This window comes from Ketobacter sp. GenoA1 (assembly GCF_003671475.1).
Taxonomy (GTDB): Bacteria; Pseudomonadota; Gammaproteobacteria; order Pseudomonadales; family Ketobacteraceae; genus Ketobacter.
This window is the reverse complement of the sequence record NZ_RCHM01000009.1, coordinates 230,521-288,191: the sequence shown is the minus strand read 5'-3', so window position 1 is coordinate 288,191 and position 57,671 is coordinate 230,521. Positions and strand designations below refer to the sequence as shown.

The 57,671-nt window shown below is 49.5% G+C and carries 45 protein-coding genes, 1 tRNA gene and 1 pseudogene (2 of these 47 only partly in view); 18 read left to right on the top strand and 29 right to left on the bottom strand.

Going from position 1 to position 57,671, the window contains the following annotated elements:
* The 3 genes from rpoD to D9N13_RS24290 all read left to right on the top strand — a co-directional run.
* Window positions 1-1,307: the 3' portion of an RNA polymerase sigma factor RpoD gene (gene rpoD, locus D9N13_RS02660; protein WP_290585504.1), read on the top strand. The gene continues 583 nt to the left of window position 1, outside the view; 1,307 of the gene's 1,890 nt are visible here — the last part of the coding sequence; the start codon falls outside the window, past its left edge; its stop codon occupies window positions 1,305-1,307.
* A gap of 51 nt (window positions 1,308-1,358) precedes the next feature.
* Window positions 1,359-1,435 (top strand) — tRNA-Ile (locus tag D9N13_RS02655).
* Between the two features lie 349 nt (window positions 1,436-1,784).
* Complete coding sequence (locus tag D9N13_RS24290) at window positions 1,785-2,222, top strand: very short patch repair endonuclease (protein WP_290585502.1); 438 nt, start codon at window positions 1,785-1,787, stop codon at window positions 2,220-2,222.
* Here the strand turns inward: D9N13_RS24290 and D9N13_RS02645 are convergent.
* The 8 genes and pseudogenes from D9N13_RS02645 to D9N13_RS02610 form a co-directional block, all read right to left on the bottom strand.
* Entirely contained in the window at window positions 2,193-3,344 is a 1,152-nt protein-coding gene (locus D9N13_RS02645) for a restriction endonuclease (protein WP_290585499.1), read from the bottom strand. The two genes, D9N13_RS24290 and D9N13_RS02645, sit on opposite strands and share 30 nt — an antisense overlap.
* Window positions 3,345-4,328 (bottom strand): DNA cytosine methyltransferase, encoded by a 984-nt coding sequence (locus tag D9N13_RS02640; RefSeq protein ID WP_290585497.1) that lies wholly within the window; start codon window positions 4,326-4,328, stop codon window positions 3,345-3,347.
* A gap of 26 nt (window positions 4,329-4,354) precedes the next feature.
* Complete coding sequence (gene drmB / locus D9N13_RS02635; protein ID WP_290585495.1) at window positions 4,355-6,292, bottom strand: DUF1998 domain-containing protein; 1,938 nt, start codon at window positions 6,290-6,292, stop codon at window positions 4,355-4,357.
* Window positions 6,293-6,295: 3 nt separating this feature from the next.
* A complete protein-coding gene (locus D9N13_RS02630; protein ID WP_290585492.1) occupies window positions 6,296-9,664 on the bottom strand; it encodes a helicase-related protein in 3,369 nt (1,122 codons plus the stop codon).
* Window positions 9,665-9,666: 2 nt separating this feature from the next.
* Entirely contained in the window at window positions 9,667-11,385 is a 1,719-nt protein-coding gene (locus D9N13_RS02625; RefSeq protein WP_290585490.1) for a nuclease-related domain-containing DEAD/DEAH box helicase, read from the bottom strand.
* Window positions 11,382-14,720 carry a DrmE family protein gene (locus tag D9N13_RS02620; RefSeq protein WP_290585488.1) on the bottom strand — a complete coding sequence of 1,113 codons (3,339 nt, stop codon included), beginning with the start codon at window positions 14,718-14,720 and terminating at the stop codon, window positions 11,382-11,384. Before D9N13_RS02620 ends, D9N13_RS02625 begins: the two co-directional genes overlap by 4 nt.
* 20 nt (window positions 14,721-14,740) lie before the next feature.
* Window positions 14,741-14,952: pseudogene (locus D9N13_RS02615) on the bottom strand (helix-turn-helix domain-containing protein).
* A gap of 310 nt (window positions 14,953-15,262) precedes the next feature.
* Entirely contained in the window at window positions 15,263-16,048 is a 786-nt protein-coding gene (locus D9N13_RS02610) for a spirocyclase AveC family protein (RefSeq protein WP_290585486.1), read from the bottom strand.
* Between the two features lie 356 nt (window positions 16,049-16,404).
* On the opposite strand from D9N13_RS02610, the gene D9N13_RS02605 reads away from it, so the two are divergent.
* The 9 genes from D9N13_RS02605 to D9N13_RS02565 all read left to right on the top strand — a co-directional run bounded on the left by D9N13_RS02605 (window position 16,405) and on the right by D9N13_RS02565 (window position 24,782).
* Window positions 16,405-17,052: a TetR/AcrR family transcriptional regulator gene (locus D9N13_RS02605; protein WP_290585484.1), complete on the top strand. Its 648-nt coding sequence runs from the start codon at window positions 16,405-16,407 to the stop codon at window positions 17,050-17,052.
* A 354-nt stretch (window positions 17,053-17,406) separates the two neighbouring features.
* Window positions 17,407-17,541: a hypothetical protein gene (locus D9N13_RS02600; protein ID WP_290585481.1), complete on the top strand. Its 135-nt coding sequence runs from the start codon at window positions 17,407-17,409 to the stop codon at window positions 17,539-17,541.
* On the top strand, window positions 17,534-19,072 hold the full coding sequence (locus D9N13_RS02595) for a nitric oxide reductase activation protein NorD (RefSeq protein ID WP_290585479.1): 1,539 nt from the start codon (window positions 17,534-17,536) through the stop codon (window positions 19,070-19,072). The genes D9N13_RS02600 and D9N13_RS02595 overlap by 8 nt, the downstream gene beginning before the upstream one ends.
* Before the next feature lie 50 nt (window positions 19,073-19,122).
* Entirely contained in the window at window positions 19,123-19,908 is a 786-nt protein-coding gene (locus D9N13_RS02590; RefSeq protein WP_290585477.1) for a CbbQ/NirQ/NorQ/GpvN family protein, read from the top strand.
* Between the two features lie 233 nt (window positions 19,909-20,141).
* Window positions 20,142-20,741 (top strand): Hsp20/alpha crystallin family protein, encoded by a 600-nt coding sequence (locus D9N13_RS02585; protein WP_290585475.1) that lies wholly within the window; start codon window positions 20,142-20,144, stop codon window positions 20,739-20,741.
* A 165-nt stretch (window positions 20,742-20,906) separates the two neighbouring features.
* Window positions 20,907-22,202, top strand: coding sequence for a cation:proton antiporter (locus D9N13_RS02580; protein WP_290585472.1), 1,296 nt, complete (start codon window positions 20,907-20,909; stop codon window positions 22,200-22,202).
* A 63-nt stretch (window positions 22,203-22,265) separates the two neighbouring features.
* Window positions 22,266-23,519, top strand: coding sequence for an RNA polymerase sigma factor (locus D9N13_RS02575; protein WP_290585470.1), 1,254 nt, complete (start codon window positions 22,266-22,268; stop codon window positions 23,517-23,519).
* Window positions 23,520-23,711: 192 nt separating this feature from the next.
* Window positions 23,712-24,080 carry a YciI family protein gene (locus D9N13_RS02570; RefSeq protein WP_290585468.1) on the top strand — a complete coding sequence of 123 codons (369 nt, stop codon included), beginning with the start codon at window positions 23,712-23,714 and terminating at the stop codon, window positions 24,078-24,080.
* Between the two features lie 192 nt (window positions 24,081-24,272).
* Window positions 24,273-24,782 carry a pyridoxamine 5'-phosphate oxidase family protein gene (locus D9N13_RS02565; protein WP_290585466.1) on the top strand — a complete coding sequence of 170 codons (510 nt, stop codon included), beginning with the start codon at window positions 24,273-24,275 and terminating at the stop codon, window positions 24,780-24,782.
* Here D9N13_RS02565 and D9N13_RS02560 read toward each other — a convergent pair.
* The 4 genes from D9N13_RS02560 to xrtD form a co-directional block, all read right to left on the bottom strand.
* Entirely contained in the window at window positions 24,775-26,508 is a 1,734-nt protein-coding gene (locus D9N13_RS02560) for a hypothetical protein (protein ID WP_290585464.1), read from the bottom strand. The genes D9N13_RS02565 and D9N13_RS02560 overlap by 8 nt on opposite strands.
* Before the next feature lie 80 nt (window positions 26,509-26,588).
* Window positions 26,589-28,997, bottom strand: a complete 2,409-nt coding sequence (locus D9N13_RS02555; protein WP_290585461.1) for a tetratricopeptide repeat protein — start codon at window positions 28,995-28,997, stop codon at window positions 26,589-26,591.
* Window positions 28,998-29,074: 77 nt separating this feature from the next.
* Complete coding sequence (locus D9N13_RS02550) at window positions 29,075-30,619, bottom strand: MraY family glycosyltransferase (RefSeq protein ID WP_290585458.1); 1,545 nt, start codon at window positions 30,617-30,619, stop codon at window positions 29,075-29,077.
* Window positions 30,620-30,734: 115 nt separating this feature from the next.
* Window positions 30,735-32,321: a VPLPA-CTERM-specific exosortase XrtD gene (gene xrtD / locus D9N13_RS02545; RefSeq protein ID WP_290585455.1), complete on the bottom strand. Its 1,587-nt coding sequence runs from the start codon at window positions 32,319-32,321 to the stop codon at window positions 30,735-30,737.
* Between the two features lie 203 nt (window positions 32,322-32,524).
* Between xrtD and D9N13_RS02540 the strand changes: the two genes are divergently transcribed.
* The 5 genes from D9N13_RS02540 (at window position 32,525) to D9N13_RS02520 (ending at window position 38,136) form a co-directional block, all read left to right on the top strand.
* A complete protein-coding gene (locus tag D9N13_RS02540) occupies window positions 32,525-33,853 on the top strand; it encodes an ArnT family glycosyltransferase (RefSeq protein WP_290585453.1) in 1,329 nt (442 codons plus the stop codon).
* Between the two features lie 32 nt (window positions 33,854-33,885).
* The gene (locus D9N13_RS02535; RefSeq protein ID WP_290585451.1) at window positions 33,886-35,082 is read left to right on the top strand and encodes an oligosaccharide flippase family protein; all 1,197 of its coding nucleotides are present in this window, start codon (window positions 33,886-33,888) and stop codon (window positions 35,080-35,082) included.
* 95 nt (window positions 35,083-35,177) lie between these two features.
* Complete coding sequence (locus D9N13_RS02530) at window positions 35,178-36,332, top strand: glycosyltransferase (protein WP_317622445.1); 1,155 nt, start codon at window positions 35,178-35,180, stop codon at window positions 36,330-36,332.
* Window positions 36,333-36,343: 11 nt separating this feature from the next.
* Window positions 36,344-37,462, top strand: a complete 1,119-nt coding sequence (locus D9N13_RS02525) for a glycosyltransferase (protein ID WP_290585448.1) — start codon at window positions 36,344-36,346, stop codon at window positions 37,460-37,462.
* Entirely contained in the window at window positions 37,459-38,136 is a 678-nt protein-coding gene (locus D9N13_RS02520; RefSeq protein WP_290585446.1) for a sulfotransferase family 2 domain-containing protein, read from the top strand. Before D9N13_RS02525 ends, D9N13_RS02520 begins: the two co-directional genes overlap by 4 nt.
* Before the next feature lie 24 nt (window positions 38,137-38,160).
* On the opposite strand, the gene pelA is transcribed toward D9N13_RS02520, so the two are convergent.
* The 3 genes from pelA to D9N13_RS02505 are packed head-to-tail and all read right to left on the bottom strand — an operon-like array spanning window position 38,161 to window position 42,330.
* Window positions 38,161-39,444, bottom strand: coding sequence for a pectate lyase (gene pelA / locus D9N13_RS02515; RefSeq protein WP_290585443.1), 1,284 nt, complete (start codon window positions 39,442-39,444; stop codon window positions 38,161-38,163).
* Between the two features lie 55 nt (window positions 39,445-39,499).
* On the bottom strand, window positions 39,500-40,960 hold the full coding sequence (locus tag D9N13_RS02510; RefSeq protein ID WP_290585442.1) for a hypothetical protein: 1,461 nt from the start codon (window positions 40,958-40,960) through the stop codon (window positions 39,500-39,502).
* 56 nt (window positions 40,961-41,016) lie between these two features.
* Window positions 41,017-42,330 (bottom strand): hypothetical protein, encoded by a 1,314-nt coding sequence (locus D9N13_RS02505; protein ID WP_290585440.1) that lies wholly within the window; start codon window positions 42,328-42,330, stop codon window positions 41,017-41,019.
* 266 nt (window positions 42,331-42,596) lie between these two features.
* On the opposite strand from D9N13_RS02505, the gene D9N13_RS02500 reads away from it, so the two are divergent.
* Window positions 42,597-43,793 (top strand): glycosyltransferase family 4 protein, encoded by a 1,197-nt coding sequence (locus tag D9N13_RS02500; protein ID WP_290585436.1) that lies wholly within the window; start codon window positions 42,597-42,599, stop codon window positions 43,791-43,793.
* A gap of 19 nt (window positions 43,794-43,812) precedes the next feature.
* Here D9N13_RS02500 and D9N13_RS02495 read toward each other — a convergent pair whose 3' ends face one another.
* The 14 genes from D9N13_RS02495 to D9N13_RS02430 form a co-directional block, all read right to left on the bottom strand.
* A complete protein-coding gene (locus D9N13_RS02495) occupies window positions 43,813-44,844 on the bottom strand; it encodes a TIGR03790 family protein (RefSeq protein ID WP_290585434.1) in 1,032 nt (343 codons plus the stop codon).
* A gap of 3 nt (window positions 44,845-44,847) precedes the next feature.
* Window positions 44,848-45,600: a CpsD/CapB family tyrosine-protein kinase gene (locus D9N13_RS02490; protein ID WP_290585431.1), complete on the bottom strand. Its 753-nt coding sequence runs from the start codon at window positions 45,598-45,600 to the stop codon at window positions 44,848-44,850.
* A 16-nt stretch (window positions 45,601-45,616) separates the two neighbouring features.
* Window positions 45,617-47,362: a GNVR domain-containing protein gene (locus D9N13_RS02485; RefSeq protein WP_290585429.1), complete on the bottom strand. Its 1,746-nt coding sequence runs from the start codon at window positions 47,360-47,362 to the stop codon at window positions 45,617-45,619.
* A 44-nt stretch (window positions 47,363-47,406) separates the two neighbouring features.
* Complete coding sequence (locus D9N13_RS02480) at window positions 47,407-48,621, bottom strand: hypothetical protein (RefSeq protein WP_290585427.1); 1,215 nt, start codon at window positions 48,619-48,621, stop codon at window positions 47,407-47,409.
* The gene (locus D9N13_RS02475) at window positions 48,621-49,190 is read right to left on the bottom strand and encodes a polysaccharide biosynthesis/export family protein (protein ID WP_290585426.1); all 570 of its coding nucleotides are present in this window, start codon (window positions 49,188-49,190) and stop codon (window positions 48,621-48,623) included. Before D9N13_RS02475 ends, D9N13_RS02480 begins: the two co-directional genes overlap by 1 nt.
* Before the next feature lie 148 nt (window positions 49,191-49,338).
* A complete protein-coding gene (locus D9N13_RS02470; RefSeq protein ID WP_290585424.1) occupies window positions 49,339-49,950 on the bottom strand; it encodes a hypothetical protein in 612 nt (203 codons plus the stop codon).
* Window positions 49,937-50,476 carry a hypothetical protein gene (locus tag D9N13_RS02465; protein WP_290585422.1) on the bottom strand — a complete coding sequence of 180 codons (540 nt, stop codon included), beginning with the start codon at window positions 50,474-50,476 and terminating at the stop codon, window positions 49,937-49,939. The genes D9N13_RS02470 and D9N13_RS02465 overlap by 14 nt, the downstream gene beginning before the upstream one ends.
* A gap of 333 nt (window positions 50,477-50,809) precedes the next feature.
* Window positions 50,810-51,421 carry a hypothetical protein gene (locus D9N13_RS02460; protein ID WP_290585420.1) on the bottom strand — a complete coding sequence of 204 codons (612 nt, stop codon included), beginning with the start codon at window positions 51,419-51,421 and terminating at the stop codon, window positions 50,810-50,812.
* A gap of 85 nt (window positions 51,422-51,506) precedes the next feature.
* The gene (locus D9N13_RS02455; RefSeq protein WP_290585417.1) at window positions 51,507-52,112 is read right to left on the bottom strand and encodes a hypothetical protein; all 606 of its coding nucleotides are present in this window, start codon (window positions 52,110-52,112) and stop codon (window positions 51,507-51,509) included.
* 63 nt (window positions 52,113-52,175) lie between these two features.
* Complete coding sequence (locus tag D9N13_RS02450; RefSeq protein ID WP_290585416.1) at window positions 52,176-53,954, bottom strand: putative porin; 1,779 nt, start codon at window positions 53,952-53,954, stop codon at window positions 52,176-52,178.
* Between the two features lie 20 nt (window positions 53,955-53,974).
* Entirely contained in the window at window positions 53,975-54,613 is a 639-nt protein-coding gene (locus D9N13_RS02445; protein ID WP_290585413.1) for a hypothetical protein, read from the bottom strand.
* A 27-nt stretch (window positions 54,614-54,640) separates the two neighbouring features.
* Window positions 54,641-55,045 (bottom strand): ExbD/TolR family protein, encoded by a 405-nt coding sequence (locus tag D9N13_RS02440; RefSeq protein ID WP_290585411.1) that lies wholly within the window; start codon window positions 55,043-55,045, stop codon window positions 54,641-54,643.
* Window positions 55,046-55,049: 4 nt separating this feature from the next.
* A complete protein-coding gene (locus D9N13_RS02435; RefSeq protein WP_290585409.1) occupies window positions 55,050-56,906 on the bottom strand; it encodes a DUF2341 domain-containing protein in 1,857 nt (618 codons plus the stop codon).
* A 111-nt stretch (window positions 56,907-57,017) separates the two neighbouring features.
* Window positions 57,018-57,671, bottom strand: partial view of a filamentous haemagglutinin family protein gene (locus D9N13_RS02430; RefSeq protein WP_290585407.1) — the final stretch only. The gene runs 10,782 nt beyond the window's last position; the window shows 654 of its 11,436 coding nt (coding positions 10,783-11,436); its start codon lies off the right edge, out of view; it ends in the stop codon at window positions 57,018-57,020.

The following is a 57,671-nucleotide window of genomic DNA, read 5'->3' as shown; positions in this document are numbered from 1 at the left end:
CCCCCATCAATCAGCAACCGGAAGCCAATAAAAACGATTCCGACGATGATGATGACGATGACGACGATGACGACAACTCTGCTGACAACGACATCGATCCCGAGCTGGCGAAAGAAAACTTCGACGAGCTGGAATCCCTGTACAAAAAGTCAGAAGCCGCCATCGCCAAGCATGGCCGTGAATCCAAGCGCGCCGAAACCGCATTGGGCAAACTGGCAGACCACTTTGTTACCTTCAAACTGGTGCCCCGTTTATTCGAGCAGGTGGAAAGCGAAATCCGCGACACCCTCACCGCCATTCGCGCCTCGGAACGCACCATCATGAACAACTGCATCCGGCTGGCCAAAATGCCGCGGAAAGAGTTCATCAAAAGCTTCCCCGGCAACGAGGTGGATCTGGAGTGGATTGATCCCCACATCAAAGCCGGCAAGCCCTACTCTGAAGGCCTGGCCAACGTGCGCCCGGAAGTACTGCGCGCCCAGCGCCGCATGGTGCAACTGCAGGAACACATCGGCCTGACCATTCCTGAGATCAAGGAAGTCAACCGCCGCATGTCCATTGGTGAGGCCAAAGCCCGCCGTGCCAAGAAGGAAATGGTGGAAGCCAACCTGCGTTTGGTAATCTCCATTGCCAAAAAGTACACCAACCGTGGCCTGCAGTTTTTGGATCTGATCCAGGAAGGCAACATCGGCTTGATGAAAGCGGTGGACAAGTTCGAATATCGCCGTGGTTACAAATTCTCGACCTACGCCACCTGGTGGATTCGTCAGGCCATCACCCGCTCCATTGCGGACCAGGCCCGCACCATTCGTATTCCGGTGCACATGATCGAAACCATCAACAAGCTGAACCGGGTATCCCGCCAGATGCTGCAGGAAATGGGCCGCGAGCCCACCCCTGAAGAGCTGGGCGTGCGCCTGGAAATGCCGGAAGACAAGGTGCGTAAAGTTCTGAAGATTGCGAAAGAACCCATCTCCATGGAAACCCCCATCGGTGATGACGAAGATTCGCACTTGGGTGACTTTATCGAGGATGCCACCATCGATTCACCGGTGGATTCCGCCACCATCGAAGGCTTGATGGAAGCCACCCGCGACGTACTGGCCGGCCTCACCGCCCGTGAAGCCAAGGTACTGAGCATGCGCTTCGGGATCGACATGAACACCGACCACACCCTGGAAGAAGTGGGCAAACAGTTTGATGTTACCCGCGAGCGTATTCGTCAGATCGAAGCCAAAGCACTGCGCAAACTGCGGCACCCCAGCCGTTCCGAACACCTGCGCAGCTTCCTGGATAGCGAAAACTAAAAGCGTTTGGCGCCATTATCGAATCCTCGTATAATGGCGCCCTCTTCTTTGGGGCCCGTAGCTCAGTTGGTTAGAGCATCCGACTCATAATCGGCAGGTCGACAGTTCAAGTCTGTCCGGGCCCACCATCTTCATGCAACATCTAACTTATGTGTTGTTGAAACCATAAAGTGGCCGCATTGGCCAAACTTGGGTCGCAAAATGTCCGCCTTTTTGCGACCGAATTCAGCTAAGTAGTGGACATTAGCGAGCTCGCGGTTTCGGACCTAAGATTGCATTTTTACCACACTCATTATGCGTGATCTAAAAAAATCAGAGAGTTATGACTCTTCTTGCTTTCCGTCCCTGAGTCTGAGCTCATGATTACAAACGTCGACCCCCCTATACTAAGAGTAACTTTAGTTGATTTGATGCTGCCTCGACCGTAGAGCCAACTCATAATTGCCCTATCAAGGCTACCAATCGATATGTAAAGTAATGACAGACGTACTTACAAAAGAACAACGCTCGTATTGCATGTCCCAAATTCGGGCCAAGAACACAAAACCGGAGGTTATTCTACGCAAAGCTCTATGGCGTATGGGATGGCGCTACCGGATAAACAACAAGCTTCCGGGAAAACCGGACTTAATTTATCCATCTTTGAAAGTTGCGATTTTTATTGACGGCTGCTTCTGGCATAAATGCCCAAAACATTACCAAGCACCGAAGTCCCGAGCATCCTTTTGGGAAAAGAAGATTCAAGGAAATGTAACTCGGGACCAAAGGAACAATGAATTACTTCAATCTGATGGCTGGTTGGTAGTACGTGTTTGGGAGCACGAAATCAAAGAGTCGTTAACCGATACCGTAAAATACATTTCGGAAATATTGTCATCTTGCAGGTCAAATAGTTTCCAGCCAACGTCTAGTTGAATCCGCAGAGCCGAGTCGGCTTTTCAGTATATTCACGATATCGATAGCAGTTATAAGAACCACTGGATGACCATCTTCTTTCAATTCGGAATAGGCTTGGGCACTTAGATACGACGTAGTGACAAGAATGCCGAATTGTCGGTGACGCAAGCGGGATAATAATCTGGAAAGTTCTTTTACCCCGACACCTGAATCAGGCTTGTAACACTTTGCCTCCAGGGCAAACTCAACATCAATTGAGCCTGGACCAATACCAATGCGATAACGCCCAATAGCGTCTCTGCCTCCATCCCGCCAGGGTCTGGTTATCTCACAGTCACCGATATCCGGCATCGAAAGACGTGCTATTTCAACGGCACAAGTCTCAAAGTCTACAGGGCTATCTTTGTACTTTTCGTACACCAGCGACAATAGTTTCAAGCCGTCTTTATCTCGGGGTAATTGCTGCTCCTTGCTTCTTATTTCAATAGTATGAGGGGAATATAACGGTGTAAATTTCCGATTTTTCACCCAGTCTAACCAAACTCCAGGAGCATGCCTGGAAGTAGACGTATCCCCTTTCTGTATATCATCAATCCATTCCCGCTTTACTACCGGCACATCCAACACCGTGAAAGTTGCACGGTAATTTTGAAATCGAAGATTTTCCGTTCCCGTGGACCTCCAGATTGCAACCAAGTCATCATCCGGCCCCAGGTTTTGAGCACCCGGTACAGCCAAGCCCAGGAATCTAACATCCCGATATTCTCCTGTTCCACCAAACAGCAATATCGGCGGGAAATGACCAAAACAATCGGTTCTATGTCGAGCATCAAACAAGTTGCGTAATATTAGATTACCTTGCCTTGGGGTATCGTGAATTTCCCGAACTGACTTATTGTCGCCATAATAAATAAACAACCCTGTTTCAGTATTTAAATGATCCGGCCAATCAGGATCATTAAGGTTCGTCTTTAAAACCAGAAGTTTCAACGTTTCGATACCAGGCCGCTTTCCCAAATGCCGAAAGCCTGCTCCATTGTCTACACCCAGAAGACTGGGCAAAGGATCATCAGATGCATTGCCATTTCTGGAGCCACTGTAAACACGATCAACCACCAAGTCTTCACGAGACAAGTCCATTTATGAAGCCAACTCCACTTCACTCAATTGAGTTTGGTAAATTTTCTTAAAAATTATTTCCATAACTGGCGAGCAAACACCATTACCGCAAAGCTTGACTTTGTCCCGCCTGTTTCCATGAGGAAGTAGATGCTTGGAGCCAACCCCCATTGCCTTCATTAACTCCGGCGGTTGAAGCATTCTCAAAAACGGAGTACTTCCCTGCCAGGTTACAAGTCCAAACCTGTCCAACGTAGTAATTGTGCGTAGCGGTGCATCCAACGACTGCCAACCTCCCGCATAATCGGAACCGTAATACACGATAATAAAATCCTTTTTCCGTCCAAGTTCCTTCATGGCCCGCTCAGCCCTTTCAATAGTCGCCTTAGCTCTGCCAGTTTTGTACAGCGGAGTGCTTTTGTAGTTTCCAGACCAGTCAATGATTGATCTGGCGGTCTTTTCACTCCGCTGATGCAGCCTATACAGGTCATCCGCCGTTATTACCGAGCCCCCCCTGTCACAAACCAAAAACATTCTCTTTCTTGACTGGGGTGTGCCAAAGTTAGCTGCATTTAGCAGTAGATCATTAACCTGATAGTCATATGATTTAATTGTTGAAATCAACTCGTTGTGGCGCTCCCATTGTTTCATCCGGTTTACGTTTTCAACAATTAACCAGCGTGGATTCATGGCTTCAATCCAGGGAATGATTCCAATCGCTGTTTCCCGACTCCTCTCACACTTTGGTTTGGCACCACGAGCAATCGAATGTGACGTACATTCCGGCGAAGTTAACAACACATCGGGAGAATGGCGCCTTGCCAGGACTTTTGGCTTTAACTTTTCGATAGGAGAACAAATAACTTCCGCATCCGGGAAATTACTCTTATATGTATCCGCCGCCAAACCCCAGGCATCAACCGCAAGGAGTGGTCTAGCACCTGCCGTCACAGCCCCTCTGGCACCAAATCCGCCTCCGCAGAACAAATCAACAAATGTCAGCATATGTTTTAATTCCACCATATATATCTTTATGCATGAATAAGATCCGAAAAATAACCACCTTGTGGATTAGCTTCAGATCCTACAATCAAAGCCCGATCCAATACTCTGTTTCCAAGCTCGCATGCTGTTTCCGGCAAAAGTGTGCAAGCATGACAGGCTGCGAGATTTAATCCGTAATACCCCTGCCCCTCACTTTCAAGGCATAGAGGGTCGGAAGCACAAAACTCTGCATTTTTAACCGCAGCAAGAATTGTTGCCTCCAGGTTCCCGCTCTCCCCTTGCCTGACCAGCCCACCAAGACTACCTTCAGAATCTCCGCCAGCCGTATATATAAGAATTCCACACATATTCCGGTCCACGTCATTTGATACGTAAAGCCTTTCTTTAAGTGTTGAACTGTCATAACCACAGTCAAAGCTTAGTTGCCGGATAACCAGATGTGAAAGGGTATGGGCCAGGAGCAATCTGGAACTATAAGGCCTGAACTCAGTCCCTCTTTCGGAACATACCCTGGCCCATTTATCATTAATCAGGTCAATTCTTTCTGCGATGTCAGAATGAGTTCGCTCCCAGATACTTAGTTTATTTTCGCTCAACTCCAAATAAATCCCCTCGCCATTAGAGGACACGGCAGGCAACCAGGAAAGTTCTTTTTTGGAAAGCGCAGCCAACCGGCTTAGATCGCCATCATATGGGGTAACCCTTGAGAACCCTACTAAAGCCCGTGTTTCTCGAAGCCTGGGGATCAGCACCACCTCGCTGAAGTAGTCTCGAACTACATATGAATAGTCCGAAATTTTAGTCTTTTTGATATCAAACTCGTCGCGCTCGGTTGGCGCAGGGCGAGGACCAAGGAAAGCCTGGCGTTCGGTATACCGATAGGCCGACTCAGTTTGCTCCGCTGTTCCAGACCACACTTCAGGGTGAAGATATTTTTCTGTTATCGCTGCTGCAAAAACTTCAGCCTCGATACCATACTTTTTTGCCTTGGAAGAAAACATGTTTGCTGAGATCACAGGCTCCCCGTTAACCCGGATATTATCGAGAACATCACAAATTTCATTCCATATACTCTGGTTATCCAGAATTCTGTGCAATGTTTCAGAATATGGGGGAATTAATATTGAACTAACCACGTAAGGGAAATAGACGTTTGATGCCCCCCGTTGTACAACCTGAACCGACTCCTGACAGTTCGGATCCTGAGCCTGCGGGCCCAACCAAGGCCGCTCACCGCTACACGACAGGCCCGTTGCTTCCGAAAACGTGGAGGGATTAAAAGCTCCTTTCATCGTTCTGTATGATCCACATTTCGAGCATTCTACTTTTATACCTTCAAGCCCAGCTCCTCCGGTTGATACAAGGAAAAGCGTTCCAGGTTCATGTCCGCATTCTTTTTTGTCACCGTGGGCCCATTTGCTCCAGGGAAAATCGGAAATATGTCCATGAGCACATGCAACAATAAATCGCACAGGTACCAACCGGGGCCGACGGTTTAGTGGAAGCGCACTACAGGGTTGTGTATTTGACTTGGCCTGACGGCGAAATTTGGAGTTCTTACATCTCAAGTCTTCATTTTTCGCATTACTGGGACTGTTCCATGGGACATACTGCATTGACCTGCATCGGGGGCAAAAATGCCAATTTGGGAAACGCACAAATGGTGTATGTGCAGTTATAACCGGCCCGTTCAAACCGGAGAAGCCACGTTCGGAAAGCTCCGGGGCTTCCGGTGGCATATACAGTCCGCTTACATCTTTTCCCAGCTCGTGTGAGAGCCTGGCTTGAAGTCTTGGTTCCGATAAGCACGTTGCTTCCTTCAAATACGCAGCGGCTTCAGGCTGCATTTCAATTGTCCATGCATCAAGCCCGGCAGCCATCAACGATTCATCAGGAAAATCGATAATGGCACCGACACCAAACGGCACAACACCCTGACTCCTTCTGAACTCTGGTCTTGCCACAATTTATTCTCCTGAATCGGGATAAGTTTGAAGGACTTTGGCGGAACAGGTCGCATCGACACTGCGCATACTGGTAAGAACAGGAAATGCCTTCCCTTCAAAATCTTCGTTTACATTCCGGCCAAGTGGGTACATCAACGTTTGCGTGGTTGGAGTGCCTGCCATCTGACCAAACTCCTGTGGCAAATAGTCTCTCCAATCCTTAAATATTCCTGATAGCTCCCTTAGCGCATCTTCGTACTCATCCGTGTCAACCCGCTGAACTCTATCCAGAATGACTTTTACCAGCTCATCCTGCACATCCGGATATTTGGATATATCTCCAGGCACCCTCATTCCGGTTATAAGTCTTGCCAACGCGATCACCATTCCTGCAAACCCACGGGATCTGGCCGGAGCGGAAAATGGCGTAACGCTTGTTGGCTCCACATAACGATAAATTGCCTGATGATAGCCAACAAACTGTTCATAGTGAGATCGGTCCCTGCTGCGCGCAGGGTTATACACTGTGACCACCAATCCGGGAAACCCACGGCCAACCCGACTGGTCGCCTGAATATATTCAGCGGTTGACTTGGGCTGACCGGCAACCACCATCAATCCAAGTCGTGAAACATCAACGCCAACAGAAATCATATTTGTTGCTAGCAACATATCGACTGGCCATGGACTATTTTCAGTCTTGGGCCATTTTCGATTCAGGCAATCAAGTATTGAAGGAATCTCTTCAGCGGTTTTCCTGCTTGTTAATTCCTCCACATTGGGGAACCTTCGCCGATACTCTTTCTCAATATTCTTTCTGGAGCAAAGATTGAAATGATGTTCAGGTATGTCGCCTGTAGACATAGTGACTGCGTGTCCAAGCTCTCTCAGGCTATTAAAATACCAAAGCAGAGTTGCGTACTTGTCAGCGATCTCCGGCGGCTGAGTGTCGGGAGGTTCCGGCATCACCGCCTGGAGCAAGGGGGAAATAACGCGAACCTGCGCAGTGGCGTGGGATTTTACCGCGGTTCCGAACACTCCCACATAAAGCCTGCCGGCGGCTTCCTGGTCTTCATACGCAAAATAGGAGTCCCCAGCATCCAGACCTTGTGGCGGAAATTCAAAGCGTTCTTTGGCGTACAGGCCATTACATTGTTTTGCGGATTGCCGGATGGTTGCTGTTGAGGCAACAATCTTCGGTGTCTTTCCATTCCTGGAGCAAAGCCTGTCAATGACAGTTTCGTAGAGACCAACGATGGTACCTAATGGCCCTGATATCAGGTGTAGCTCATCCTGAATAATCAGACTGGGGGGGGCGCTAAAATCATCGGTTCCAAAAATACGCCCCGTTTCAGGAACCCAGGCTAACTGTGCAAACTTATCCACTGTACCAAGCAACAGTGTCGGAGGATTTTCATAGATATCATCGTCAATGACTACAACCGGTAGTCGGTTTGTACTGGAATGCCACCGACACCCCGGATTACCACATCGAAAAATAACCGTATCATCGCTATTCGCAGACAGTGGTTCTTTTCGATACCCAAGCCAACCTCTTTTATCAAGTGAGGATCGGCACCAGGGACACCTCAATAGCTGGAAGGGGTTTTGAGCCCCAGGTGTGGCCGTTAATTCATTAAGCCTCTTAACAGCATCTTTACGTCGGTTTGGTGACAGTCCCATACCAACCCATAAGCCAATTGTAATGGGCGCCTCGCCAAGATCAGCCCCAAGATATTTATCCAGTCGCAGTGATTCCAATGCCGTAATCAACGCAGCAGCCCGTTGAAACTGTTGAGCTGTCAGTAGTCGGAGGGTATAACGCATTAATACCGCGACACCCTTGTCCTCAGAATCAGCCAGCCTGCGCATGCAGATAACGAATGCCGCCAGACCAAGATATGCCTCCGTTTTACCTCCGCCAGTTGGAAACCATATTAAATCGACCAGTTCCCTGTCAGGATGATCACTTTCAGAACAGCAGGCTATGTTCATTAGCACAAATGCTAACTGGAATGGTCTCCATACAGGGTCGCTTTCACCCGATACGCGATAATCTTCCGGAAGATCCAAATAAGTGTTGTCAGGATCTAAATCCTTCTGGAATCTCGTTCTTGCCTGCTGAATTAACATTGCCCGATTGGCCAATCTAAATGCCAACATCGCATCGCTATTTGATGAGAGGTATTCAATACCTTCCTTGATTCGCTTTAAGCATTCCCTACACTTTTCCAAATTTCCTGTCGCTGGTATTTGATATTGATCCGATAGGCTATTCTCCTGTTGATCCTGCCTGGCAATAATCCAGCTTTCATAGTCTTTTGCCAGGAGGCCAAGATTCCCAATAATATCGCTATCAGACGAATCACCTTCTGAAAGGCTACGCATTGACAGATCAAACTGATTGGCAAAAAGTGCCTTCTCTCTAGGCTTTACCGGCTTAATATCGCACGAAGGAAGAAAATCAGACCAAACTTGTTTTGCGACAGTCTTGTCGTTGGGATCTGTTGTCCAACCTGTGCCGCATCCATGCCCCAACGCGAAGGAACGTTTATCCCGATAAAGCATGTCCAATATCGCAAGCTCTTCATCTTCTGAAATACCACCCGCACGATCTATAGGATGGAAAACCGAAGCACCATTAGCCTCAGTTACGGACAACTCAACCTGAAAGAAAGCTGCGTTAAATGGCGGGGGAGAGTCTGCTCCACCCTTGTGCTGATTAATCAACGCTAAAGAGATCGAAGCTTTATTCCCCTTCTCAGGTCTAATGCGGACATTAAGCTTCAACATGCCATCTGTGTTTTTTACATCATGATTGAATACTCGATTTTCCAAAGATCCGGCAAGATCAATTTCGACCGTGTCCTGAATCGGCACCCGCCTGTAATTTGCCTCTTCACGAGTATCCGGAAATAACGAGCCATCCGCCTTTTCCTGGCCAGCCTTTGGATGACGTTTTTCAATTTTCTCTGTCTTATATTTACCAGCACTGATATCAACCAGAATTTTGCATCCCAAAGAAGCCTTGACAGTAATGCCTGCTGCTGAAGGGCTGAATTCATTTGCCAGATTGAGGGGTTGCTCTTCCAGCGAAGTCGCATCCCTCGTTTGCTTGCCGCCCTGTTTTACTTCCACCAAAGGACTATCATCCAGAGATGAGTCAGCATTCGGCACGCTATCTTCATCTTCCGCAGCATCATCTTCCAACTGATTGATTACTGATTTTTGCGGGAATAGCACTCCTGTTGAATAAAGCTGTAACGGTGATACATCGAGTAATTCACATTGCCGAAGCTGATCATCCGTGGACTCAGGGCCGAACAATTCATCGGTCATGAACTTCAATAACTTATTGCGATAGTTTGAATATTCAAGATCGCTATTCATTTTTATCCCTCTACTAAGCTCAAACGACGATCCACATGTTCCTGTCTACAAATAACGTAAGCAGCCGTGCGGGCCCGGGTAAGAGCAACGTAAAAATTTGCAACCTGCCATTCATTCATTTCCCTTTCCGGCAGGTCACCAATAATCACTATTTCTGATTCAAGCCCTTTAAACGCAGGAATAGAAGCGGCGGGAATTGCTCCCATTGGAATATCATCGTTACCACCATCGAGCACATGAACCTTTTTTCCGATAGATGAGTAACCACCTGCATAGAATGCTTCTGATGGCGCAAAAAATGATAACAAAACAATATCACTGGGATCGGCCCCCTCTGATATTAATTGGGTTATTAATGACATCGAAACTTTGTGATCGGTTTTCGCCCCATGAATGGTTCTGTAGTCTACTGGCGCGATAAATTGGCGCCTGCACTTGGGGGGCGTGGTTCCTGTAACCATCGCTGCCTCTCTGGCAATTGTCACAGGATTTCTCATATTAATGCTTAGTTTCAGGTTCATCGCCCGGGATGACAGGTGAGAATACAAGCTATCTTCAAGCTTGTTATACACGCTGGCTTGCAAAGCGGTATCCAGAAACATCACCCATCTTCCCCCGAACATTCCCTCATTCAAAAACCAATCCAGCGCATTCATAACATCCGGTGCTAACACATCCTGAGCTTCATCGATCACCAAAACATCATAGGGATTCAGCTCGCCAGTCTCAGTGGCAGTTATGGCCGCCTCTTCTGCCATGGCCAGAACTGCTTTAAACTGCTTCCCCTCTGGAATTTGACCTGGAAACGCTTTACCCACTAACTGGTACAATATTCCCCAGATAGTGCGCAAAGTAATATTCTTGTGTTTTGCAAATTCCTGTTGTTGTAATTGCAAGGCCAGATTACGGTTGAAGCAGAGAAACAATACACGCAGTCCACTTTGAGCCAACCGTCTGGCAGCCTCTGCAGCAAGAACAGTTTTACCCGTACCTGCGGCCCCTTCACAAATTACCCTCGGATTACCCGGATGCAGGAGCGTTTCCAGGGATGAGTATTGCTCATCGGAGAGGGACAACAGTTCATTATGACTTTCTCTTATCAGGCTTGTAATTCCGGGCACCAAGTCAAAATCAGCACGAAAACTATGGACAATGGCTTCAATATCCCGCCGCGATAAAGGCGTTTGAAATTTTCTGCCTCTACTTGCTTCATGCGCCAGGGTATATTCCGCAAGCTTTATCAAATAGTCAGAAACCGGGAGCTCTTTGTCTCTCTCGTCAAAAATACACTCCTGGTCCCATTCGGGGTCCTGTTCAACAAACTGCACATCAGGAAACATAACCCCCCAACCAAACGGTACACGCCTGATTAAGTTCTTTCCAAGTCTGGCGCGAACCTCATGCAACAACGTGCCTCTTGCAGATTGAGCCTGCTTGAACGGCCCTTCCATTGATGTATAAGACTTACCGGGCCAGCCTATCGTCCACGCTCCATCCCGTCTGCTAACATGACCGCCCTTGACTTCTAGACAATACACCCCAAGCGGGCCAATTATCACAAAATCACATTCCGCATAGCTCTTTCTTTTATGGCGTGCCAAACCAAGCGAATGCAGTATCACATGCCCATCCAGAGCCGGGTCTTCCGCCAACTGGTTGAATACCCACTGCTCAGACTTTGTCGTATCAGAATGGGGCCGGAAGGGAAGCATTCGGCTCATGTTCCTGCCTCCAGAAATCCGTCATGAATGGAGCGAACCCCCAGCAAAGACGCATCAAACCTGGCGGGTTCATCAATGGCAGATATGGAAAGAACCCTGTAACGGATTTTCCTTCCATTAATTTCGATAAATGCACTATCACCCAGGCCACTTAGAGACGCAGTAGAAAGCTGAGCCACCAGGAAATGCCCGGCTTTTCTCCTGGCCCTATAGACTGTGTTTACGTGTTTAAGAATGTTATCTGCCAGCTCTTTGGAATTATCGATGTCTGCACATAACAGGATGCTGGGAATGGTTTGAGATGGATTTTGGGGAGCCACAGTTTTTGTAGTAAAAAGCCATGACACCAAAGTGACGCGAGCCCTGTCTATACCATGGCGAGACAATTCGTTTTGCATTTTGTCAAGGTCATAGTCATTTGCCTCATAGATCTTCTGTAGAGCATTACGCCAAAGGCTGGACTGTTTTCTAGTGGCTCCATCATCATCAAGAATAGCATCGGCCAACTCGTCAACTACATCCCCCAATGCAGGATCATCAGGGAACGCTAACACATCTCCTGGTTCCAGCAGTTTTGTACTCTTCCACAAGAGTTTCTCTGCGTCAGACTCACTGAGTTCGGCAGTATTTAGTGCTCCGCCCAATATTTCGTTCAAACATACAAGCTTTGCGTTATCAGCGAACAGGGCATAGTGTTGGCCATCATTAAAAAACATTAGACGCCCAAGAACCTGCGTTTGCCTGCCCTGACCAACGGTAGATGAACTCATGTGTTCACGTACAGCAGACTCCAGCCAATCATCACCTTCAGGGGGCTCATCCTCGTGTTCATCTACGTTCAAACTGGATTCGGGGACTTTAATATCCCTTGGCACTGAGGGAGGATTTCCTGCTTCCGGGTTTTTCCTGGAAAAAGACTTCCAGCTCTCCTGTGTTTTTTTATCAAGATAGATAAATGTTTTTTCCAGCTTTCTGGCTTGCTTTGACGAGCGTTGGCACTCAAATTCATATAGCATGTGTATTTGAACACCAGACCAACCACCAAGTCGCAGGTGGAGCATTTCTTTGCGCCCAAGCCATCCAGGCACCAAAAGCAATTCAACGTTTTCTAACGATTGCAAATCATGCACTGGAATCAACTTAATCTTGCTATGCGCCAGGTTTAACTCCCTATTTGAAAATGTCTCCGCAACGGAACGGGAAGCAACCGCGATATGGCATGTTTTATAGTCCTTTATAATTTCATACAGGGCTTGCGCTTTTGGGTTTTTCTCTTTGACAGCTTTGAGAAGCTTGTCACTGGCAGATTCCAGATTGTTGATATCCTGGTCATACATTCCCATTGCGGCTGCGTGTTGTGCCAGACTTCCAAGAACATGAACCAAATGCTTATCAGAAATATCATTTCCCATAGGAGGGTAAGTTGATATGTGCTTTAAGACTGTTTCCGCACTAATGGCAAAGGATAAAAGGGCCGAGTCCTCATCGAATGCGCGCAGCTTGATTTTCTGGGCAATTTGATAAAACTCGTCCAACTCCGCAAACTCAACAAAATGAGTTACTAACCTGACATCGGATGCCCTGTTTTGCCTTTTCACATACTTGGCAAGAGGCCCTCTGCCAATATCAGTGATAGAAATCGGGTTTGTCGCAGTCGAAATAGGGTCGACAGCTTCAGGCTGAATAAACCAAACAGATTCATCCTTACTTTCAGGGTAAGATCCTGCCCGCGTATCAACCCGGGAAATTACGATTACTTTCATATCAGGGTTGTATTGTCGGCACCTCTCTTTCAGCGCCTCCATCGCAACATGATCCACAGCCCGGTCTACAATCATGTACTGAGGTTTGGGAGAGCCCTCAACCCTGTCACGAAGTATACTTTCAGCCACATCCAGGCTACTACACACAATCATTGTCGGGTCTACAACCGACGTTTCCGATCCCAAAGCAGACCTGTTTACACGACTTCGGTATTCAATCGTTATGAGCTCATCGAGCCTGCGGCCGTAGGGGCAGATGGTCTCGAGATAAGCGAAAAAGTCTGATCGTGTCGTTACATAAAGAACGGATGTTTGCGTATCTGCAGCATGAAATTTATGAACTGCCGTTTGGCTGTCTTCTTCTACTGTCGATAGCCAGCGTTCTAACTGTTTTTTAGTCGCAAAGGTAACTTCTTTGCTATTTGCCGGTTCAAGCAACAAGGCTTTTTCAGATGGTATATGTACTTTTTTATTGTCATCACCCTTAAGCCTCACCATTGGCAACTCGGAACCATCCGGGGCCTTATAGGGATCAGCCATCATCACGTACCGAAGGGTGTGTCCATCTCTGAATGCAGCCAGCGTTCCTGGAGTTGGTATAGTGCTCTTTTTCTCAGAGCCCACTTCTTTCAGAACACAGGCAGCTGCTGACAAAAATCCGCATGGCCCGACATCCGGCAGTACTATATTACGTGTTTGATTTTGTTCTAATGAAGAGTCAAGGCAGCAGGAAACAACAGCTTTTAACAATAATGTAAGGTGATTTTTGGAGTCTTCGTCCTGCCAGTATACACGGGTTATAAAAGGCCATTTCTCGGCAGCATGATCTATTAACCGTTTCCATGGAAGCTCACCAAACACAAACCCATACATGTTTTCGATAACATGTATATCATCCAAAAAGCCAACGTATCCCTGGCTATCATTTATTACGTCGTCTTCAAGACACACGTATCGTAGAGCCGCTTTTGCCCAATATCCCGCTTCTGAGGATTCATGTGCTATCTGACACAATCCCAAAAGTTTGTTGGCAATTGAGGGAAAATACGCTGTGTGATGGATTTCAGAGAACTCTGTTGCAACTCCTTCCGCAAAGGCCTTTAACTGGTCCAGATCCTCGTTTTCAGCTTCTGCAAGCTCAATAATCAGATCATCCATTCGTTTCTGTTCTTCAGGTGATATAAATTTATTAATCGCCCTGGCACCCAGCATTCCAAGAAGAGTCTCCACAGTTCGATCTGTCAGCCAGCATATATCCATGAGCACATCCTGGTTTCCACTTTCCAACTGCTGAACCAAGGTTACAAACAAACTGATCGCAGACCAGGATGTCCGGGCAACCTCTTCATTAGACGGGTGTGCTATGCGAAATTGTGCATTTATCCAGACCCAGTCCCGAAGCAAATAAGGCTCTGAAACGGCATATTGAGTAAGTAGGCGTATGGCCCTGGAGATACGGTGATAAAATTCAGGAGTGTCACATTCCGGGCTCCAGGACGTATCCCACTGCTCAAGCGCACCATGAAGTTTTGTGGTGTTGATCCTGTAATCAGTCCTGGTCGCCGTCTTCATCCCAATTGCATCCCATCTTTTTATTGTTCTAAGCGATTACAAAACTCCAGAAGATCACCTACGTCGCACTGAAGCAGACAACAAAGCTTATCCAGGGCTTCCAGATCGATTTTTTGCGCCATTTCCTTGTACATTAGCGTCGCGGTATCCGGCTGAGGCCGGTTTCACGAAAAACGTCGAAGATCTTCATTTTTCGCTCCCCCATCAAGCGAGCGAGATGGCAACGTATCATGGCCGGGTCCCACTGCACATACAATTAGCTCAAATCATAGCCCAATTACCTGTATGAATTAAAGATTACATGAAATACTTTCTCTTTAACGAGAAAAGGAGTGCAGGTCACCGAAAGTTGGAGCTTCAAAGTAGATTCCTACTCCTCCAGGTAGGCGAGCCTCCGCAAACTAATTGTTAGTGATTTTTACGCACTACATCGATTCTTTCATATTACAGGATAATGGGATGCTTTTACTGATAGCACCCCCAAAGGAATAACGTTTACGCTGCAGCGGTAAATTGAAGTTGCTAGGCAACTTTGCCACAGACTAAAGCGGTTGGTTCGGCACACCTGGGAACAACTGCTCACTGGGGCCCACTGTTACCAACCCCATAAGTTTGGTGGCAAGATGTGGCGCAAACACGGAAAGATAAACAGCGTGGCCAATGGCAATGAACGCTGCAATAGAGAGCAAAGAGGCGCGCAGGCGGCTTTGTGTTTTCGAATCTGCCCATACTTCAACTATCGTGCGGCCCTGAAAATCGGTTCGCCCGAGAAGATAGGTGAACGCCATCACCTGCACCCCCATTGCAATGGAGTCATACCAGGGGTACTGATGCTTGGTGCCGGGCCAGAACGCCAGCCCTTCGATGACGTAGCCGTAGTAGAACACGCCAAGGCGGGCGCCAAAACCCGCGTTGAAGACAAAGGCCCACAGGGTGCCCAGAACGAAACCTACCAGAAGCAATGTGCCAGGTAACCGCCAACTAAGGCTCCCGCTGATCCGGTGCCCAAGATAAGCAGCGATCACGGTGGGTAAAATGAAATAAGCAATGTATCCAGGTGGAACAGCTGACGGGAGCCCGCCCCAGGTCATGTTCAAGGGCCACCAAGATGGCATGCGCGGCAGCTCGGGTGGGAATTGCGCGTATACGGCCCAATCATAAGGTGCCTCAATCCAACTGAAGGACAAAGCGGAGATACTCACCAGCAGGAGCGGATGGAGCCGGCCTCGCTGCCAGCTCAACCAGATTCCAATCGCAAAAAAGGCTATCCCGCCCAGATAGGCAAAGCCAACTCCGATTTTCAAAATCAGGGGTAATTCAGACATCATTGATCTCTCTTCCGCTCTGAGGAACCACGGGCCTGGGGATCAAATCGAAACACCAGCCCCACAATCAACGCTATTAACCCAAACAATGTGCCCAGCATTATCACAGCACCCAAGGCCTTACCCCCCCAGTGACAGATTATCTGTCTCAGACATCACTTTAATTTCAGTAACCGCTTTAACTAATGTGCAACGCGATTAGTTACATTTGACTGACGAGTAAATCATTATTTTACTTTACAGTCAAAAAATATTACCGGCCAGTTGAAAACTAATTTTGAAAGCTATGATATTCTTGCGCAGGATTTGGCAATGCCCTGATATCCAGATACCCGTTTTGTATTACAGCGAGAATCACATTGACAACCACTCCCTCAAAATCCCCCACCAAAGCTGAGCGGCGACGCCTTGCCATACTCGAAGCAGCGGAGCGCTTTTTTGCACGCTATGGCTACAAAGCGACGCGCCTTGAAGATGTAGCGGAGGATTTGGGGCTGACACGCCCGGCACTGTTCTATCATTTTCCCGACAAGCAAGCGCTTTACCAGGCAACGCTTGCAAATGCATTTGGATCGCTGGCCAATCAGCTGGAAGAAGCCTTGACCAGTGCCGGTACTATTGTCGAGCGGTTTGAACAGGCTACCAACGTTTTGGTGGATGAAATTGCGCGGCGGCCTTCACTTGGAAGGCTTATCCTGCGCTATGTAACGGATGAAAACGAGCAGCAGCAACAGAGTATCTATCCCGAATCCAACCGGCTCATTCAGGTCGCATGGGCATTGTTCGATCAAGGATGTAAAAGCGGAGAGCTCAAACCACTGCATGGGCATCCGCTGCATGCCGCAAGCGTGGTAATAGGCAGTACTGTGTTCTTTGCATCCGCTATCACCAAACTGATTCCAAATAGCGACTTTGATCCACTATCAGCAGAACACATTGCTGCCCAGAAAAGTGAAACCCTGCAAATCGTACGTTTCCTGCTGGGAGTGCCGCCCGCTACGGTTTAATGACCTACCCTGAACATGCAACTGCCGGCGCTGCTGGCTTGCTGCGGTCATTGAACAACGCGGGCACCGCATTCACCCCCCCTCTACATACACACAACCCTGCACCCCGGCGCTGATCAAGTGTTCTTGGATCTGATCACTTGGGCCTGATCTGTTGTGGAAGCTTTATGAAACGGGGCGCCCAGGGGAGCATCACCCTAATTACATTTTACTTGTGAGTAAGCCACTAAATCCGTAGAGTATGTTTTAAGATCGCTGTGCAGAGTCTGCGATGGCCTTCCCTTACGCTCATAACTGCTTGAATACCAACCAGTTAGATAACAAGAACCAATCCATGCTGAGGAGAATGACGCAATGTGGTACTTGATCTGGGCCTGGCTGATCCGGCTGGGTTTGGTATTGGCGGATGGATTCCCTGGTGACTTTTTTACCCATGCTGGGGGCTTTCTAGCCCATCAGGAACGTTGCTGGAGAGGTGCCCGTGGCTGAGAACTCAAAGCAAGATCAGGCAAACCGGGTGGAACGCAGCTGCATGCTGGTTGCGGCCGCGTTATCGGGCGGGGGTTGTCAACGGGTGCGCTTGGTTTCCGGTGAGCAACGCGCCTTTGCCACGAACCACCGCCGCACAGAGCTCTATGTACCCTATCCTGCCCAAACCCCAGGCTGGACGCTTCGAACCTGGACCTGTGGCATCGCCCTGCAATGCGCCCCGTCCAAACAACGACTGGAGTCATTCTCGCTTGCGGCCTTAACCGAGCGGCAGGCGGCGGCGCTGTCGCGGGTGGAGGGCGGCGTCGCCCTGGGATGGCTTGGCAATCATTGGCCGGGCCTGGTTGGGGAAGTAAAGCGATTGCTGCCAGACCTGGAAGCGCTGGATGAGCACATGACAGGTGTCGAGATGCTGCAGCGGGCGATCGCGTTGGCGAAAACCCATCAAGCACTCCTCACCCACCCGGTACTGGGTTCGCTGCCGAAGGGCCTGGCGGGTAAACAAGGCATCCTGGCTGCACTGCAACGGGCCCAGGCTCGGGCACCCTGGTCCATCAACAAAAGGTATATTTCCCCAGGGTACGAATCCATTCCGGCGGGAGGAGAAAGCAATATCAAAAGTTCCAGATTGCCTTCTGCCAGCAGGCCGGAAGAAGACGATATCGAGATACGCGCGGATCAACGCGCTGGCATCCCCTACCCCGAATGGAATATGTGGACCGAGCAGTTTCTCAAGAATCATGTTGCCGTACTGGAGCGCAAAATCAAAACGACACAAAGAACGGCTAAACCGGTTTCCGTAGAACTTCGCAGGTGGTTTGAAGAACACACGCACCGGGTCATGAAAAATCGGCTGGAGGATGGTTCCGATCTGGATATCGAACAATACATACGTTATCGCGTCAATCTGCTCACGGGCATGCAAACCGATGGCCGCCTGTTCCGCGATCTGCAGCCGGCTTTTCGCGACGTGACCACCGCGTTGTTACTGGATGGCAGCGCCTCGTTAAGTGCCGGTGGTGGGGATGTTTTCAAACTGGAACTGGCTTGCGCCGATGGCCTCTGTAACGCCATGGCACTGGCCAAGGAACGGCACGGCCTGTTCGTGTTCAGCGGCAAAACCAGGCATCGGGTAGACATCACCTGCCTGAGGGATTTCAAAGATGCCTATTCGGTTGCACCCGGTGAGCTGGGCCTTAAAACCGGCGGCTATACCCGTTTAGGCGCCCCTCTCAGGCATCTGACCAACCGTCTGCTGGAACAAAAGTCTGAAAGACGATTACTCATCATTATTGGAGATGGGCTGATATCCGATGAAGGTTATGAAGGACGTTACGCCTGGGCGGATTCAGCCCATGCGGTTACCGAAGCCGAAGAGGCCGGGGTATCCACGTTCTATATCGGCGTGGGGCAAACAAAGGTTGACCCCCTTCCTGATGTGTTCGGCCCAAGGCGATCAACCCGAATACGTAATATCGAAGCGTTACCCGGGGTGTTGGCACGGGTCCATCGTGAACTGGTTGCCGCCTAGCCTTAGGGGCATCAGAACTAAAACCACAGCATTAAAAAATAGGGATCAATATGAACGACAGGTTCTATAAAGCCAATAAAAACGAAGTGGAACTGTTCAAGCAGGCAGCGGAACAACGGCTCCCTGTGATGCTTACCGGGCCCACAGGATGCGGTAAAACCCGCCTCATAGAGCATATGGGTGAAGTACTGGGGCGCCATGTCATTACCATCAGTTGCCACGATGACCTGACCAGCGCTGATTTAGTGGGGCGATTCATGGTAACAGGTGGCGATGTAATCTGGAGTGACGGACCGCTGACCCGGGCGGTGAAAGAAGGCGCAATCTGCTACATGGACGAAGTGGTGGAAGCCCGTCACGATTCCCTGGCGGTTCTGCATTCACTCACAGATCATCGGCGGACGTTGTACCTGGATCGTGCCGACGACGTCATCCAGGCTCCGGATACCTTCATGCTGGTCTGCTCCTACAACCCGGCCTACCGCAGTTCGTTAAAGGAACTTAAGCCTTCATTCCGTCAGCGCTTTGTTACCGTGGCCATGAACTTCCTGCAACCCGAGCAGGAAATTGAAGTGCTGATGTCCGAAGCCAATATCAGTGAAAGCATTGCGAAAAGATTGGTGAAATGTGCCACTGCCATCCGGGATGCCGATGATGTTTTCCACTTTGAACCACCCTCAACCCGGGCTTTGGTCACCGCGGCAAAAATGATAGCGGTTGGCGCCAGCGAGCTGGAAGCCGCAGAGGTTGCCATACTGGCCCCCCTCAGCAACGACGGTGCAGTGACTGATGGGCTGAGTGAAATCGCTGCAGCCTGCTTGGCACACACTGAATAGGCACCGCCAACGGGCAGGAGCGGCGTTTCGGAGCAATGCCGCCCTGAACAGGTAAGACTGGCTGCCGTGGCTTGAAAATCGATAAACCGAACCCACATTAATAATCGTAAACGGGGCACTGTCTATTCAGAACGCCTTAGTATCAACTTTGAAGAGCAACAAGGCCGAGTAATGTTTGCTTAACCATTCTCTTTATAACCAAAGCATTCTCTTTTTAAACAGGAGGATTCGTTATGGACTGGAAAAAGCTTAACCCCTGGAACTGGTTCAAACATGAAGAGTCAGGTAATCATGCCGCGGGGCAGATACCGGTCAAACGGGAGGCCCATTCTGCGGCGATGCCTGAAACCGGTGATCACTACCTGCAACCCATGCTGCAGTTGCATCGCGACATTGATCGAATCTTTGAAGACACCTTGCGTGGGTTTGGTTTTCCCTCGCTGGGTTCACGGCTGAGCAATATTGCCTCAGGTGAATCAGGTAACGCATTTTATGCGTCGGCCTTCAGGCCCAGCTTGAACGTGTCGAGCGATGATGAGAGTTATCAAATTACGGTAGAAGCACCGGGCCTGAAGCAAGACGATTTCTCCATCGAGATCAATGGTGACGTAATGACCATTCAAGGCCAGAAGCAGGAGGAAACTGAAAATAAAGACCGCCACTTTTATCGTGTGGAAAGAAGCTACGGCTGCTTTCAGCGGACCCTCGCCTTGCCTGAGGATGCATTGACTGAAGATGTCCGTGCGAACTTAAAGCAAGGGGTCCTTACCATTACCATTCCCCGCAAAGAACTGCCCGCCGGCAGCGTAAAAAAAATAGAAGTCAGCACTTAACCAATAGGCAACGCAGCTGGCGAGCCCATTGGCTCGTCAGCTTTGTCTTTGAAAGCAGTTGTATAGTTGCCCAGCCCACATAATCACCTAAGCCGATTTTAAGGAACTTTTACACTGCAGTGCAGTATCAGATAGGTATGGGTCAGAACTGAAGGAAGCGAGCATATGGACATCCCGCAGTGGTTTGTTCTGGTTGGATTACTGCTGTTGCTCATGGGGTTAACAGCACCCGCCATCAAACGGATACCGGTCACCTCCGCCATCATCTACCTGGCGGTGGGCATTATTCTTGGCCCATCGGTACTGGGGCTGTTTCACATCAATCCCATCGAAAACGCCAAAGCACTGGAATTGCTCACCGAGGTGGCGGTACTGATCTCGCTGTTTGCCGCGGGCGTGAAAATGCCCGTACCGGTGTCATTGGAGCGTTGGCAAAGCCCGTTTCGCCTGGCGTTTCTTGGCATGGCCGTGAGCGTGGGTTTGGTGGCTGCCTTTGCCCATCTGGCGCTGGGGCTGTCCCTGGGCGCGGCCGTGCTGTTGGGTGCGATCATCGCCCCCACCGACCCGGTATTGGCAACCGATGTTCAGGTGCGCCACCCCGGTGATCGGGATCACCTGCGTTTTACCCTTACCAGCGAGGCCGGAATGAACGACGGAAGCGCCTTTCCGTTTGTGATGCTGGGGCTGGGGCTGTTGGGCGTGCACGATCTGGGGCGCGGTGGTGATGACTGGATTCTGTACGATGTGTTCTGGGCTACCGCAGCCGGCTTGGGTATCGGTGTGCTGGGTGGCTATCTTCTGGCGCGGCTGGCAGCGCCCCACTACCAACAGGCCGGTAAGCCCGGTGTGTTGGGGGATTTTCTTGGCCTGGGCCTGATCTGTGTTGTTTACGGTACCTGCCTGCACCTGAATGCCTGGGGATTTTTAGGTGTATTCGCCGCTGCGGTTACGTTACGGCAAACCGAACATGCCCTGGTGGGGGCAACACCGGAACGGGAGTTTAAGTTGCAATCTGAAATACTGGGCGATGATACCACTGAGGTAGGCACGCGCAGTTTGAGTGAAGCATCCCTGATCTTTAAGGAACATCTGGAGCGGTTATCGGAGGTGTTGTTGATCCTGCTCATCGGAGGCACGCTTTTTCTGGATTCCTGGAGTTGGCGAGCAGTGGGGTTGGCGTTTTTCCTGTTCTTTGTTGCCCGCCCGCTGAGTGTATTCATCAGTTTTCTGGGTACCAATACTCCCTGGCGTATTCGCTGCTTGTCAGGCTGGTTTGGCGTTCGGGGCATCGGCTCTCTGTATTATCTGGCTTATGCCATACAGCAGGGCATCGACGACACGGTTGCATTGCAGCTTACCCATTTCACGCTGATCATCGTTACGTTGTCCATCATTGTGCATGGTATGAGTGTAAAACCACTGATCAAGCGCTTCTGGACGGAAAGAGGGGTGTTGGCCTAAGGTAACGCCCACCCTGTGAACGGATTGGCTAATGCCTGCGGATTGGCGCGGTACAATTGACCCATGAATACGACCTCCCTGAAACAACGCATTGAGGCGATCTACCGCGATGAATCGCGGCGGGTGCTGGCCACACTGATCCGCCTGCTGCATGGCAACTTCGACCTGGCCGAGGAATCCCTGCAGGATGCTTTTATGGCTGCGCTGTCACAATGGCAACAGGATGGCATCCCGGACAACCCCCGCGCCTGGCTGGTGTCCACCGGCCGTTTCAAAGCCATTGATCGCCTGCGCAAACGCACCCGCCAGGATAATCACCTGGAAGAACTCGCCCTCACGCTGGAATCCGAAATGCAAAGTCAGCTGCTGGTGGAGGATGAAACCATTGAAGACGACCGGCTGCGGTTGATTTTTACCTGTTGCCACCCCAGCCTGTCGATGGAAGGCCGCGTGGCCTTAACCCTGCGGGAAGTCTGCGGCCTGACCACGGAAGCGGTGGCGGCCGCTTTTCTGCTGCCGGTACCAACCCTGGCCCAGCGCATCGTCCGCACCAAAAGCAAAATTCGCGACGCCGGCATTCCCTATGAGGTACCGTCCCCTGAGCTAATGCCGGAGCGCCTGGAAGCGGTGCTGCCGGTAATTTATCTGGTGTTCAACGAAGGCTATTCTGCCTCCAGTGGCGCACAACTGACGCAGCGGGATCTGTCGGCGGAGGCCATCCGCCTGGGCCGGCTGCTGCAGGCTTTATTACCCAATGGCGAAGTCACTGGTCTACTGGCCTTGATGCTGCTGCATGACGCCAGGCGTGGTGGCCGCACCACCGCCAGCGGCGACCTGATTCCACTGGAAGAGCAGGATCGTACTCTGTGGAATCGCGCCCAGATCCGCGAGGGCTGTGATCTGGTGATCCAGGCGTTGCGGGCGGGGCCACCCGGGGTCTATACCCTGCAGGCCGCGATTGCCGCCGTACACGCCGAAGCAAGCAGCACTGAGGAAACCGATTGGGCGGAAATCACCGGCCTGTATGATGTTCTACTGCGCATCAATCCCTCCCCCATTGTGGCGCTGAACCGTGCCGCTGCCATCGCCATGCGCGATGGGCCGGAAGCGGGCCTGCAGGCAATGGACAACCTGACAGAGCATAAGGAATTACGCCGCTATCACCTGCTCTACGCCGCCCGCGCCGATTTGCTGCGCCGCCTGGATCAAACCCAAGAGGCCATTCAGTGTTATCAACAAGCCCTGGAGCTGGTACAGCAGGAGCCTGAGCGACGTTTCCTGCAGCAGCGCCTGAACACTTTGCAAAAAAATTCATAAAATTTTGCCGGCGCTGTCGATTCTGTGGATGGACGGGCGACTAACCGATAAACCCACCAAACACGGATGAAGAAACACATCATGAGTTACATCGATGGCATTATTCTGGCTGTGCCAAAAACCAATAACGAAAAATTTGTTCAACACGCGGAAACCGGCCACAAACACAGCAACAATGTGAGGAATCAATGAATGAAATACCTATGCCTGGTGTATTACGACGAAAAGAAAATGCAGCAACTCACCCAGCAGGAGTGGGACAACCTCAACCAGGAATGCATGGGCTGCGTGGAGGATTTAACCCAGGGTGGTTATTTTCTGGATGGTGCACCCCTGCTTTCCACAGACACTGCAACCACCCTGCGCATGCGTGACAACAAGCCGCTGATTACCGACGGCCCTTTTGCCGAAACCAAAGAACAGCTCGCCGGTTTTTATATGCTGGAGGCCCGGGATATGAATGAGGCCATTCGCCTGGCGGAAAAGATCCCGCCGGCACGTTACGGCTGTGTGGAAATCCGCCCGGTTCGGGATCTGATGGCACAAGACAATCTGCGTTAACACAGGGAAGGCCATGACAGCTTGCTCTGCTGACTGGCGTTGCCTTTATGATATCTTTATACCGGTACAACAAAGCCGATATTGCATCTTTATGGCAACTTTGATGCACTGGGAAGCAGTAATGGCTTGTGCCTATATAACTGATTTTAAGTCACAACTGGATTTAAATCACAACTGAAAAAGGAGAGCGCCATGACGAACGTAATGAAGCAAATACAGGCTTCGCCTGAAACGGCGATGTGGCAACAGTTGGAGAACGTCACCGCGGTCATGCTGGGTGTGGAGGGCAAAGATACCTTTATGTCACCCATGGCGCCCATGGTGGATGCAGAAGAAAAAATCATCTGGTTCTTCACCAGCAAAGACAACAAGCACTACGGCAGCATCGATGGCGGCTGCCAGGCGCAAATTTGCCTGGCCAATGAAAAAGACAACTTCTGGGCCTGTATCAATGGCTGGATTGCGCCAGAAAACGATCGAAAGGTTATGGAAAGATTCTGGTCCGCCAAAATTGAGGCCTGGTATGAACACGGCATCAAGGACGACAATATACTGTTGCTGGCTTTCCATCCGGAAGCAGCGGAATTGTCCTGTTCCACCACAAGCATGCTGCGTTTCAACTGGGAAATCGCCAAAGCCAACCTGACCCATCGCGAGCATCCCCATGTCAGCACCCAGACCAGAATAAGCCTGGTCAGCTGACCCGCGCTATGCGCATTCCCAGTAAAAAGGCCAGGAAAAAGAGGTTGAAGGCACCGCCACTTCCGCCGCCCCCATCCCCCCCGCCATTAGCATTGCGATCGGGCTGGGGATCGGAACTGCTGTCTTCAACAGATTCAAGCGCATAGCCAAGAAGCGCGGATTCCTCTGCGTCTGTGAGTACAAGATAGGCCAATTGATACGTTCCGGCTGCCAGGGTAAGGTCGCCGGAACCGGCCATTCCAATTAGCCCATTGGGGTAATATTTTCTATAACGGTTTTCCTCACCATACAATCCGATGGCCACCGCTGATGCCGCCTCAGGAAAGCTGTGATCCGCAAGTGCCAGTCGATAGGTTCCCCGGGCCACCTCCAGGTTTTGGATCAACACTAAACCCTCCCCGGCATTCAGGTAGCCCTCCCCCAATAGACTGGAGCCGGAAACAACTCGACTTCGCAATAAGGCATTTCCGTTATTGACCACGGTTGCCTGTCCCAATAAACAATAGGTACCGGGCGTTGGAATAGGAACATCAATCTGGCTATCGCCATACACTACTTGGGAGCTGATTCCATAGGCGCCGTCTGTAACCGCGTAACGCACAGATTCAACCGAGTTCACAAACTCCAGGTCATCTGAGTATATGGATACGACCTCTGGAGAGTTGACCTGAAACTCACCTATAAGGCGCACATTCCCCACCGGCAAGCATGTTGAAAACTGAGTGATACCATCATCACGTCGCTTGATTTTAATCCCCACCCCCGCGTTTTCCCCGCCGGGATGGCTTATGTACATTTGGTAGCTGCCTTCGAGCGTCGCGGGCAGCACGTGTTCATTTTCAGGAGACAATGTAAACCAGTTATCACCCTGTTCCAGCGTAACGCCATAGGCTGCATTACCTGCCCCCAACAACCATACGGACTCCAATAGATATTGAGCTTTTGCAAAATCATCTGTTTCACCCAAAGCAATGACTTCGGGGGGATTGGTGACGTTGTCAGCCTTGAGATTTACCTTATCACCATAGCGTTGTTCTCCCACTTGTAACTGCCAGAAAAAGCCGGATGCACCGACATCGGGGAGCGCAGCAGCAATGGTTAGTGAATACGTGCCAACAGGTAACGTAACGGCGTCACTCATGCTGTGCGAAGTCAATGGAAAAGTTGCAACAATGGCCTCATCAGAATCGGTAATCAGCACCACAGGAAACGCGATGTCCGCAAAGAGATCGGCTACATCAAATTGTTCAAATCCCGTGTAACGAAACTCAACCTGAGATTGCCCGTTATCTACAACAAACGGCTGCTGAACGGTTACTGAGTCGCTGTCTTCTTCAAATAATATCTTGCGGGCAGACAATGACTCATTGTAGAGCACGTTTCCCGTATCGGTCTGCAAATTTAATAGCAGCTCGGCAACTGGCTCCAATCCCAGATCAGCGTAGGCCAACAAACTATACTCACCTGCCGGCAAATCAACATAGTTACCCGCCGCACCAAGCGCCACGGCCGAATAGGTATCCACGCCCCGCGCCAGTATTGCACTTCCATTGACTGGGCCGCCTCCAATAGCAATTTGGGAATAGGCCAATCGAACACGGGTTGGTTCGGTGACACTCACGGATTCGATCACAGTTTGTGTCGAACCTTGTACCCAATAAAGGCCCTCTTTGGCTAGAGCCCCGTATACCTGACTGTTCAACAACGCACCCAATACCAGTGCCAACAGTAGCCTGGCCATCATGATCCCCCCCGACCTATTGCTAGGTTGCACCCAAATGCCTCTCAACATACATTGAATTTTTCCTATAACGCAGATAGCTTCTCTTCCAACGCCACCAGAGTTTCTTCCGCTGTACTTTTACCCCGAAACACTGCACCGTCCTGCAAGGCAACTCTAAGATATTGTTCTGCCTTCTCAAATTCAGCAATTTTGTAGTACGTCATGCCAAGGTGAAAATTGATCTCGGGGTGCTGGGGATAAGCTATCAAAGCACGACGAATCAAGGGTAATGCCTTGTCGTAGTCACCTTTTGAATAGTAAAGCCACCCCATGGTGTCTTTATAAAGTGGATTTTCGTCTGCCAACAACTTCTGGCCCAGTCGCATTGCCCGCTCCTGTACACCCTCGTCCGTATGATCCATGGCAATCAATACCATCACCAGGTTATTAATGGCAGCAACGTTATCGTCATCTGCGGCGACGATACTCTCATACTGTTTAAGCGCTTCGGCCAGCTTATTCTGGCGCTCGTATAACATGGCCAGTTCCATTTTCAAGCGCGAATCACCACCCGTTTTGTCAATGCCGAGCTGCAACATATCGACCGCAGCGGCCACATCCCCCACCGCCATCTTCGCCAACGTCAAATTCCGGTACGGGAGCCACCAACCGGATTGAGCCTTGACCGCCTGCTCGAACGCCAATTCGGCTGCTTTATATTCTTGTTTTGCTAAGTGAACCTCACCTTTGAAATTCATGGCCGGAGCATTATTCGGCTGCTGCTTTACAACCTCTGCCAGCCAAGCACTGGCCTGATCTAATTGTTTTAAGGCAAGTAAACTACGAACTTTTGCAGAAAGAGGCTCGATGGCTTCAGGAAGCAAGGCAAGTGACTGATCAAAATAGTCAATCGCCCGCTCATGCTTGCCTTCGATCTGATAGCTCAACCCTGTATACAACGGATATATTGGGTTCTCAGGTTTCATCTCCATCAGTTCAAGGGACAACTCACGGGATGCACCGCTTGCATCGGCAGCCAAATAAGTGGAAGCCATTTTCTGTTTGATGAATTCGTTATTGGGGGAGAGGCTGTCAGCAATCTTGTATTGATCTAAGGCTGGCTCCAATTTACCCGAAGCGGAATACAGCTCCGCCAATTGAAGATGTGCCTGGACATCGCGCGGGTCAAGGTTGCTCACCGCCTTTAACATTTGAATCGCCAGATCCGAGTTCTCGTTCAATAGGTAGGCATGAGCCAAAGCCTTAAGAATCGAAATATTTTCGGGATTGGCATTGAGCACCGTACGCAAATCAGAAATAGCGTTGACGGCATCTTCCTTATCCAGATACATCTTGCCTCGAAGCGTCAATGCATCGATATTTCCTGGATACTCTTTCAAAACGTCAGCCAGATATGTTTCCGCCTGATCCAGCTTTCCCTGTCGCTCCATCAAATACGCAAGTCGGGTGCGGGCACGAGTGGATACGGAATCATTCTCACTCAGATAGGATTGATACATGGATTCTGCCGTATCGTATTGTTTACTGTTTACATAAAATTCAGCCAGCTTGAATTTCAAATCAAAATCGTCGGGATAGGTTGCGATAAATTCTTCCAGCGTGGATTTCGCTTTGTCCTGGTTCTTGCGCATCATGTATAAATCGTGTAGCGCAATGATGGCCTCAGTCTGGTTTTCGCCAGAGGCAATAATTTCCCGATAGATTTTTTCGGCTTCTTGTTCGCGGCCAGTTCTTTCGTAAAACAAAACCAGCTTGTGTTTGAAAGCCACGTTTTCAGGCGCTATCTGGGTCAGCCTTTTAAGTTCTTCTTCGGCCAGTATGAGTTGGTTTTTTGACAGATAATAATTCGCTAACATGGAATGTAGGGTGATGCTGTCCGGCCACACATCCAGAGCCTTTTCCAGTACCGACAGCCCCTCCGCAGCCCGGTTGTTGGCCACCAGCAAAGAGGAATACAACACCGTTGCATCCAGGTCATGTTTATCCAGCTTATGGGCTTGCTCCACTATACCGAGTGCCTTAGATACATTCCCCTCTTTGGCAACGGCGCCTGCCTTGAGAGTAAGCCCGGCTACACTGGTGGGCTCACCTGCCAGTATCGTTTCGGCCAGCTCCATGGCCATGCTGTACTCGTTCGCCATGAGATAAAGCTGCCCCAGCTTAACCTTGGCTTCAACGTTATCCGGCTCAATCTCCAACACCGCCCGATAACGCCCCACCGCACCACGCCAGTCCGCCAATTTCTCCAAAGTACGGGCAAAGCCCATCAACCCATTCACATCCTTCGGATCAATCTTCAATACATTTTTATAATTGATCCGCGCCTTCTCATAGTCTTGTTCCAGAAAACTCTGCTCTGCTTCGGTCAAATACTTCTGTTTACGGGATTCCTGTCCATCGCAGCCTGACAAGGTTACGCCAAACAGCAGTATTATACAGAACGTTCGTATGTAATTAGTGATCATAGTCATGTGAATAATCTGGGTATCTGAATTTAACAAGGCCCACACCATGTCACACTTTCAAGGCAAAAAAGTGACAGCACAGATTACTGCACCATACCTTTCGCTGCGATGAACAGTGCTCCACCAGCCAGCACCAACCCGATCGCCCGGAATCTATAGTAAATTCCGCTACTTATCACATATTCGAAAAGATACAAAAGTACGACAAACTTGATCACCTCCAGCGGCAAGTGATCGATGTCAGATGAAGACCGGGCAAAAACAGGCAGCAAAAGAGCCAGTAGAATCAACAGCACGTCCAGGGGGCTGGTTTCAAATCTGCGGGTGGACTGCTGCGTGGAAATGGTAAAGAACACCCATACACTGGCTACCACAATTAATGCCCATTCCACAGTATAAATCAGAGTCGCAGCGGTCTGGCCCCGGTAACCCAGATAACTCAATAATGCACAGAATGTGTAGACACCCAATCGATCGACCCAAGGTGTGTGCATAGTCCGGGTAATACTGAAGGTCAGGGTAATAGCGAGTAAAGCAGCCAGCAGACTGACGTCAAAGCTGATGGTGGCGGAGGTGATTCCGGTAAATGCAATCAACAGAACCAGAACGCACAGAATGTACAACGGCAGATAACGTTCAAAGTCCAATGTCCGCAGCCCAAGCCTAATGCGGGTGAATCGCGCAGACCAGAACATGGTCCACTGTTCACTTTTATCAAACTGAAAGTTCTTTATCTCCAGACAATGAAAAACCAGGCCAACAGCCAACAAATAACCAAAAAAAATACAACCCGGCAACCAATCGCTGGCATAGGCAGATAAAAACGCACTGATTACGAAAGCCGATTGAATAAAATAGAGAATCACTACGGTTTCATAATGGCTGAAGCCAAGTGCCAAAAGACGATGGTGCATATGATTCCTGTCCGGTGAGAACGGTGATTTCCCCGTCAGCACCCGCTTCAACATCACGGTGATCGTGTCCAATAGAGGCAGACCAAGCAGCAGCAGAGGAACAGACCAGGACAGGGCCGGATCGGCAATCTGGGTTAACAGAATCAGTTCAACCCCAAGAATAAAGCCCAGAAACTGACTGCCGGTATCCCCCATGAAGATGGACGCAGGATGCGAGTTAAAGCGCAGGAATCCAAGCACCCCCCCCACCACGGCCATCGCAACATACAAAATATAGTCGGCTCCGGCGTTGTAGGCCAAAATACCAATCAAGCCAAAACTGAGTAGAGTCGTCCCTCCGGCCAGACCATCAAGGCCGTCCGCAAGATTCAGGGCATTGGTTACCGCCAGCAAACAAAGCAAGGTAAAGAGCCAGGAAACCAACAAAGGAAGCTCACCCAACAAGGGCACATCAAGCACACGGATATCACCCCAGCCTACCACCAAAATACCGGCCAGAGCCTGGCCGAGAAACTTGTACTTGTAGGAGATATCACACCGATCATCCCACAAACCAAACGCGGCCAGCACCAAAATGGAGGCGGTAATGGCCAAATATCGATTTTCAAAAGGTAACCAGATTAGTAACGAAATCATGGCGCCCAAAACAATGGCTACACCTCCGATTCTGGGTACCACCTTCTGGTGTACCTTACGTTCATTAGGTATATCCACGGCACCTATCACCCCAGCCCACCGGATCAACGGAGGAATTGACACCAGAGTGAACAGCATCGCTACCAGCAGTGAAGCATAAAATGCCATAAAAAACCTGTACAGAACGCTGATTCTAATCCGGTATGTGAGCTGACAAATCGCCCGAGATTTGCTGTATAAACGCCAGCAGTTCCTGCTCTTGCGCGACGGGATCATCGAACTCGCCCAATTCGGTCATCACCCTAACCAGCGCACCATCTGAGCGCCCCTGCGTCAAGCGATCCCAGAAAATCCACCATTTGGCCAAAAATTCGTTGGTAATAATTCGATCCCGCCCCTGCAGCCAGTAGTAAGCGAGAATTCTTTCCTTACCCTTGGTGATAATAGCTCGATTGGCAAGCAATGGCTTACCATTGAAGTTCACTTCGGGAACTGTACGTTGTTCCAGGGATTTGATTTGCCAGCCCGTACCGGGAAGACAGGAGCGGGGCGAGTGAATGGTACCCTCACCTTCCGCCTGCACATCATAATATGCGGCATACAGATTAATCGTGCTTCCGCTTGATGCTTTGAAATCCGCCAACAAATAGTCATCGAGCTTCAGCTCATCGAGAAAATGCGATTCTATGGCGCCCGGCCTGCCATACCAGTCCCCTTGCAACATAGAAAAGCCACTGAATTTCTGTCGTTCTGGAAAAATCGTTTCCGCCACCTGCAGCCGGATGTTCAGCAGCAAAATGCTCAACAGAATGGCCATCGCCAGAAACCCCTGTACGGGAAAACGTTGATTCACCTGCTCTACCGGCTCGGACGACACCGGTTCACCATAAAGATCAAGTGCTTCTGAGAACGTACGTCGGTCACCAACGGCCCAACTGATCAGTTTCATTTCTATAAACAACAGCATCAGGGCTCCCATAAAAACAACCCACCCTTCAAAATCGTGTAGCACACCTTCGGCCATCTCCTGCCCCCAGTATTCCACTGTCACACCGATCACACCGATTCGAATGCTGTTCATCAAAATGGAGATCGGCACGCTGGACACAACGATAATCACGCGCCGCCACATGGGTGCACGATAGAGAATGGCGATGATCATGCTCAGCGCCATCAGCGGAAACAGGTAACGCAGCCCATTACAGGCTTCGACCACCTGCAACTGCATAACACCCAGATCAATAACATTGCCTTCATAGTACACACTGATGTCGAACAACTGGATGAACCACACGCCTATCTGTGTCGAGATCAATTGCAAGTGGCTGGACATGTTGTTGTAAAGAAAAGTGGGCAGTTTGACCATAAATATCAGCATTAGCAGTGCGGGCCAGATGATCTTAAACCCACGCCACCCCAGCATAGCCAGGGCAAAGCCCCAAATACTGATCACCAGGGCGTACTGCCCCATTGTGGACACCACTGCAAGCCGACCGCCAATCAGCAGCAGCCCCCCTGCCAGCAATATCATCAAGCCAAACCACGAACCGGTAAACGCTATCGCTGCCAACTGTTGCCGTCTCTGATAGATAAAGTAGGCACTGATAAGAGGTATAAAAAAGCCGTGGCTATACTCCTCCTGCCCATTCCAGGTGTTGTAAAGGGATAACATCACCTTGAAGAAAAGGCCGCCAATCAACAGCGAGCCGACTATCAACGCCCCCATGAACATAGGTGAGCTATTCCAGCGCTGGCTGGGTGTGAGATTGGAAGTGTGCAAATTTGTTCTCCCATGGAATCAGGAACACTCCGTACCGGATCGGAAATGCTATGTCAGAACTGTGTAGGTTATATGAATGAATGCTTGTTCTCTTACCGTCGGGCACCCGCCCCCCTGGCGCCAATAAAAACGTAAGAATTCTGAAACATTGATGCGGCACCATAATAGGTTCTGACCTATATCCTTTTCTCTGCGGCCTAAGAATGTTGGTACAAGCCCTCCGCTCAGTGATCTACCCGACAACAACTCACCGCTTCCACACAACCATTCCGTTGTTATGGCTGGTGGTATTTATGGGTGCATTCCAGGCGACGTATTTGGTTATAACCGGACAAATGAATGCTGAAGGCGGGCGGGAAATGGCTGACATCGCCGAGCGTATGGTGCTGGGCTTCGGCTACAGCTCGCCTTACCTGCCGACAGGAGAAGGCGGACCAACCCGGGTTTCCCCTCCCCTCTATGTATGGCTTATCGGAGCTGTCTACTGGCTGCTGGGAATCAAAACCGAAGCCGCCAACACGGTATTGCACCTAATGAACATTGCTTTCAACGGCATTACCCTGGTAACGCTCTATGATGTAAACAGAAAATGGTTCGGAGAACGCTTCGCGCAGTTGTACGCACTGGTATTCAGTGTACAACCACATATTCTGCTATTGACCGGCGGAATCTGGGAAAGCACGCTCACGCTCATGTTTCTGGCACTGATCCTTAAATACGTTGTTTGCGGTTTTAACCCAGACCAGATCATGCATTGGCTAAAGCTGGGTATTCTGTTCGGGCTGACCGCCTTATGCAATCCCGCCTGGACACTTATGTACCCGTTACTGTGCTTGCTGCTGCTGGGCTCTGCACGACTCCTACAGCAACCATCACGCTCCATTTCTTGCATCATGATCGCCGTTATCGCCTATGGGGTCATCATCTCACCTTGGCTGATCCGCAACCATAACGCGTCGGGCACCCTTAGCTATATTCGCAATATGGACGGTCCGGAACTGTATAAAGGTAATCATCCCGCTGCCCTGGGGGGACACGGTACGTTGTTTGCTGAATATTGGATCTATAAGAGCCCCGAACAACAGCACTTGTACCAGGAAATGGGAGAGGCTGACTATGATCGGTACATGCTCGAGCGGGCAATGTCGATCATAGTAGAGGATCCATTGCGCTATACCGGTAAAATTATAATGAGAATCGCCATGTGGTATAGCGGGGATGTGGATGCATTACTGTACTGGCACGAAGTGGAAAACTGGAAAAAATTTAGCTTTGGAATCGTCCTTACGGCATTTGGAATAGTAACTGGGGGGCTTGCACTCTACGGCACTTGGGCCATGCGAAAATTGAACACTGATCACTACCCGGAGCGATTGTGGTCTTTGTGGATATACGTCTACTTTCTACCGGTTCCGTATTTTCTCATCATTACCGGGTTTCGCTATCAGGCGTCCTTAATGCCATTTACCCTGATTCCGGCACTGTACGCTCTTACCTATCTACAATCAAAATGCGCCCACACTCGTAAATGAGTACGCCCTCTTATCTCCGGTTGCTGAAAAATATGACCGCGTTTGGCGCCATTAAAGGCGGCAACTTTTTGATTCCGTTGGTCACCCTACCCTATCTGGTCAGAACACTGGGTCTTGAGGGCTACGGCAGCCTGAATTTTGCCCTTGCATTAGCTCAGTTTCTCGCGGTCACCATACAATATGGATTCACCATAACGGCAACTCGCCAGATCGCGCGCATTCAGGGTAATCACCGGAAACTCAATATCTGCTACTCGACTTACTTCTATAGTACCTTTTTATTGGCTTTGGTGGGATTTGCCGTCTATCTTCTAATCGTTTTCATGATTCCGGAATTTAGCCGAGACAGCTATCTTTTCATATACTGTGGCTTGTATCTTGCTATGCAAGCAATGGTTCCCGTATGGGCATTCCAGGGCACCGAACACATGCCTATGCTCACCTGGATCTTTTTGTCCACACGGTTACTGTTTCTGGTTCTTCTCATCTGTCTGGTGCAGGATCAAAGTCATGTTATCCGAGTGGCTTTGATTAATATGGTATGCGCATTAATCGCATTACTGCTTGCGTTATTTGTATTACATAAACAGCTCAAATTGCGTCTGATTGCCGTTCCCCTGGGATCGATCCGACAGACAATCAAAAATGGCCGTGACATTTTTATCGCACAATTCGCACCCAACCTTTACAAGAACGCATCCGTGTTTGTGTTAGGGCTCTATTCAAGCGATCTGGTGGTCGGTGCCTACAGTGCCGCACTGAAACTCATCGAGGTAACCGTAACCATCGGCCAGGTAATCTCATCCGCGGTTTTACCAATACTGGCGCGCAATATACAACATCACCGCCTATACAGTCAGGTTATGCTTGGCCTCGGGATACTGTTTACAGCCCTCGTTGTTTCCTTCTCCCACTCTATCGCGGAATTTGCCTTTGACTCAACCCGTAAGGAGCTGGTTATCTGCCTTCAGGTGCTATCCATTTCAATCACATTTGTCTACCTGTACACCACGTTTGGCGTCAACTACTTGATGTTGCAAGGCTTGGATCACCTGGCCAGGAATTTGAGTGTGGCCGTTTCCCTGGTGGGGCTATTGAGCCTGTTGGTATCAGTGCCCCAGTTCGGTTACATCGCTTGCCTGGCTGTGGTGGTAACAAGCCGCATGCTAATGGGATTGGGTAGTGTTGCACTCTATCAACTAAACCAATCAAATCAACGAACCCGATGACAAAAAAGGTCAGCCACGAGCAGCCACAATTTTGCAACCAAGTCACACTATACTGCGGGCCTATCACAATTACACACGTAACAGGATAGCCGTTTATGCGGCTATTTAGCCGCACCATGCAGAGAATCTCCATCTTACTACCATCGTTACGCGGCGGTGGTGCAGAAAGAGTTATGTTGACCATCGCTACTGAACTGGCTGAGAGAGGTCATGAAGTGGATTTGGTTTTGTGTAAGGCTGAAGGTGCCTATATAAATGATGTTCCTGCCAGTGTGAATCTGATTGATCTTAGGAACCACAGGCTGAGCCGGTGCCTGGTTCCGCTGCTGAAGCATATCAGGCGAAGACAACCAGAGGCGCTTCTTTCCACCATGCGTCATGTAAACCTTTTGGCTGTGACCGCAAAACTGATGTCACCCCATTCGTTTAGGTTGATCGTCAGGGAGGCCAATACCATTGGCACACAACTGATGGAGGACAACAATCTGAAAGAGCGGTGTATGCCGTTTCTGATGAAATGGCTATACCCCCGCGCAGACGCAATTGTTGCAGTGTCCGAAGATACTCGAAAGGATCTTATCACCCACGCAGGCATTGATCCTTACCGGGTCCAAATTATTCACAATCCCGTCGTATCCGATCTCATGTTTAAGCACGCTGAAAGCGCCGTAACCCATCCCTGGCTTAAAAGCCACACTGTGCCCGTCATCGTTGCAGCCGGTAGATTGTGCCGACAAAAGGACTTCCCAACCCTGATAGATGCGTTTGCCAAACTGAGACAACATCTGGTAGCTAGGTTGATTATTCTTGGTGAAGGTGAGGAAAGAGCGAACCTGATGCAACAGGCCCGCGCACTTGGAATAGCAGAGCATGTAGATCTGCCGGGATTCGTCAACAACCCATTTTGTTACATGAAACAGGCAGATTTGTTTGTACTCAGTTCTCTGTGGGAGGGCCTGCCAAATACCTTGATCCAGGCTATGGCGTTGGGCACCCCGGTCATCTCCACTGACTGTTCCGGAGGCTCAAGAGAAATCCTAAACAATGGCACATTGGGTGAACTGGTTCCTACCCGTTCCTCGGACCGACTGAGCATCGTGATGCGTAACGTCATTCAATCACGCTTTTCGCCCACCACTACATTGAGAAACAAAAGGGCAATGGCGCATTGCGCAGGCACTTTCGGCCTCCGACCTATCGTTGATCAATACCAGATTCTGGTTTCAACTTTGAGCCTGAGTACCCCGTGAGAATTTTATACGTGATAAAAAAGCTGGAGTACGGTGGCGCAGAATTCCAGCTCCTGGCGATTGCTGATCGCCAGAGAAATCTGGGGCACGCCATCAAGATCATCACCCTGAACATGCCAGAGCCATATTTTCTGGACAAGGTAAAGCAGGCCGATTTGGACTTTCAGTGTGTGGATTTCGATGAATCTTACCAGCTGCCAGTGGCGCTAATCAGGTTACGCAAAGCCATTGTACAATACCGCCCGGACATTGTGCATTCACATATGTACCATTCCAACATACTCACACGGCTTATTTATATTACCTGGAGACGTGCCCTGTTCGTGTCCACCGCCCACAACATACGGGAAGGCAGCAGGTTTCGTGACTGGATGTATCGTATCACCGACAAATTCTGCGATGTAACCACTAATGTGAGTCGTGCTGCCGTTGACCGATACAATGTTGATGGATTGGTACGAAATCATGCATGTGAGCTGGTTGAAAATGGCATCGACACAAACGCATTCCGCCGCGACCAGACTGCAAGGCGGGTATATCGCAAAAAGATGAATTCAACAGATAACTTCATCTGGCTGTATGTCGGTAGTCTCACAACTCAGAAAGATCTACCTAATTTACTGCAGGCATTCAGTCAAATAGCAGAACATCGTGCTAAACCTAAGCTGTATATTGTGGGAGATGGCCCGGAACAACGTTCCGTTTCCTCTCGAGTGACATCCTTGGGCCTGGATGACAGGGTCACTCTGCTGGGAAACCGCAATGATCTGATGGAATGGTACAGCATGGCGGATGGATTCGTACTGGGATCGGCTTGGGAAGGATTGCCCATCGTATTGCTTGAAGCACTCAGCTGCTCCCTGCCGGCCGTTGTGACTAATGTGGGTGGTAACAGCGATCTGGTGGTGGAGGGAAGCAACGGTTACCTGGCCCCGCCACAGAACCCAACATTGCTCGCAGATAAAATGGCAGAGCTAATGAATCTACCAGAGTGTGATCGACAATATTTTGGCGAATACGCCCGCTCCCATATAGTCCAAAATTTTGACTTGGACATTATTGCAACTCGTTGGCGTGAACTCTACCAGCGGCCATTTAGAAATTCACCCTTCAGAAAGCTCATTCCATGATTTCCCACGAGCATCGGTTCATCTTTATCCACATTCCAAAATGCGCTGGCACCAGCATCGAACAGGTTTTCGGGCACCTGGACTCCCATCGCGGCAGAGGTGGACAGGATCATCGCAGCCTGCGCATGCTGCAGCCAGCCTTCAGCAACCTGCATCGACTCCATGAACGTGGAAATCTGTTCGAAGTCGGGCGCCGGTTTAAACATCACCTTTCCCCCAACGTGAGCAATCCCAATAACAAAATTCAGGTCAGCCCTCGCCAATACCAGGACTACTTTAAATTCACCATTGTAAGAAACCCGTGGGCCAGGGCCTACTCATGGTATCGTAATTATATACGTGATCCGCTCCATAAAGGAGCAGCTGGGCAAAGCGATATCTCATTTCATGAATTTTTACATCAACATGCCGGCAGAGGCATGCTCCGTTCTCAACTCTATTGGATAACAGATTACACCGGCAGAGTTGACATGGACTACATCGGCCGATTCGAGAATCTCAATGCGGATTTCGGCACTATATGCAACAAAATAGGAATTGAAACGCCTGATCTCCCTCATAAGACAAAAGGCGATGGAGCGGATTATCGCGACGCCTACGATCAGGCTAACCGAGATCTGATTTCAACGATCTACCAAGAAGAAATAAAATTGTTCGACTACGCTTTTGATTAAGAGTAAAGAGGCATTATTTTTACTTCACTCTGGCGGTACAAAGTCTGGTACTGAAACATCCTGATACTGACGATTATTTATGTGGTTAACTTTTCTTTCGGAAATATACCAACCATAGCTAACCCGTCGCTCATAGTCTATGTCTGCCAGATTCGATTTCGCTATCCCATCCCACCCGGAAAACAATGGTTGAGCTGTTTTGATGCTGTAGAATTGTGCCCAGATCGGTTCTGCCTTTGAATCTCGTACCACCACTTTGTCATAACCAAACCGGCCACCATCAAATCTATGATAGTCAGGCTGTCCGGCAGGGTCTTCCGTATAGTAAAGCGTAAAGATCTGATCCCATCTATCGTTATACACTTTTCTCACTTCGACGTTTTCAATCTTTGCCCAGCGCAACCAATTGATTGCAGAATTGACAGCCGTCTTCATCTTCAGTGACGGGCTCTTGTCACGCAATAAGAGCTTTATTATGCCTATTGTTTCCTTGGTTGAGATGGCAGGCAGCTCATAAATACGCCCCTGTGCCGGCGTATACTGGGTGTCAGGCAGATATTGTTGAGCCCACCCAGTGGGAAAACCATTGACTTCAATCTGCGCATTGAGAATATATTGCATCCCTCTGTCATAAGCGCGTTCACATCGTACCAATAGTGGTTCAGACAGATAATCATATGCACCTTCCATCGCATCAGATAAGGCTGTCATGGCCCCAACCATGGCACCATCATTAAAGGTTACGTATTTTCCGTAGCTACTTAAATTAGGATAGTTTTGCGGCCAGCCACCAAAGCTGTATTGTGCGTCCAGAATGTATTCCAGCCCCCTGATAATCGCCAATTCAAACTCGTCACGTGGGTAATATTGATTGACCCGCATCAGGAACCGGATGTGGGAATGGGTTGCGTTGTTGTCCAAGGTACTGACATTATGATGATACTGCTGTATTTGAGGATAGAAATGATCTGCCGCCGTATCAAACAGCCGTTGTGCGTCATCTTGGGTAAGCAAACTGCACTCGGGGCTGACATTTTTTCTCCAGCCTCCGGACGGCATCTGGAGCATCACTATATTTTCGGCCACTAACAGGGCTTTTCTGGAATTGTAAAAGCTAAGATCTCTATTCAGTGGTATGATGGTGTACCAGCGGCGATCGGTTCCTTCGAGCAAATTGTGCAGACCGATGTAGGTGGCTTTTCGGCTGTCACTATCGTGACATATTTCTGCAACAACAGGCACCGAATATCCCCCCAACATTGCAAGCACTACCCATAAGACACTGCAGTATCGAGATAAAATAATCATATTGCACAACTCGTGTTCAAGTATGACTGCATATCGTTCGGACTACCGACACCTATTACACAAAATTAAACTGCTTTTCTGCCTGTGTATCCACGTGTGAATCGGTATATAGAACGTAGTTAATGCGAATAGAATTGTCCAGTCGAGCAGGGGCATGAATTGGATTACTCTGAAGGGTCGTTGCATGTGACGTTTTCGTATCTCGTCTTGCCAACCACCAAAGCAACACGATACCAATAATAAAGTGGAAGTTGCGGACGATTATGTGCTTCGGGTCTCCGTAGAGTACGGTGTTGGTTGCAACAAAAAGCACTGAGTAACTCAGTAACATCGCCCGTGTTCCACCATAAAAATGCCGGGCGATAAACACATCCAGCCTGCACAGCACGGCCCCAATCAGAAATCCGACGATCACTGCGCCAAGATAATGTGCCTGCATGAATGAGAATGTTACGATATCCACCGGTGCCGCCGTCGTTGAACCCCGCTCCCCTTTACTAACGCCGATTATATTTCTGGTATTGACATCGGTGGCCGTATCCAATCCCAGCATGCCCTGCCAGACACGTGTGGGAAAGAGATAGGCCGGGGCAGCCAGAATATCCTTCATGTATCTTAGGCTGTTAGTCTCATGGGCCCTGGTGAGCGACACAACAGGGTACGAAAGTTCTTTTACAAAAAAGGCCCCAACATTTTCCAAGTTGGATGATTTCCCCCATATAGCGCTACTGGCGGGTAAAACAATTGCCGGAATGATAACAAGCAGTAGCGACCTTCTCAGGGTCTTTAGAGATGGACCGCTTTTATGGAGAAGATAACCAAGCGGAACAATCAATAAAAACATCACCAGACCGAGCCGCCCTTCCCAGCTGTAAAGTATGAACAGTGACACCGCAAATGAGATCGAAAAACCACTCCAACTTAGAACAGAATGTAGTGCCCCTTTGCTTTTGGTCAGTATTATTCCAGAGAAGATCAACACAGAGAAGAAAACAAAGCCACCAAAACGCTTAAGAAATGTATACGGGTTATCTCCTACATCAACCAACCCCGCTCGAATACCTGCAGCCTGCGCCAACAACTGCGAAAAGCCTCCATAGGATCGGGCGTAGAGCCAATAGCTCACCAGCCCGATCACTAGCATCGCCACAGCCACTATTTGATATCGCATCAATGGTGGAACAATCGCCCAGTGTTGATTCAAGGGATTGAGTTTGTCGGCTGGATTGAATGCCCATATTGACAACCAGGTGCCGACAATGACCAGGCAGCACAGCACAGGATAGATCCACGCAAGGGTGCTGTGCTCTGAAACGAGCAATCTGGCATCCGGATTGGCAGCCAGATAGCCTATAAACGTCAGCATGGCGAAACCACCATACCCTACCAACGCAGCCACAAACCAGTCAGCCAGGTACAAGATTTCGTTTGTCCGATAACGAAACAGGGTGCCTACTGCACCAAATACAATGAGCAGGCTGGATGTAATGCCTAATAGTATGAGATTTTGATCCATTCCGACGCAAGCATGAAGCATGGATATGTCAGCATAATGACCAACTCATTACCGGTTTATTCGTGATCGAGATACTTACAGTGCTGATACCAACCAGAAATCAAATAGAGGCGGTATATGTTGCGGGCCAACATTCTGGCGTACTTGTGTCTAGAATTGGCGGTAGCATAACAGCGCTCAAGCAACTTATTGACAGCTGCGGTATTCCACAATGAGCTGGTCAGGATGGTTTCCAGTATCAATTTACGGTTCATATTGATAACTGATGTAAAATTGTAGCTATAACCCATTTTGCCGATTTTATCGCTATCCAGACCAATATGCTCCTTTAGAATACTCCGAAAAATCAGCTTATTCTTCCCGGATGCAGTGTCAAATAGCGCTTTCTCAGGCAGACGGGAAAAATAGCTGGCAACGCTGGAGCTGGAAAACGGCAGCACCAGATTATGATTGAAGGCGTCACTAAATGAACGTACCTTGCGGATATGCAGCTCAGCAGCTGTTATACCGGCATGAATATCCGTTTTATGTTCAACCGCATCCAATTCGCTCCGCTGATCCGAAATTCGGCGCCAATGATCATAAACCGCCTCCCCTGCCGGATATATCCTCAGTGCATCCCTTGTGCTCAGGCCGCTCATTCCATAATGTTCGGCGGGCGTTTTCAGTAACGGAGCCAATCTGCTCTCCGATGCCGTCAGATAACGTAACCACGCCAGCCGGGAACTGTAGTTCAATATGGGCAACATGCGGTAGTCTTTCATACTGGGTGGAATAAAGAGGTAGCAGTCATTGCCACCGCCGTCGATGATATTGGAGCCTGATATTAAGCCCTCCACCTGCAGAGTATACAGCGGATAGGCCAAGGTCACCGGGTCGATACCGGGGAATGGTGCATTAATGAAGAAACTTTCTATAGCCGACTTCTCGCTTTCCCCCAGTCGATCAACCTCCTCCAGTACCTGATGACGAAATCCCAACTTTCTGGCAATGGATTCACTGATCTCACTTTCGTCATTACCCCCATTGGAATGATGGGTAAGCAAGGTAATTCTATCCTGCCAACCAGCCTCAGCGGCGGCACATGCCAACATATTGCTGTCTTTTCCTGCACTGTGAAACAGAAAACTTGGCCTTCCCACCTTTAGCCGCTCAGCCATCGCCGCAGACAGTAATGAGAATATATCCTCTTTGTCTGTACTTACCGGCGGCGCCTCGGTTCGCTGGTTTCGACGAAAAGGGAACTTATGATGGAAGTGAGTGACCACACGCCCTTTCTCAGTAGTTACTTTAAGGCTGTCACCAAACCCCAACACATATACATTCTGGTAGATGGTGGCCGGCGGCGGCACGACGCCGCTTTGCAGCAAAAATGATAACCCTGAACTGGACACCTTAACCCGCACCCTGTCATCACTCAGCAATGCGGTGACGGAGTTGGAATACAACATATAGTCTGGGTGTGTGTAAATATACAGTGGGTTCTCTGCGGCAATATCAGAACGCAGATTCAGCTCCCTCTGACCAGGGTAATAGGTGTTAATCATTTCGCAATCATCTTTCGCTTTAATAGGTGTTTCAATTCGCCGCTTTGCCTGCTTAACGGTACGGTAAGCCTCTATTTGATCACAGTAGTATGAAAAAAATTGTACTGTTCGCCAATACCGCCTGGTACCTCTATAACTTTCGTTTGCCCTTAGCCCACGCGCTTGTTGAACGAGGCTGGCATGTCATTCTGATTGCCCCAAAAGACAGGTACATCGCGTCACTTCGCGATCAGGGGTTCACAGTTATTGAACTCAGAATGAATCGCCGTAGCCTTAATCCGTTGCAAGAGCTGGCACTGATTCTACGCCTGTCTCATCTACTTAAAGGCCTCAAACCTAACGTAATTTTCAACTTTACCATTAAATGCGTTGTCCATGGATCCATTGCCGCGCGCTTGGCTGGCCTGCATCGCAGGGTTAATACGGTAGCGGGGATGGGCTCGGTTTTCAGCTCCCGGCATTGGGCAATGAAGCTATTGAAACCAGCGGTAAGATTCTTGATGAAGCATTCCCTTGCGGGCCGTCACTCCCACTGCATCGTACAAAACCCTGACGATCAGACATTCTTCTTAAACAACGGAATCATTTCACCTGGGCAATTGCATTTGATCAAAGGCTCCGGTGTGGACGGCTCCCGCTTCCAACCCTCCGCATCGTGGTTGGCGCGTCAATCACACACTCTCACCCCAACATCCCCGTATCCATCATGCAGCGGTAACAAGCGCGTACTATTTGCTTCGCGTCTATTAAGATCCAAAGGAATTGACTACTTTATTGGCGCAGCGAAGCAACTGGGTGAAGCCTATGAATTCTGTATTGCAGGCCAACCTGATCCGGGCAATCCTGAATCTCTGCAACAGGAAGATCTTGACCAACTCTGTCACACCAACATTACCCTGCTAGGTCATATAGAGGACATGGCTCCGCTGTTACGCAGCGTCGATCTTGTTGTTCTACCTTCCATGTATGGCGAAGGGGTACCCCGTATATTAGTAGAGGCCGCAGCCACCGGCTTGCCACTGATCGCATTTGACACCGCAGGCTGCCGGGAGATTGTCGTTGATGGCAGGAACGGATACCTGGTCAAACCCGGCAATCAGCAAGCCCTCAACCAGGCGATCCAGTCTATATTCTCCAGCCAACAACACTATCAGACCCTGGCAACCAACAGCCGCCGCCATTTTTTATCGCAATTTGAACAGTGCAGCGTGATTGCAGCGACCATCAATATCATCGATCTGACTGCAGCCGACAATAAGATTCCCGCTACATCTGCTTCCAACTAGCGAGTCAAAACAAATCCGATCAAGGCACCTGAGGCGGATCGATCGATTTTTTACCGTAGGGTGCAGCCATCGGGTCGCCAACAAATACGCCTTGCCCTGGCATCTTTACACTGCGCCAATAGGCGGTCACCAGTGATTCACCTGCCTCAACCGACTTGATCAGCTTCACGGGATCTGGAAACTTACCCACATCGTTGCAAGGCTCAACCACTGTTCCATAACTGGCAGTGGCGCCGGCTTCCAGCCATCTTAACGCGCTCATCTGATAGCTGTCCGTGAGCATGCCGCCTGCAGACGTAAGATGATCTGCCACTGCACCAGGTAGGAAACGATTTGTTCCAAGATAAGGCACTACATGTAACCCGGTAAAATAGAACATCACTCTGGGCTGACCTGTCAAAAACTGAGTTTCCATGAAATGCAGATCATTGTACCTGGATTCATAATCCTCAAAACGGCTTCGATAAGCGGCCGCTCTGACGTTGCGCCTTGCATCTTTGGTCCGAAGCAAATAGGCATCCCCTTGGGGGAAACTGCCATCCGCGCGGCGGCCACGGTCAATTAACTTTTTAACGTCTCTCTCCGACTGGCCAGCCAGCATCATGGATACCACGATGGTTGATTCCAGCATTTCATTGCCACCATTATGATATAGTGGTGATACCAAAGTCGTACTGCAGTCATTTGCACACAATCGCTGATCCACGCCCAGACTCAAAGCACTAGTCACAGACATGCATCCAACACGATATGGCTCGGTCCAGGTCACGGCATAGGCCTTAATTCGAGGCAACGTGTTGGCGACAATTATTCTCCGCAGCGTTTTGAAATCCTCCTCCGAAACTTCACCGCCATTGCTATGAAAGCTGATATAGATGACATTCTCGTCCGGAATCCCTCTGGCGGTCTTATAATACTTCGCCACAGCAAGACTTTGCGGGTCCACATCATTAACAATCAGGCCAACCTGTTCAGGATGAAGGGGCTCCGCCACTAAAGGCTCCGTGTAAAACAGCATTAACCAGCAAAGTCCAATCGCAACTTTGATCATACGCTACTTCGCATTATTTAAAACTGCACCCAATATGGGTTTATCGCCCAGCAACTCAGATATTCTGCGCATATCGGATTTCCGGGTCACCCCCTCTTCAATAATCAACAAGCCTGCATCGTACTGGTCCATAAAGGCCACGGCATCATCGGTTTCCAGTATCGGGGGAAGATCAAATATGATAATTCTCTGGGCATACCGCCCTTTCATCTCTTGCACCAGATTACTCATCCGCGGCGTGGTAAGAAACTCCGATGAGTGAATGATGCGCTCCCGCCCCGGCAACACCACCAGGCTATCAATACCGGGGGTGAACAACATATCAAGCACGTCCGCCTTATCGTTTAGGTAGTCGCCAATACCGAACTCCGGACAATAATTGAAATAGGTGTGAATGGATGGCTGGCGCAGGTTAAAATCCGCCAACAATACTGTGCGGCTGTGTTCCAGTGCAATACTAATGGCCAGGTTTATCGCGGTCAAGGTGGCACCCTGACCCGACCGCGCACCGATGATACCAATGCTGTTCCAGTTATTCTGGTACATGGTCTTAAGTATCTGGGTACGCAGTAGCTTATACGCATGAATAGTATCCTGATCGGCACCTGGCCCCAACAGCCGGTTGCTTTTGAACCAAGCCTGATCCACCTGATGTATCTCGGTAAACTGATAACGATGCGACATCTGGGTTTTCTGCATCGCCGGCTCCCAGCTGGACGGTCCGGATTCCAGAGCCGGACCAAATGTATTATTCATGCTCTTCTCCCACCGATTAACCTATTTTCCTCAGTGCCACATACCAAAGTACATCCAGAGGCATCCACGCAATATGTGTAATTATGGCAACACCAAGGCAGGCCAGCATCAACCCACCTGCCATCACAACCCTGCTACGGCGCGTTATTGCGACTTCGCGCGGTGTACGAATGTGTTGAACCGTCACCAAAGGAGCTTTACCCAGTAGTTGTGTAACTACCCTGGCTGAGTAGAAGGTTGGATCCATTTTCTCCAAAACAATTATCACACCCACAGCAATAACAATAGCGACAATAAATCCGGCAATGAGGATAAGAATGCGGTTAGGACTGATGGGCCGTTCAGGCATCAGAGGCGGTTGTATTAACGTGAAGCGTTCACCCTTGCTTTCCTGCTCCAGGGTGCGTGCCAAACCCGCTTCCGACTGCTTTGCTCTGAGCTCCTGGTACTTTCGGGTGGTATTTTCATAATCACGGGTCAGCTCCAGATATTCCTTTTCCACCATCGGTGCTTCAATGATCGCCATCTCCAGATCATGGAGTTTGGCTTTCAACTTATCCCGTGTTGCCTTCATCGACTCCAGTTCCAACCTCACACTTTTTAGTGCGGTGGCCAATTGAACATAGGATGGATTACTGGCGGATTCCATATCCTGTTGTTCCACTTCCGGAACCACAGCCAGCTTGTGCTGGAAAGAATCGACCAGCGCCTGCAATCTGGCCACATCCGGATGGGAAACACCGTAACGCTGGCGCAATCCGGTCAACTCTGCACTGTATATTTCCAGTTGACGCTTAACAAACGTTCGTTCATTGGGAAATTCGTCATCTCCGATCAGGTTTTCAAGTTCTCGTTTGGTACGGATGACATCAGGATGGCTTTCGGAATAGGTTGCCAACAGCGTCACATATTGGTTCTGCAACAACCTAGCCCTAGCCGTAGGGGTTAATGCCGCTTCTTGACCCTTACCAACCAGGGCGGGCTGAGGGTCCTGTTGAGATAAATTGGATTCAAGGTATATTCGACGCTCCTCCAACGCCTGTATCTGGCGGTTGGTTTCGAAGTACTCTCGCTCTGTTCGATCCATCAGATTCATATTTAATGGTGTCAGCTCCGGTAGCTTGCGAAAATTTTTCTCCTTAAACTCCGCCAATCGTGATTCCAGCTCTGCGCTTTTTATCTTGAGTCTTTGCACTTCATCCGCGAAGAACGATTCTGCGTTGTCCGCCATCTCCTGTCGGGTTTTGATATTCTCGCTCAAGAACAGTGATGTAAGTTCGTTAGCCACCAGTTGGGACGTCTTGGCGAACCGGCTTTCATAGCCGATATTAAACGCAATGGTGGCCTCCACCGGCCGCCCGCTACGCGGGTCAACCACATCAGCGCTGATCATTCGGTGATGAATATCATCACGCATATCATTAACAACGCTCTCCAGTGGTTCGCTCTCCCGCTCTTTCGCATACAAATCGTATTTCTTTATTAGTTCAACCAATTTCGAGTACGTCATGACCCGCTGTATTATCATTTGAATTCGCTGATCGGCAAAACTGGTGACTGTTGAACGCACCAGATCTTTGGGAATTTCCTGTTGCTCAATCAATATGGTGGATTCCGAACGAAATGTCGGCGGGGCAAAAATCGCATAGACCACACTGAGGATCACCACCAGCATGAAAGCGACCAACGCCGGCCGCCCCCGACGCTTGATCATTCCAATCAACTCTTCAGTATCAAGCTGTGTGTCTTTGTTCGCATTCACAAAAATAGCACCTGTAATTCGGGTTCACCGTAATTATGCTTTCTTCACCATTGCAGTATGTCTGGAGACCACTGTACGCCGACTTGAATCCGGTTTGATTCAGTGTCGACGTTATTGACCACATATTTTCGATAAAGATAGCGGTAATATCCATTCAGATGCAGCGTTTTACTCACTCTCCATGCAGTGCCCAGTGAAGCATATATTACATCAATGTTATCCCTGCTGATCTGGTTCACATCACTTCGCTGCTGACTGGCAAAGGTATCGAACGTTAAGCTGAATACCGCTGAAAATTCGGCATCCAAGCTCAGCGTAATTCGCTTCTCATCAATAAGTGATCCAGATGAGTTAGGCTCAACGGAACGAAAGTAGGCCATACCAACATCAGCTCTCTCGCCCTTATAGTTAAGGGTGATATTACTCACCAAGCCATTACCTTCCTGCTCGTTATCCAGTTTGTATATCCATAATCCGTCTGTAAAATAGAGTCGCGATCTGTATTCTGTCTGGCGATAACCCAAATACGTGTCCAATTTCAGATTTTCCGACATTGCCCAGTCAAACCCAACACCACCGCTCTTTATTTCCGTTTTGTCCGGCAGCAATAACTGCGAGCGAAACAGCTCTGGCCGAAAATTATCCCGATAGTCCACAACACTGAAGGAAAAGTTACCGTATATTTTCATCACGGCACTGCTTAGCCAGAACGCATTGGAACTGGCAGTGCTGTAATCGTATTCGTTAAGCTGGGCAGGAACCTCATTGAAACGAACCTGCTCAGTGGTTAGGTTAAAGCCAGCGCCAATGGTAGATGAAAAGTAACGCTGCCCTGTCCCCGATGCTCGGTAACGTTTTCGGTCCACATCGATACGACCACCTCCCTGACTCAACGCGTCATCCGCCAACGTGGTATCCTGTATTGCCGATACGCTGGCAGACAGATCGCTAATATCTGACTGACGGCCAGCATTCAAGGCCAATAGAATAATATCGTTCTCATCCACATTCTCGGTATTTAAGCTTTCTTCCACCACACGACCACGCACACCAACATGACCGGCAAGACCTTTGTATTGGTAGTCGCCCTGCAATTGAATCTGCCCACCTAATACATCATTTTTCTGCGGCTGCCGCAGACCGTAGTTATCGTCACTCAGTCCAAACACGCCAACATCGTAATCAAACTGATTACTGCCGGCCACGGCCCCTGCACAGAGCAGTGACATCCAACTCAATAAAAAACCGGCTTTTAGCATCAAGGAACCAGAACCACGTCACCACTTTTCAGGATTACGTTCTGCTCAAGATTCTCACCATCTGCCATATCATCGTAACGAAAGGGAATGGCTTCATCCTGCCCCGGGCGGATGATTTTAACTTGATTTTCACTGGCGAAGGTTGTCATGCCACCGGCCATACTCAGAGCCTGCAGCACACTGGTGGGGCCTAGCATGGGATACTGACCCGGTCGGTTTACCTTACCAACCACATAGTAGAGATTACCGGCTGCCTTCAGCAGAGAGACAGTAACACTGGGGTCGGGAATATACTCAGACAACCTCAGTGTGATCTCGTCATTCAGCCCCTTGACTGATTTTCCGGTGACGGCAATCATGCCCACCAGCGGTAACGAAATATAGCCATCAGGAGATACAACCAAATCCCGTGAAAGATCCGGTTCCTTCCACACGGATACCTGCATTACATCACCAGGCTGCAGTAGATAACCTTGAAACGGATGCCCGCCATCACCTTCAGCCAAGCCATGGGTGAAAGCAGACATCATGAGCAGAAACGTACACAATACAGAAATAGATTTAGGCACAACCAGACCACTTACCGTTTTCCAACAGATTTAACAACAAACTGGTCAGCCTAATTTACCTGCGGAACATGAACCTTTTGTTTCAGTTAGCTTTCAGCTCCATGTAACAAGCCAGCCATGATCCTGCGGAAACCTCCCCAGGCCAACCTTATCTGATAAATCGTCTACGCTTTCGCAGCCACAACAACACCAAACCGGATCCGAGATACACGGCAGACAGAGGCAGCGGTACTGGTGATATCATTTTTAGCTCAACCCCATACAGTCCCAGTGCGGCAATGCTGTTAGATCGTCCAAACATGGAAAGGTAGTACGAATCTTCCGCGCTAATATCAAACAGGATGGATTTCTGCAGCTGACCGTTATCACTCAATATCAGGTCGGCAATACTTGCAGTTGCCGTTACCAGGTTCACACCCACCTTTGCAAGCGGATCAGGAAACTCAAAGTCGGTCAAAGTTAACTGATAAGATCCCAACTCAAGATTGTCCAGTTGAACGATCTGATAACTGTAGTCATCAACAAACTCAACACTTTCGTAGACTATGTTACTGTTTTCAGCCAAATCTGGCTGCACTAACGATATACTTGATTTGCCAATAGTTGCACCATACGCGTTGTGGGCCTTAATGACGGAAATGCCGCCCTGATCAGACAGGCCACAACAGTCCGCCACATCAACCATAACAGCCGATGCGCAGGCAGAATAAGCCAACAAACCAAGCCCCATGGCCGCATTCACGCACTTATGAAATAGCATAATCTTTGTCTCCTATTGTCATGAATTTGCTACGACTATCACTACAATTGTCCTTTGAATTGTCACCTTGTGAGATTTTTTCCAGCGTGCCGATATTGAGATATTTCTCATACAAATAGTCACGCAATGAACTAATCATCCTGTTGTTGTGTGAGCTAACACGACGCAAAGCATTGTTCTTATACGTCATATACGGGGCACCAAGCCCAGCGGACACGAGGATATCAAGGTCTTCTGGATCTACTTTTTTATGCTGATCCAGCAAATCGCTGTTCACGATACGCTCCAGATCAGAACTGTCCAGCTCGAGATAATGTGTCAGCTCACTACCACACTCGATAAGGGCCGGAATCAGGTCTACGCCTTTGGCATCCTTGTCACGAAACGCCATTAATTTCGACAACGACTGCTTTACCGTAAAGCGTAATAGATCCGATTCCTTAACCCCAAGACGCGTCGATATCTCTTTCAATTTGGCTAGATCTGACTCATTTAACCGTAATGAAACTGTTCTTTTTTGACTCATTTTCGTGGTCCCAAGTTGCACTAAACATCATTAATTGTCTGCATTTTCTGGTTGTTACTACCCCCAACAAAGCACACCAACCGCATGCATAAATTACCAAAACGGAATCACTTTGTGGTGAATCTTAGGATACGAATTGATTACAGATTGATGGGCACAATATGACGAATCCATAACGCATTGCAGACAGATTTACCCTGATACCACAAGCACGGAATACATCAAGCTCCAACTGAATCAGAGCTTGATTACAGCAACAACTTAATTAAGGTATATAAGCAGGAGGATTCAGGACTTCTGACTGGTGGCGGGATTGGGAATTTACTATCGGTTTCAGTTATTCACTATCTTTTCAGAGTCCAGAGCGTTCTCAGAACCCGGGGAATCATTAACCAAATGATCTTCATTTCGGAAACGATAATGCTGTATGATATTTTCCACTTCAACCTGTTTGAATCCGGTAAGCGGCTCACTGGCATGCAATACATCCCAGAAGCCCTTATCCTTATACTTTCCCAGAATCTCATTATTAATTGAATAAAGATCAAGGTTGTGGTTCCGGCATTGCTCGAATTGATTCTTCTGTACAGCCAACGCCTTGTCCAGGGATTCGTTATCAGCCTGCTGCTGTCTAAGCACACTCAATAAATCCAGATAACGGGCCTGCAGCTCCGAGTATTTCTCGTTATATAGCGCCAGTTTATCACCCAGCTTGGCCGATGCTTTTTCCCTGGCTGCAAGCTTGGATTCCGATTCTTGTTTAAGAAGTTCAAGTTGTTCCTCTTTGTCGTGCAGCTGGCGTTCCAGGCCCTGTTTTTCCGCAGTAATCTGACGCAGCATATACTGGGCCTTGGCCAAGGCATTCTGCAGCGCACGATCTTCTGCCTGCACCGAACTACAGAACAACAAAGCAGACACACCCATGATCATTGCAAATTTATGCATATTCCCCCCCTTGTGTCAGCGCACAAAATCGATAGTCCCTTCGGATCACGTAGCCTCGTCCACGGTAACACTCACACGTACACAATTATCGTGAATTTTTTGCTACAGCCTGTTGCGCTCGATAGATTCCACAGGCTTCACCAAGCACACCTTTGACATAGTCCTGCGCACTCGTAAAACGCTCTTTGCTGTATGCAAACTCTCTGATCTCACCCCGGGGATGGCTCAGTAAACTGAGCGTTCTATCATAGAATTCACAGGTATTGTCCGGCTTACCGGCCCGCATGTTTGTGAGTGCTAACATATAGGTGCTCTGGGCCTGCAGCCACTCTTCCTTTAACGCCTTATAGTATCGAACACTGAGTTGCAGGCTCTGCTTGGCATGCTCATAATTTCCGACATCAGTTTGATCAGCGCGCATCGCATTGTAAAATTGCATACCCTGCAGAAAGTAGAAATCTCCCAGCCCCAACAGGGTTTGACTGGCAAGCAACTGGCTTTCAGTACTCGACGCAAGGCTTGGCTCCATCGATCCAGTTTTTCGAAGTTGCTCCCTCAGTTGGTCCAACCGGGCAAATACCTCACCCTCTCGGCTCAACTTACGATTCCCACCTGGCCCTGTAACAGTACATGCCATCACAGACAAACAAAGCATCATGATGGCCCAGCGAACGATAGAACTCTGGTTCATGGAATTACCTCACATTAACAGATTTTTCACGCGCTACTAATCATATTGGGCGCTGCCCCGAAACTAAAATGCAGCTTGCAAACTCAGTTGCAGAGTATCGACACTGATGTTAAACAGGGCATCCCCCGGGTCCACATCAATGGAATCGGCACTGATCCACTTAAGCGAGGCAACGGTATCATCATACAAGGCGTACTGCGCCTCAATGATGTAACCTTCCGCATCAGTCCCACCGAGCAAAAAATCAGAATCGGAGAACGCATCCAGTACAGCATCTCCTTCCAAGTGGCGATAGGTAAAGGTCACACGCCAGTCTCGAATATAGTCCAGCGTTGCCGTTCCCGCGGCGATCGAAAGTTGGTAACCGGTATCACGCTCCGGTAATTCCGTACCCACCAGTGCAGAAACCTCCTTCTGATCAAAGGCTATATTCTTTACATAGTCCGCTTGCAGAAATACATAGGTGGGAAAGAAGTCAGCCATCTGGTATTCGACAGTAGCATTCAGTAATTTATAACTGGCTGCCAATCCCAGAAAAGGTTCATCGTTAGGATGGTTGATGTTATAGACCGAATTGCCCACCTGGTAGAACGGTGATGCAGTTGAGTAGCTTGCTTCTGTTCCCTGATATGGGTTTCTCTTGCCTTCTGTTTGATCATAATGATAGTAAGATAAGGCCATGGACAATTTATTGGTACTAACAAACTGGTAGTCTGTACCAATCTGCGCCGCATACAAGTACTTGTCACGATCATTGACTTCGGACACTATCTGCGCCGCATCTTCACTCAGGTTGGCAATATTCCGATGAATTTCCTGAATGGGGAACAGGCCCAGCCTAATATAGGGATCCCAATTGTTGGTGTCGCTGAATGGTGAGGTTTCGCGCATAAAATAGTAGCTGCCGCCAATGCCTTCAAAGGTCATATCACTGTCAAAAACCAGATCCGTATGCAGAAACGGAGTTTGGAAGCGCCCTCCAATCAACTCCACTTGCTCCTCCAAAGACGTGTATTTCAGATAACCCAGGTCAAAGTTGGCGTCCCATTTGGAGGAAAAGCCCCCCAGCGTCTGGTTGCTGGATACTGGATTACCTTCATTGCCTGTGGTCAGCCTCATTCCCACTTCAATCCGATCTGTGGGTTGTGCTTTCAACATAATACGAAAGCGCGCCAGGAAGCGGTTACGGGTGTCATTGACATTGTCATACATCTCCTCGCCACTGGCATTGATGCCAACATAATCAGGGTAGCCATATAAAGCATTGTCATCGGGAAACATATCAGATTGATAGCGGAGACGACCATCACCAGAAAGTTTGACTTTGTGCACCCAGGAAGGGGAATCCTTGATGCCCCAACCATAAATACGGGCTGTGCGCACCGCTTCTTCTTTGACCTTATCCACTACTTCCACTTCCACTTGTTGGGAGATGGATTGCTGCAAATCGCGGCGAATATAATCAGGGAGGAAAGGTACTCTGACATCGTCTGGGGCAGGTTCTCTGCCTTTACCTTGCTTGATCGCAGCCTGGCGTTGCCGTAAGCGCTCCTGCATTTTCAGATAGCTCTGCTCGCTAATGAGTTTCTCTTCCCGCAACAACGTTAATATATCGTCTGCCTGGATCCCTCTCTCATTGGCCGGAGCTCCCCCCCGTCGTTGGTGCACCTGATCAACCAGCGTCTGTGCCTGCGCTTTGGTAATAATGCCGTTGTCCAGCATCAGGTTCAGCAGATCAGTGCCGGTAAGTTCACCTGCCTGTAAGCTGGTACAATGCAGCGGCAACACCAAAGCAAACATCAATAGTGAACCGCGAATTTTACACAGAATCATTCCATTCATAATCTTCGTCTCTTTACAGCCTACAGCTCTGAGCTGATTCGTAATCTGAACACCTTCTCTCTTTCTTCCAGCGGTACCGGCCGCCCAAGCCCACCCATTGCGGAAAACAGCGCCAACAACAATTCTTTAGCCCGCTGCGACCCCTGCTCAAGAGCGATATGGATATTGTTAAACTGGCCGTTTTCCCCCAGATCCAGGCTCACCACAGCCACGTAATCCAGATACCTGAGCTCTGCATCAGCGGTCACTGCTTTATTCAGTTCTTGCTTCAAGTAAGCGCCAAACCCACCACCACTGAGCAAACCTCTTCCGCCTTTACGTGCTGTCAGTCCAAAAGAGTCTCCACCGGCAACCCCCTCAGCATCCAACCCCAGATCGTCTCCTGCCGGTTGATCGGACGGCTGGTCCGGTAAAGGCTCCGGATCATCGGGAACCTCTTCCTCCAATTCCTCCTCCACCGGTTCCGGTTCTTCTTCCGGTGGTGGTGGCGGCTCCGGAGGTGGCGTGGGTGGCTTAATCACCGTAATTTGCTGGATTACTTTTTTCGGTTCACCCTGATCCTTCAGGCCGGACACCAGGTAATAACCCACGACCACCAAAAGCAATACCAGTAGTGCTCCAACCAATAGCGGAAGATGCTTAGCAAAACGTTTTTTCATACTAACCAGACAGGAGTTGTGAGCACGTCACTTGACCACATTCTTGGTAACCAGGCCTAACTGATGAATTTCAAGTCGCCCCACCAGATCCAGCACATCAACCACACGTTGATATTGAATTGTGGCATCGGCCTTGATAATGACAGGCAGGTCCGGAGTTACGGCTTTGTACTGTTGTAAAAGAGACTCCAGCTCCCCCATGCTGACCGGATACGTATCCAGATACAGGGTGCCGTCTTCGGTGATGGTAATGGCCTTGGTTTTGGATTCCGCCAAACTGGGCGCAGCGCTGGCCTTAGGCAGGTTGACCTTAATACCCTGCACGGTTGCCGTAGTAAGAATGATAAAGATCACCAACAACACGTAGGATAGATCCAGCATGGGTGTGACGTTGACCTCATCATAGATTTTACTGTCATCAAGGTATTTCATAGCATTACTCGCTGTACTGTTCAGCCAACCGTGTGACCAGCTCATCAGTGAACATATGCATGTCCGCCACCATTTCCTTAATGCGGGTTGCCAGCCAGTTGTAGCCAAACAAAGCTGGAATGGCCACCACCAGCCCGGCGACAGTGGTGAGCAAGGCAGCGGCCACCCCCGGTGCTATGGCGGCAATGTTGACATCACCACTGGCAGCAATGGCAGCAAAGGTGATCATGACACCCAACACGGTTCCCAGCAGTCCAAGGAAGGGGCCGCCAGAAACGGCGATAGTCAACAACACCATGTTTCGATTCAGCGCCTGTATTTCCCTCACTACATAGGCTTCCAAACCTGATCGAATAGCGTTGATCGCACTATCATTCAGATAGGAGGGTGCATCCCGGTTGGCATCAGCACTGAGAGATCGATGTTGGGTCCGAGTGCTACTCAGACGGTTACGCACTTCTGTAATCGCGCGATGATAAATGTGGTACAGAGGCGATGATTGAAAGTGATCATGTTTCCCGAACAATGACAGCACCTGAGATTCACTGGCCACGTTTGCGGAGTCATCATTGGCTACATCCAGCGCATCGAAGTGCTGATTGTCCAACTGTCTATACTGTGCCAGAAAAGCGTCATTGTCTTTCTTTGCGCGGCCAATAAACAACGCCTTAAACACCATAACTCCCCAACTGATCACCGCCATAACCGTCAGCAGGAATATGACCGTCCAACCTTCATCACCGGTGCTCTGAAAAATGGTGATGAAGTAAGATGTGCCTGCTGCATTGCCAAGTTGCTCGGCTTTGCCGGCGGTCACCGCGGTGCTTAACATTCCCTGGGTACGGGCGGCAAATTGCATAAACGGGAAAGGTACGGCTGACCGTTCGATCTGTAATTCATCCAACTCACCAACAAAACCCGGAGCACTGTCTTCAGCAGACCCTATGGTCAATGGGCCTTGCAGTGACAACGCCGAAGGTAATGCGTGACTGGCAGCCAGCTCTCCCCCCACCAGAAGACTTAGCTTTTCCGGTGTAACAATCACCGCAATGTGTTGCCATTGCTCCATTGCCAAAGGCTGGGATGAACTCACGCTAACATTCAGTTCACCAGTAGTCAGATTCACCTCAGGTACATTACCCCGTAACGCCAGCTCAAGCGCGTTGTCACCATCGGTCTGAATCAGTATGGTTGCTTTCTGCGTTGACACCGGGTCGATGGGAAGCGGCTTTACCCACGCGGACCAACTATGGCCACGTTCAGATTCCACCGCCAGCGTTGGCGATTGGGCAATAGTCCATGCCCCCGGTCCGCTCAGGGACAACCCCCCGGCGATCAATGAAGCCGGCACCACCAGTCCATCACCGGACACATTTGAATTCTGATAGGCCGAAACATCCTGCGGGCTGGGATTCCCGGGGTTAAAGTGATACACCGCGACTTTGTCCACCCCATAGGTACCCGCCGCATCCTGCGCAGCCACCGCCTGCGAATTACCGTAGTACATCCATATTTTTCGCGGAGCATCCCCCACAGCCTGAGTCAGGGGCAGCTTAACCCAGATGAATGCCAGCTGGTTCAGTAAATCGAATGATTCCACATGAAACTTGAGAGGTGTTTTGTCGTCCTGGGCAACAAAGCGGATATCCGACAGATCTTCCTTCACCAGAAAAAAGTCTTCAAAATTGGCAGAGTGTAGCCGAACCAGCAATGGAACACCGTCACTATCGGCCACTGGTGTTGTCGCCAACACACTGGTATCCACGGTAAATCCAACCCTATAGGGCCATTCGTCATTCCACCAGGCAGAAGCCATTCCCGGTAGCATCATCATCAGTAACATCAGCACGATCGAACGCATACAATCCCCCGCATTTTCGAGCGCCCAATTTAAACAGCAGCCTGTAACAAAACGGTTACAGGCTGTCATTTAATTGCGTAAAGTTTAATTGGCTGAGGGCCCGGCCCCCTGTCAGAGCAGCTCGATGGTGACGAAAGCCGCATTCTGCCTGGCTTGTTCAGCAGCCGCCTTCTCAGCACTTTCCTGGATAGAATTGGTGGCAGCGTCAACCGCTGAGCCCAGCCCCCCCACATCGGCACTGATACTGGTGGCGGTGGGTACCCCGGTTGATATGCCCCCCACACTGATGTTATCTGCCCCGCTGACTTTAGCAGCCCCCAGAAACAGGTCACCGGCCGATTGAATACCAGCTTCACCGGCATCAACGATGCCCAGCGGGGTGGCCAGAGCAATGGACCCTACGCCTTCGGCGATACTGAAATAACGTTCTGTGTTGGAGGGTTTAGCGCTAGAGGCCACCCGGCTGGAGCGCGTCTGAATACCACTACCGGCCACCGTCGGAGGTACGATGAAGGTCACAGCGGCGGTTTCCGGATGCACTGTGAAGGTGGTGGCTGGTGCCGCCACTGCAGTCTTGGCGCCACGCCCGGCGTCAATATCACCAAACACCGACCACAGGTTGATATCCCCCCCGGCCGCAGGAATCACACGGGATTCATTGACATTGAAGGCATCCGCCACCACGGCACTGATGTTGCCCTTGGCCAACGAGAAAACACCCAGTTCCCCATTGCTTTTGTCGAAGCCCAGGGCATCCACCAGGGA

Bases quoted from the DNA above. Each gene is read 5' to 3' on its own strand.
- D9N13_RS24290 (WP_290585502.1), top strand. From the start codon at position 1,785: ATGACAGACGTACTTACAAAAGAACAACGCTCGTATTGCATGTCCCAA.
- D9N13_RS02645 (WP_290585499.1), bottom strand. From the start codon at position 3,344: ATGGACTTGTCTCGTGAAGACTTGGTGGTTGATCGTGTTTACAGTGGC.
- D9N13_RS02640 (WP_290585497.1), bottom strand. From the start codon at position 4,328: ATGCTGACATTTGTTGATTTGTTCTGCGGAGGCGGATTTGGTGCCAGA.
- D9N13_RS02630 (WP_290585492.1), bottom strand. From the start codon at position 9,664: ATGAATAGCGATCTTGAATATTCAAACTATCGCAATAAGTTATTGAAG.
- D9N13_RS02625 (WP_290585490.1), bottom strand. From the start codon at position 11,385: ATGAGCCGAATGCTTCCCTTCCGGCCCCATTCTGATACGACAAAGTCT.
- D9N13_RS02620 (WP_290585488.1), bottom strand. From the start codon at position 14,720: ATGAAGACGGCGACCAGGACTGATTACAGGATCAACACCACAAAACTT.
- D9N13_RS02610 (WP_290585486.1), bottom strand. From the start codon at position 16,048: ATGATGTCTGAATTACCCCTGATTTTGAAAATCGGAGTTGGCTTTGCC.
- D9N13_RS02600 (WP_290585481.1), top strand. From the start codon at position 17,407: ATGTGGTACTTGATCTGGGCCTGGCTGATCCGGCTGGGTTTGGTATTG.
- D9N13_RS02590 (WP_290585477.1), top strand. From the start codon at position 19,123: ATGAACGACAGGTTCTATAAAGCCAATAAAAACGAAGTGGAACTGTTC.
- D9N13_RS02585 (WP_290585475.1), top strand. From the start codon at position 20,142: ATGGACTGGAAAAAGCTTAACCCCTGGAACTGGTTCAAACATGAAGAG.
- D9N13_RS02580 (WP_290585472.1), top strand. From the start codon at position 20,907: ATGGACATCCCGCAGTGGTTTGTTCTGGTTGGATTACTGCTGTTGCTC.
- D9N13_RS02575 (WP_290585470.1), top strand. From the start codon at position 22,266: ATGAATACGACCTCCCTGAAACAACGCATTGAGGCGATCTACCGCGAT.
- D9N13_RS02570 (WP_290585468.1), top strand. From the start codon at position 23,712: ATGAAATACCTATGCCTGGTGTATTACGACGAAAAGAAAATGCAGCAA.
- D9N13_RS02565 (WP_290585466.1), top strand. From the start codon at position 24,273: ATGACGAACGTAATGAAGCAAATACAGGCTTCGCCTGAAACGGCGATG.
- D9N13_RS02555 (WP_290585461.1), bottom strand. From the start codon at position 28,997: ATGACTATGATCACTAATTACATACGAACGTTCTGTATAATACTGCTG.
- D9N13_RS02540 (WP_290585453.1), top strand. From the start codon at position 32,525: ATGTTGGTACAAGCCCTCCGCTCAGTGATCTACCCGACAACAACTCAC.
- D9N13_RS02535 (WP_290585451.1), top strand. From the start codon at position 33,886: ATGACCGCGTTTGGCGCCATTAAAGGCGGCAACTTTTTGATTCCGTTG.
- D9N13_RS02530 (WP_317622445.1), top strand. From the start codon at position 35,178: ATGCGGCTATTTAGCCGCACCATGCAGAGAATCTCCATCTTACTACCA.
- D9N13_RS02520 (WP_290585446.1), top strand. From the start codon at position 37,459: ATGATTTCCCACGAGCATCGGTTCATCTTTATCCACATTCCAAAATGC.
- pelA (WP_290585443.1), bottom strand. From the start codon at position 39,444: ATGATTATTTTATCTCGATACTGCAGTGTCTTATGGGTAGTGCTTGCA.
- D9N13_RS02510 (WP_290585442.1), bottom strand. From the start codon at position 40,960: ATGGATCAAAATCTCATACTATTAGGCATTACATCCAGCCTGCTCATT.
- D9N13_RS02500 (WP_290585436.1), top strand. From the start codon at position 42,597: ATGAAAAAAATTGTACTGTTCGCCAATACCGCCTGGTACCTCTATAAC.
- D9N13_RS02495 (WP_290585434.1), bottom strand. From the start codon at position 44,844: ATGATCAAAGTTGCGATTGGACTTTGCTGGTTAATGCTGTTTTACACG.
- D9N13_RS02490 (WP_290585431.1), bottom strand. From the start codon at position 45,600: ATGAATAATACATTTGGTCCGGCTCTGGAATCCGGACCGTCCAGCTGG.
- D9N13_RS02480 (WP_290585427.1), bottom strand. From the start codon at position 48,621: ATGCTAAAAGCCGGTTTTTTATTGAGTTGGATGTCACTGCTCTGTGCA.
- D9N13_RS02470 (WP_290585424.1), bottom strand. From the start codon at position 49,950: ATGCTATTTCATAAGTGCGTGAATGCGGCCATGGGGCTTGGTTTGTTG.
- D9N13_RS02465 (WP_290585422.1), bottom strand. From the start codon at position 50,476: ATGAGTCAAAAAAGAACAGTTTCATTACGGTTAAATGAGTCAGATCTA.
- D9N13_RS02460 (WP_290585420.1), bottom strand. From the start codon at position 51,421: ATGCATAAATTTGCAATGATCATGGGTGTGTCTGCTTTGTTGTTCTGT.
- D9N13_RS02455 (WP_290585417.1), bottom strand. From the start codon at position 52,112: ATGAACCAGAGTTCTATCGTTCGCTGGGCCATCATGATGCTTTGTTTG.
- D9N13_RS02450 (WP_290585416.1), bottom strand. From the start codon at position 53,954: ATGAATGGAATGATTCTGTGTAAAATTCGCGGTTCACTATTGATGTTT.
- D9N13_RS02445 (WP_290585413.1), bottom strand. From the start codon at position 54,613: ATGAAAAAACGTTTTGCTAAGCATCTTCCGCTATTGGTTGGAGCACTA.
- D9N13_RS02440 (WP_290585411.1), bottom strand. From the start codon at position 55,045: ATGAAATACCTTGATGACAGTAAAATCTATGATGAGGTCAACGTCACA.
- D9N13_RS02435 (WP_290585409.1), bottom strand. From the start codon at position 56,906: ATGCGTTCGATCGTGCTGATGTTACTGATGATGATGCTACCGGGAATG.